The sequence below is a fragment of the Phycicoccus duodecadis genome (assembly GCF_002846495.1).
In the GTDB taxonomy this organism is placed as follows: Bacteria; Actinomycetota; Actinomycetes; order Actinomycetales; family Dermatophilaceae; genus Phycicoccus; species Phycicoccus duodecadis.
In genome coordinates this window covers 740,893-797,610 of sequence record NZ_PJNE01000001.1, presented here as the reverse complement: position 1 = coordinate 797,610, position 56,718 = coordinate 740,893, and the positions used below count along the sequence as shown (strand labels likewise).

Genomic DNA, 56,718 nt, shown 5'->3' with positions numbered 1-56,718 from the left:
CCGGCCCGGCGGAGCGGGTCGCCCGCCCACCCTCGTGGGCGGCCCGGGCCGGCGCTGGACGATGATGGGCACGCAGCAGCACGCGTCGACGCCCCGGCCCACCCGGGCCGGGGCCGGACGCCGGGAGACCGGCCCGAGCACGGTGAGAGACGATGACCGACCTGCACGTGTACGACACGACCCTGCGCGACGGGGCGCAACAGGAGGGGCTCAACCTCTCCGTGGCCGACAAGCTGGCCATCGCGTCCCACCTCGACGAGCTGGGGGTCGGGTACATCGAGGGCGGCTGGCCGGGCGCCAACCCCAAGGACACCGAGTTCTTCGCCCGCGCCGCCCGTGACCTGCGGCTGCGGCACGCCACCCTCGCGGCCTTCGGTGCGACCCGGCGGGCCGGGGGCCGCGCCGACACCGACCCGCTGGTGCGGGCACTGCTCGACAGCCAGGCGCCGGTCGTCACGCTGGTCGCGAAGTCGCACACCGGGCACGTCGAGCGGGCGCTGCGCACCACGCTCGAGGAGAACCTCGCGATGATCCGCGACACCGTCTCGTTCCTCGCGGGGGAGGGGCGGCGGGTGTTCCTCGACGCCGAGCACTTCTTCGACGGCTACCGCACCGACCGGGCCTACGCCCTGGAGGCGGTGCGGGTGGCGGTCGAGGCCGGCGCCGAGGTGGTCGCGCTCTGCGACACCAACGGCGGCCTGCTGCCGAACCAGGTCGGCGAGATCGTCGACGACGTCGTGCGCACCACCGGCGCCCGGGTCGGTATCCACTGCCACAACGACACCGGGTGCGCGGTGGCCAACTCGATGGCCGCCGTCGACGCGGGGGCCACCCACGTCCAGGGCACCATCAACGGCTACGGCGAGCGCACCGGCAACGCCGACCTGCTCACGGTCGTGGCCAACCTCCAGCTCAAGCAGGGCCGCGAGCTCCTCGAGCCGCACCGGCTCCAGGACGCCACCCGCATCGCGCACGCCATCGCCGAGGTCACCAACGTGCCCGCGTACTCGCGCCAGCCCTACGTGGGCTCCAGTGCCTTCGCCCACAAGGCCGGGCTGCACGCGAGCGCCATCAAGGTCGACCCCGACCTCTACCAGCACCTGGACCCCGCGTTCGTGGGCAACGACATGCGGATGCTGGTGTCCGACATGGCCGGTCGCGCGTCCATCGAGCTCAAGGCGCGCGAGCTGGGCTTCGACCTCGACGCCTCCGATGCCGACGACGCCGCCACGCTGCGCAGGGTGCTGGCCACCGTCAAGGAGAAGGAGCTGCGCGGCTACACCTTCGACGCGGCCGACGCGAGCTTCGAGCTGCTGCTGCGCCGCGAGGTCGACGGCGCCCTCCCGGCGTTCTTCGACGTCGAGTCGTGGCGGGTCATCACCGATGCGCGCGGCACCGAGGACGCCCTGTCGGAGGCCACCGTCAAGGTCCGCGCGGCGGGTGCGCGGGCCGTCGAGACCGGTGAGGGGAACGGCCCGGTCAACGCCCTCGACCACGCCCTGCGCGCGGCCCTGGGGTCGACCTACCCCGAGATCCGCCACCTCGAGCTCATCGACTACCGGGTGCGCATCCTCGACGCCGCCCATGGCACCGACGCCGTCACCCGGGTGTTGATCGAGACCTCCGACGGCACCACGTCATGGACCACGATCGGCGTGGCGGCCAACATCCTCGAGGCCAGCTGGGACGCCCTCGTCGAGTCGGTGACGTACGGGCTGGTCCGGGCCGGGGTCAGCCCGCGCTGAGACACCGCGTGGGAAACGCGCCCGCCTGGCGACCTCGACGTGGTCGGAGGCCGCCGGGCGGGCGTGCGTCAGGTCAGCGCACGCCGAACCGGCGCCGGGCCAGGAACACGGTCACGAACGAGATGACCGCGATGCCCACGAAGTAGACGCTGGGGGCGGTCTTGCTGCCGGTGGCCTGGATGAGGTAGGTGAAGATGGCGCCGGTGAAGCCGCCGAAGACCAGGACGCCCACGTTGTAGCCGATGGCCATGCCGGTGGTGCGCACGTTGGCCGGGAACAGCTCGGCGTAGAGCCCCGGGAGAGGCCCGAAGTACGCCGCCATGAGCGCGCCGAAGATGACCTGCACGATGGTGAGGACGGCCAGCGTCGGGACGGCCACGACCAGCTGGAACAGCGGCCATGCCAGCACCGCTGCGGCCGCGGCCGCGACGAGCATCACCCGGCCGGGCCCGACCCGGTCGGCGAGCCGGCCCACGAATGGGGTGCCGAGCAGGGTGACGGCGCCGGCGATGATGCCGCCGAGGAACCCTGCGTAGGAGGGCAGCCCGAGGCTCTTCACCGCGAAGGTCGGCATGTAGAGGATGAGGTAGACCGACAGCGACGCGAGGGCGACCGCGCCCGCGGCTGTCAGCAGGCGGGTGACGTTGCTGGTGAACGCGGTCCGCAGGGGGGAGTCGAGCTTCTCGGCGGCGGTGAACTCCTCGGTCTCGTCCATCCGGCTGCGGATGTAGTAGCCGATCGGGCCGATGAGCATCCCGAAGAAGAAGGGCACCCGCCAGCCCCACGTGTAGAGCGCGTCCTTCGAGAGGAGCGTCGTGAGCGCCAGGCCGAAGCCCGAGGCCAGCAGGAGCGCTCCGCCCTGGGTAGCCACCTGCCAGCTGCCGTAGAACGCCTTGCGGTCCGGAGCCGACTCGACCAGGAAGGTGGTCGCGGTGCCGAACTCGCCGCCGGCGGAGAAGCCCTGGATGAGCCGTGAGACCAGCAGCCACAGACCGGCGGCCACGGGGCCGATGACGGCCGCGGTGGGGGCGACGGCCATCAGGCCGGTCCCCAGCATCATCATCAGGATGGTGAACGACAGGGCCTTCTTGCGGCCGTGCCGGTCGGCCCAGTTGCCGATGACGGCGGCGCCCACCGGTCGGATGACGTAGGACACCGCGAAGGTCAGGAAGGTGAACATCAGAGCGGCGAAGCCCGACACGTCAGGGAAGAACAGCTCGCTGATCACGACCGCGAAGCTGCTGTAGACGATGATGTCGAACCACTCGAGCGCGTTGCCCACCGACGAGGCGATGACGGCCTTGCGGGCCCTGGCCACCTGGGCCGCGGTGGGCGGGTCGGCGGCCGGCCCGGAGGCGGTCGTGGTGCCGGTGCGGGTGCCGGTGCCGGGGTATGGGGTCGAGGGGTCGTTCGGGGTCATGACCTCGACCCTGGCACCGCCGGCGGTGCCACGGGGGAACTACGACACGCGGATCGGCGGCTGTCCGCCATGCGGGCGCGGACGGTCGGCGAGGGCCGCGTCGAGGACGTCGACCAGCCGGCGGCGCAGCCCGTTGGAGCGCTCGGTGAAGGCGCGCTGCCGCTCGAGGTACGCGACCTTGCCCTCGGCGCTCTCGACCGGCACCGGCTCGTAGCCGAGCTCCCGCAGGTCGTAGGGCGAGGCCTGCATGTCCAGGACGCGGATGTCGCGGGCCAGGTCGAAGGCGTCGGCGGTGAGGTCGCTCGGCACGAGCGGGGCGAGCTTGAAGCACCACTTGTAGACGTCCATCCCCGCATGCAGGCAACCGGGCTGCTCCATCGCCACCTGGGTCGCTCGGGTCGGGGTGAGGGTGTTGCGGGGGACGGCGCTGTCGGTGAAGAAGCGGGCGGCGTCGACGTGCGAGCAGCGCAGCGTGTGCCGCTCCAGCACGGCGTCGGTGCCGTCGGGCCCGAGGCGCAGCGGCCAGCCCGGGTGGCGCACGTCGTCGGCGGGGAGGCGGTGCACCATCGCCCACTCGTGCAGCCCGAAGCAGCCCAGGTGCGGGGGCCGCGACAGCGTGGCGGTCAACAGCTCGCGCACGAAGCGCACGGTGTCGCCGCGGGTCTCGAGGAACGCGCCGAGGTCGAGCTCGACGCCGTCGCCGACGACGCGGTGGTGGCGCCAGCCGGTGCGCTCGCCGGTCGCGGCGCCCTCGAGGAGCACGCCGGCACCCGGGTGCCAGCGGCGCAGCCGGGCGGGGGAGTGCTGGTAGTACCGGAAGAGGAAGTCCTCGACCGGATGTGGGCGGCCGCCGGCGCGGCGGGCGCGGTGGCCGGCGGTCGCGGAGTCCACGCGCTCGGCGTGGGCCCGCTCGAGCGCGGTCCACGTGGCATGGGGGACGACGGTCGGCACGGCGCCACGGTACCGGGGGCGTCGATGGTCCTCGGGGGTCCGGCTGCCGCGGCGCCCCCGACGGGGCACCCGGTGTCGCGACCGCGCGTTGGGCAGGGAGGATGGAACCCCCAGACCCGAAGGTGCCCCTCGTGCGACGTCCTTTCATCGTCTCCGTGCTCACCGCGGTGCTCCTCCTCGCCGGCTGCGGCGGTGGCTCCGAGCAGGCCGCCCCGTCGAGCGCGGCGCCGGCCCCGTCGTCGGCGCCCTCCTCGGTGTCGGTGCCGCCGAGCCCGTCGGCGTCGGCGTCGGCCGGCGCCGGGCCGCTGTACCTGGCGCTGGGGGACTCGCTGGCCGCCGGCTACCAGCCGCGCGGTACCGAGCTGCGCGACAGCGCCTACCCCGCACTGGCCGCGGCCCGGCTGGGGCGTGCCGGCGACGGCGTCGGCATCGAGAACATCGCGTGCAGCGGGGAGACCACCGGCAGCTTCCTCGAGGGCGGCCGGTGCGACTTCGCCGCCGGCAGCCAGATGGCGCAGGCCGAGAAGGTGCTGAAGGCCCGCGCGGGCGAGGTGGCCATGGTCTCGATCGACCTGGGCGGCAACGACCTGCTGCACTGCATCAAGGGGCGCGCGGTCGACGCGGCCTGCGTCACCACCGGTGTCGCGACGGTGCAGAAGAACCTGCCGGCCATCCTGACCCGTCTGCGCGCCGCTGCCGGGCCCGACGTCCCCGTGCTGGTCCTCGGCTACTACAACCCGTTCCTCGCGGCGTCCTACCTCGGGCAGGGCCAGGACCAGCTGGCGGCTGCGACGAAGGGTTTCACCGCCCTGGACTCCGCCATCGCGCGCGCCGCGAAGGGCAGTGGTGCGGCGTACGTGCCGCTGACGGCGGCGTTCAAGCTGGGCGACACGACGCCGACCACGTTCGGGGGGCGGCAGGTGCCGACCAACGTCGCGCAGGTGTGCACGCTGACCTTCATCTGTACGGCCTTCGACATCCATCTCACCGACGAGGGCGCCGCCGTCGTGGGGCGGGTCCTGGCCGAGGCCGCCACCGAGGCCGGAGTCTCCTGACCCGGGGCGGGCCCTAGGCTGGGCACCATGCGTATCGCGAGGTTCACCACGGGCGAGGACCCGGTGTACGGCCTGGTCGACGGGGCGGGCGAGAAGATCGCCGAGGTCACCGGCGACCCGCTCTACCAGCGGATCGAGCTGACCGGGGCGACACACCGGGTGGAGGACGTACGGCTGCTCGCGCCCGTCATCCCGCGCAGCAAGATCATCGGCATCGGCAAGAACTACGCCGACCACGCGGCCGAGATGGGCGGCGAACCGCCGGTCGAGCCGCTGATGTTCCTCGTGCCGAACACGGCCGTGGTGGGTCCGGGTGACCCCGTCGTGCTGCCGCCGCAGAGTGCGGAGGTGCACTACGAGGGCGAGCTTGCGGTCGTCATCGGCCGGCTGTGCAAGGACGTCGAGCCCGAGGACGCCCTCGGCGTGATCTTCGGCTACACCTGCGCCAACGACGTGACCGCGCGCGACCTGCAGCGGGGCGACGGCCAGTGGGCCCGCGCCAAGGGCTTCGACACCTTCAGCCCGCTGGGGCCGTGGATCGAGACCGACCTCGACATCTCGGACCTGCGCCTGGTCACCCGCCGCGACGGGGAGGTCGTCCAGGACGGCACCACCGCCGACATGGTGCACGGGGTGGCGGCCCTGGTGTCGTACGCGTCGAAGGCGTTCACGCTGCTGCCGGGCGACGTCATCCTGACCGGCACCCCCGCCGGTGTCGGGCCCATCGAGTCCGGGCAGCGGGTCGAGGTGGAGATCGAGGGGATCGGCACGCTCGCCAACCCCGTCGTCCGTCACTGACCGGCGCGCCGCCGACCCCCGCCGCTCGGACCGGCTGCGCAGCGGCGCGAGTGGCCTGGGCCGACCCTGACGAGGGTCGCTCCGGGTGCTGTGCGCGGGGGTGCCGTGGCCGGCACGTTGGTCGCTGACGAGGTCAGGCGGCGTGGTCGTGAGGTGCTGCGGGTTCGGGGTCGTACCAGGCGAGCTCGGGCCGGCCGTCGTCGGGCCAGGTGTCGTCCCACCATGGGTCGTCGTCGCTGAACCCGTCAAGGTCGTCGGGTTCCGGTGGCAGGGGGCCGATGAGGGCGTGGAGCAGCTGGGTGGCGGGGTGGGGTGGGGGTTGGGCGGCGTTGGTGAGGGTGAGGTGGTGGTCGTAGGAGCCGGGGGTGAGGTCCCAGGTGACGTGGCGGCCGTTGCGATCGGGTCGTTCGCGCACGTGGGCCCAGAGTCTCTTCTGGTGGACGTGGGTGTGGTGGCGGTCGCAGAGGAGGGCGGCGTTGGTGGTGTCGGTGGGGCCGCCGTCGGCCCAGTGGCGGATGTGGTGGGCGCGGGCCCAGTCCGGGGGTGCGGTGCAGCCGGGGTAGGTGCAGCCGCGGTCCCGTTTCCTCAGGAGGCGGCGTTGGGCGCGGGTGAAGAGGCGGGCGACCCGGCCGACGTCGAGGGTCTCGCCGTGGGTGCCGAGGACGTAGGGGACGAGGGCGGCGTCGCAGGCGAGGCGGCGCAGGGTCTCGGGTGGAAGCAGGGTGCCGTCGGCGGTCGAGCCGAGGACCTCGGCGGCGCCGGTGCGGTGCTCGAGGTCGGTGAGGTCGATGCTGACGTGCAGGACCGTGCCGTTCGTGGAGGGGTCCCCGGTCTCGTCGGCCGTACGGGCGCTGCTGGCGGCGCAGAGGGTGGTGAGGGCTTCGACGCGGCGTTGCCCGGCGGGGCGCCGGTCCTTCTCGCCGGTCTCGCCGTTCGGTTGGGGTGCGGAGAGGGGGCCGATGGCGGCTTCGAGGGTGGCGGCCTGTTCGGGGGTCATCCACAGCTGGTACTCGGTCAGGTCCCCGGACTCGATGCGCGGCGAGGACAGCCTCGCCGCCGCGGCCAGCGTGTCGTGGAGCTGGTCGAACGCGCCGTGGTGGCCGTGCTCGGCGACCAGCCTTGGCCGCAGGCGGCGCATCATCGCCGGACCCCACGCCGCGGCCAGGTCGACCAGTGCCGCTGTCACCGTGGGGGCGGCCTCGGGGCGCAGCAGGGGTTCGAGGCGGGCGGCCTCGCGCAGGACCGCGCACCCCGTGCCGGCCTCGAGGGTGCCCGCACGCACCGCGGACCAGACGATGCCGACCGGCGAGGACCCGTCGGGGTCACGGCGTTCGAGGCCGGTGTCGCGCGCGGTGACCTCCTGCGCGACCCGGGCGACCGCGGCGGCGCCGCCCTGACGCAGCGACGGCGCGTGCTCGCGCACCCACGCGTGCACTCCCGAGCCGGTGCACTCGCCCCGTCGGGTCGCCTCCACGACCACCTCGACCCGTGCGGCCGACGCGGACGCCACGACGGCGTCGAGCTCACCCATCAGGGCCGCGAGGTCCTCAGCGGACGCGGTCGCCAGCACCTCACCCAGACTGCCGATCGCGGCGCGGGCAGCGGCGATCGCGGAGCGTCGCTCCGCGATCCCGATCGTCCCCCTGGTCATGCTCCATAGTATCGAACAGACGTCCGACAGCCCACGATATCCACAGGTCGGTGCCCGGCAGTCGGGCTGGTGGAAAGCCGTTCTGCCGCCGGGTGCGGCACGCTCCACGTCGGTACCAGCTGCGACCTCGCCGCCGCACGGCGCCTTCCGTGACGCCCGCGCACCCGGTCGTCCAGGGCGGCCGGAGGCCACCGGCATCCCCGCCTCCTGCCAGGGCGGGTCGCGCGCTGCCGAACGCGTGCTCGCCCGGCCCACCTCTGTCGCACGTCGCGCCTACGGTGGAGGTTCGACGACACGCCCGGCCCCGGGCGAGAGGAGCTTCCCATGAACGAGCCCACCCGCAACGACGCCCAGGACGCCGCCACCGAGGCGGCGCAGAACGCCGTCGACGAGACCACCTCGTGGGAGTACAGCGCCGAGCGCGGCACCATCCAGGCCGACCTCGAGAAGGGGCTCGACGCCGCCGGCGTCGACGTCAGCGACACCGAGAAGCAGCGGCTCGTCGACGAGATCGACGACGTCAAGGGCGACGAGCACTCCGGCGGCCCCGAGGTCGACCCCGCCGAGGTGTCCCCGGCCGACGGCGCCTGACGCGGGCGGCTCAGCCGTCGAGAGCGGGCGTCCGGCGCAGCCACCACTCGCCGGCGAGCACGTGCATCGACAGCCCGAGCCAGAACGCGATCCCGAACGTCGCGCGCAGCGGGAAGGTCGCATCCCCCATCCCGAGCAGCCCGATCTGGACGCCGGTGAAGATCCCCACCCAGATGCGGATGGTCGCGATCCCGATGCTCACGGCGAACGCCCGCACCATCCAGCGCCGGTGGTCGGCGACCCGTCCCGTCCGGACGGCCCGGAACGCGAGCACGAGGCAGCCCACGAACCAGCTGCCGAACACCAGGGTCGCCAACGTCTCGGCCGAGCCGCCCCACGCGAACACGAAGCCCAGCACGACGGCTAGGGTCCCGCTCAGGAGGGCGCACGCCAGGAGCGCGCGACCGAGCCGCCGGTGCACCCCGTAGTGCCGTGTCCGGAACCGTTGTGAGAGCTGGAGCGGCGCGCCCAGCAGGTACACCACCCCCGGCACCATGTGCCCGTACGCCAGCCAGGGATGGGCCACGTACAGCACGGACAGGTCGTCGTCGGGCACGGTGCCGGCGAGGATGTGCGGCCCGTCGCCGACCACCCGCCGGGCGAAGAACACCAGCACCACGGCCGTCAGCAGCGCCACCACGACCCCCACCCGGCGCGCGCGCCGCGCGTCGTCGGGTGCCCGCACGTTCGGTGTCCCCATGCGCGGCAGTCTGCTCCTCGCCCGGTTGCCGGGGGAGTCCCGCGCCGCGGGAGGTCACTACGCTGGGACCCATCATGAGCGAGCACACCCCCGACGTCCCCGTGTCCGACCTGCCCGGCCCCTTGCGGCTGCGCGTCGCCCCCTCACCGACCGGCGACCCCCACGTCGGCACCGCGTACATGTCGCTGTTCAACCTGGCCTTCGTGCGCCAGCAGGGCGGCCGCTTCCTGCTGCGCATCGAGGACACCGACCGCGCCCGGTTCCGCGAGGACTCCGAGCAGCAGGTCTTCGACACCCTGCGCTGGCTGGGCCTGACCTGGGACGAGGGGCCGGACGTCGGCGGCCCGTGCGCCCCCTACCGGCAGAGCGAGCGGCTCACGAGCTACCAGCCGTACGTCGAGCGGCTCCTCGCCGCCGGGCACGCCTACCACTGCTGGTGCTCCACGGAGCGCCTCGCCGCGATGCGCGAGGAGCAGCAGCGGCTGAAGCAGCCCACCGGCTACGACCGGATGTGCCTGGGCAGGACCGAGGCCGAGCGCGCCCAGCTGCCCGGGTTCTCGCCGACCCCGGTGGTGCGGATGCTCGTGCCCGACGACGTCGAGCTGCAGTTCGACGACCTCATCCGCGGCCGCGTCTCGGCCCCGCGCCCCGACGACCAGGTCATCCTCAAGGCCGACGGCTTCCCGACCTACCACCTGGCCGTCGTCGTCGACGACCACGAGATGGGCATCACCCACGTGGTGCGCGGTGAGGAGTGGATCAGCTCCACGCCCAAGCACGTCCTGCTCTACCGCTGGCTCGGCCTCACCCCGCCGGCCTTCGCGCACATGCCGCTGCTGCGCAACACCAACAAGTCGAAGATCTCCAAGCGCAAGAACCCCGAGGCGCGGCTCACCTGGTTCGAGGAGGAGGGCTACCTGCCGGAGGCACTGGTCAACTTCCTCGGGCTGCTCGCGTACCCGCCGGCCCAGGACGCCGAGGGCAACGACGTCGAGCTCTTCACCTTCGAGGAGTTCTCGCAGCGCTTCGACTGGAGCCAGGTCAACCCGGTCGGCCCGATCTTCGACCTCAAGAAGCTCGACTGGCTCAACGGCGTGCACATCCGTGAGCTCGCCCCCGAGGACTTCGCCGCTCGCATCCTGCCGTTCCTGCAGCGGGCCGGCGTGCTGGGCGCGGACCCGACCCTCGGCGAGCTCGGCCGCCTCAAGGAGGTCGCCGCGCTCATCCAGACCCGTATCGCCCACCTCACCGAGGCCGCCGAGCTCGTGGCGCCGTTCTACGTGGCCGACGACGCCGTCGAGGTGGCCGACGACGCCCGGGCCCAGCTGGGCGAGAACGCGGCCCAGGTGCTCGACGCCGCCACGGCCGCGCTCACCGAGGTCCCCGACGAGCACGAGGGCGTCCTCGGCTCCGAGCCCACCTGGCGGGCCGAGGCCATCGAGACGGCCCTGCGCACGGCCGTGGTCGAGGGGCTCGGCATCAAGCCCAAGCTCGCCTTCGGCCCGCTGCGAACAGCGGTCTCCGGCCGCCGGGTGAGCCCGCCGCTGTTCGAGTCGATGGAGATCCTCGGCAAGGGGGCCACCCTGACCCGTCTCGCGACGCTGCGCGCCACGCTGTGACGGCGCCGGGCCGCCCCGCCGCCACGCCGCTCGGGGTCCTCCTCGACGCCGACGACACCCTCTACGACACGCGGGCGGCGATGCACGCGGCCGGGGCCCAGGTGGCCGCCGAGCTCTGGCCCGAGGCCGACCCCGCGCGCATCGCCGGGGCGGGCGTGCGTTTCCGCGACGACCCCGAGGGGCACTTCGGGGCCTACACCCGCGGCGAGGTCGAGTACGACGAGATGCGCCGGGCCCGGGTCGCCGAGCTCGCCGGCTGGCTGGGTCAGCGCCACGACGACCTCTGGTGGCACCGCTTCGACGCGCTCTACGAGCCGGCCTTCCTCGGGGCGCTGACCGCCTTCGACGACGTCCGCCCCGTGGTCGACGAGCTGCGCGCGGCCGGTCTGGCCGTGGGGGTCCTCACCAACTCCTCGGCGACCTACACCGCGGCCAAGCTACGGGCAGCGGGGCTGTCCGGCGTCTTCGATGTCGTCTGCACCCGCGACACTCTCGGCTTCGGCAAGCCCGACGCCCGCGCCTTCCACGCGGCGTGCGACCGGCTGGGTACCGCGCCCGAGGCCACGCTGTACGTCGGCGACGAGGTCGTCAACGACCCGGTGGGCGCCTCGGACGCCGGCCTGGCCGCGGTGTGGCTGGTCCGCGAGGGCGAGCCCGAGCCGCACGACGGACGCCTGCTGGCCGGGCGCGGTGTGCCCGTCATCGCCTCGCTGACGGAGGTCCCGCGGCTGCTCGCGCGGCCGGGTGCGCGATTTGGGGTGGGGGAGTCCGCCCGGTAGTATCGCGACTCGGTTCGCCGCTCGTCCGCCCCATCGTGGACAGACGGGTGGCATACCCCATGGGGTATGGTGTAATTGGCAACACTGGTGATTCTGGTTCATCCGTTCTAGGTTCGAGTCCTGGTACCCCAGCCATCGCCCCCGGTCCGCCGGGAGCGATTCGGAGATTGCCCCACCCTTCGGTAGAGTCCTCTCCCGTTGCCCGCACCGTGTCGATTCGGGGCGAGCAGCACCAAGGCCCCGTTGTGTAGTGGCCTAGCACGCCGCCCTCTCAAGGCGGTAGCGCGGGTTCGAATCCCGTCGGGGCTACATCGCTCGAAGGCCCGGTCCGTCACGGACCGGGCCTTCGTCGTGTCCGGGGCGAGCGGCCGAGGCACCGGCCACTCCGTCCCGCCGCGGTCCCAGGTGACCGGTGCGGCATTCGGTGACCGGTGCGGCACGAGATGGCCGGTGCAGGACGAGGTCGCCGGCGCGGCACGAGGTGACCGGGGCGCAGCGCCTCCGTGGGGACGCGGGGAGGCCGTGGCACTGTGGCCGCCGGGCGTGGCGTCAGGCGTTGTTCTGGACGTCCTGCTGGGCCGCGTGGCGGGTGAGGACCTCGGTGAGCTTGTTGGCCCCGGCGATCACCGTCGCGGCGTGCAGGCGCCCCGGCTGGCGCGAGAGCCGCTCGATGGGCCCCGAGATGGAGACGGCCGCGATGACCCGGCCGCTGGGGGAGCGGACCGGCGCCGACACGGAGGCGACCCCCGGCTCGCGCTCGCCGACGCTCTGGGCCCAGCCGCGGCGCCGCACGCCCGAGAGCCCCGTGGCCGTGAAGGCCGCGCCCTGCAGGCCGCGGTGCAGCCGGTCGGGCTCCTCCCACGCCAGCAGGATCTGGGCCGCCGACCCGGCGCGCATCGACAGCGTGGCACCGATCGGGATGGAGTCACGCAGGCCGACGGGGCGCTCGGCCGCCGAGACGCAGACGCGGTACTCGCCCTGGCGGCGGAAGAGCTGGGCCGACTCGTTGGTGTGGTCGCGCAGCGCGCCGAGCACCGGGCCGGCGGCCGCCAGCAGGCGGTCCTCGCCGGCGGCGGCCGCGAGCTCGCCGAGGCGCGGTCCGAGCACGAAGCGACCCTGGAGGTCACGGGTGACGAGCCGGTGGTGCTCGAGTGCGACGGCCAGGCGATGGGCCGTGGGGCGGGCGAGGCCGGTGGCGGTGACGAGCTGGGCGAGGGTCGACGGACCGGCCTCGAGCGCGGAGAGCACGACCGCCGCCTTGTCGAGCACCCCGACCCCACTGGTGTTGTCCATGTCTTGATATTGCAGTCTCATTGCCTGAGACGCAAGTCACCACGCGCCTCCGCCGTGCGAATCTCGGGACCACGGGCGAGGACGCACTGGCGTCGTGGCCCCCTGACCGTCGTCGCGGGCCCTCAGCAGCGGGCCCACCTGGAGGTGTCGAGCAATGGCCGCAACCCTGGCCGAGAAGGTGTGGGAGTCCCACGTCGTCCATCGTGGTGAGGGCGAGCCCGACCTCCTCTACATCGACCTCCACCTCCTCCACGAGGTCACCAGCCCCCAGGCGTTCGACGGGCTGCGCCAGGCCGGCCGGCCGGTGCGGCGCCCGGACCTCACCCTCGCCACCGAGGACCACAACGTCCCCACCACGCCGGGGCCGATCACCGACCCGGTCAGCCGCACCCAGGTCGAGACGCTGCGCCGCAACTGCGAGGAGTTCGGCGTCACGCTCTACCCGATGGGCGACGCCGAGCAGGGCATCGTGCACGTCGTCGGGCCGCAGCTCGGGCTGACCCAGCCGGGCATGACGATCGTCTGCGGCGACAGCCACACCTCCACCCACGGAGCCTTCGGGGCGCTGGCCTTCGGCATCGGCACCTCCGAGGTCGAGCACGTCCTCGCCACCCAGACCCTGCCGCTCAAACCGTTCAGGACCATGGCCATCACCGTCGAGGGCGAGCTCGCCCCCGGGGTCACCGCGAAGGACATCGTGCTGGCCGTCATCGCCAAGATCGGGACCGGCGGCGGCCAGGGCTACGTGCTCGAGTACCGCGGCAGCGCCATCCGCGCCCTGTCGATGGAGGCGCGGATGACCGTGTGCAACATGTCGATCGAGGCCGGCGCCCGCGCGGGGATGATCGCGCCCGACGAGACCACCTTCGCCTACGTGCAGGGCCGCGACCACGCGCCGACGGGGGCCGACTGGGATGCCGCCGTGGCCGCCTGGAGCGAGCTGCGCAGCGACGACGACGCCGAGTTCGACGCCGAGGTCGTGCTCGACGCCGCCGAGCTCACCCCGTTCGTCACCTGGGGCACCAACCCGGGCCAGGGCAGCCCGCTCGGCGAGGCCGTCCCCGACCCCGAGACGATGGGCGACGACAACGACAAGGTCGCGGCCCGACGGGCGCTGGAGTACATGGGCCTGACGGCCGGGACGCCGTTGCGCGACATCCACGTCGACACCGTCTTCGTGGGCTCGTGCACCAACGGCCGCATCGAGGACCTGCGCGCGGCCGCGGCCGTCATCCAGGGCCGCCAGGTGGCCGATGGCGTGCGGATGCTGGTCGTCCCGGGCTCGGCGCGGGTGCGCCTCCAGGCCGAGAGCGAAGGGCTGCACGAGGTCTTCATCGCGGCGGGCGCCGAGTGGCGGCTGCCCGGCTGCTCGATGTGCCTCGGGATGAACCCCGACCAGCTGGCGCCCGGCGAGCGCAGCGCGTCCACGTCGAACCGCAACTTCGAGGGCCGCCAGGGCAAGGGCGGGCGCACCCACCTGGTCAGCCCGCTCGTGGCCGCCGCCACCGCCGTGCGGGGCACCCTGTCGAGCCCGAGCGATCTCGAGCCCGCGAGCGAGGGGAGCCTCTGATGGACGCGTTCACCACCCACACCGGCATCGGGGTCCCGCTGCGGCGCAGCAACGTCGACACCGACCAGATCATCCCGGCCGTGTACCTGAAGCGGGTCACGAAATCCGGCTTCGAGGACGGGCTGTTCGCGGCCTGGCGGGGCGACGAGACCTTCGTGCTCAACGACCCGACGTTCTCGGCCGGCTCGGTGCTGGTCACGGGCCCCGACTTCGGCACCGGCTCCTCGCGCGAGCACGCCGTGTGGGCGCTGATGGACTACGGCTTCCGCGTGGTGATCTCGTCGCGCTTCGCCGACATCTTCCGCGGCAACAGCGGCAAGCAGGGGCTGCTCACGGCCCAGTGCAGCCAGGACGACGTCGAGCTGCTCTGGAAGCTGCTCGAGAACGAGCCCGGCACCTCGGTCACGGTCGACCTGGTGTCGCGCACCGTCACCGCGGGTGACCTCACGGCGACCTTCGAGGTCGACGACTACACCCGCTGGCGGCTCCTGGAGGGCCTCGACGACATCAGCCTCTCGCTGCGCCACGAGGGTGACATCACGACCTTCGAGCAGACCCGCCCGTCGTGGCGGCCGACCGTCACGGCGTGACCCGCCGGCGGTGCCGTGCACGCCTCCCGGCCCCTGGTGGGGTGCCGCGGAGCGCTCCTCGCTGAGCGGGTTGTCAACACGCCGGACACCGGGGGTGGACTCGCCTGTGCCACAGGCAATAGCGTCGGGGTCTCGGCGGGTCGGACCGGCCCGCCCACCACCTCGCCGTCGGGCCCCCCGACGCGCTCCTCTGGAGGACGCACGTGAACAAGGCAGACCTCATCAAAGAGCTCGAGAAGACCCTCGGCAGCCGCAAGGCCGCGACCGACGCCCTCGACACCGTCTTCGACACCATCGTCCGTGAGATCGTGCGCGGCGGCAAGGTCGCGATCACGGGCTTCGGCACCTTCGACCGGGTCGAGCGCGCCGCCCGCACCGGGCGCAACCCGCACACCGGCGACTCGGTGCGCATCGCCAAGGCCAAGGCGCCGCGCTTCCGCCCGGGCACCGCCTTCAAGGACTACGTGCGCAAGCCGAGCTCGCTGCCGAAGTCGGCTCCGGCCACCGGTCGTGCCCCGGCCGGGACCGCGGGCACCGCCGCCGCCGCGAAGAAGACCGCCACCAGGGCCGCCAAGGCCGCCCCCGCGAAGACCGCCAATGCCGCGAAGGCGGCTCCGGCGAAGGCGGCGAAGACCGCGACCAAGGCCCCGGCCCGGCCCGCCACCACGGCCAAGGCCACCACGAAGGCCGCGACCAAGGCGGCCACCACGGTGGCCACCAAGGCCACCCCGGTGAAGACGGCGTCCCGCAGCGCCGCCACGAAGTCCGCCGCCAAGACCGCCACGAAGGCCCCCGCCCGCACCACCGCCGCGAAGAGGACCCCCGCGGCGACGCCGGCGGCGAAGAAGAGCACCGCCAAGAGCACCGCCAAGGCCGCCGCCACCACCACCACCACCACCAAGGCCACCGCCAGGAAGTCGACGGCCAAGAAGACCTCCGGCCGCTGAGGCGCGGCGGGTCAGCGGATGGGTTCCCCGTCGCCGATGCCGACGACCCACACCCGGGTCGCCACGAGGCCGGTGGCGTCGAGCTCGATGCTGACCCGCTGCCCCACGCGCAGGTGCAGCAGCCCGCTGCTCGCCAGCGCGGCCAGGGGGACCCGTACCTCGACCCCGTCGTCGAGCAGGGCGCTGCCCGGCCCGTCGTCGGGGGAGCGGTGGATGGTGGCCTGCACGCCCGGCAGGCTAGCGCGCGCCAGCGCCGAGCGGGTCCACCGCCCGACACCCAGGCCCAGCGCGTCCGCCAGCGAGCCGGCGTCGTCGACGTCGGTGCGCAGACCCGGCGCGTCCGGCTCGAGCACCGTGTACCCCAGCGCTGCGTGGGCCGCCGCGCTGCCGGCCCCGAAGCGGGTGGCCGGAGCCTCCGGCCCGGTGGGCACCAGCAGGCAGGCCGTGCCGTGCCCGTCGGCGTCGGGCACGAAGGCCGGTGCCCGGTGCACGGACTCGCGCACCACGGCGGCGATCTCGCTGGGCCGCAACGCAGGATGGTCGCCCAGGAGGACGAGCGCGAACCGCGAACCGGCCCGCGCCGCCTGCGCGACACCGGCCGTGACCGCGGCGTCGAGTCCCGCCCCGGGGTCGTCGACGACCCCGCAGCCGGCCTCGCGGGCCCAGCCGGAGGCAACGACGTCCGAGGTGACGACCAGCACCGGGCTGTCGGGCAGCCCCGCGCGCACGGCGGCCACGGTGTCGCGCGCGAAGGCGTCGGCGAGGTCGCGGCGGGACGCGAGCTCGAGCCCCAGCCGCGTCTTGGCGAGCGGGCCGCCCTTGACGGGGACGACGACCGCGACCGGAGCATCAGCCACGTCCCCGATCCTGCCAAGCCGACGTGGCACGATCGACACCGACCCGGTCCGTGAGCACCCCGCGAGGACCCGACTGGACGGAAGGCCCGAGGTGAGCACCCGCAGCGACGACTCGCGTCCCTTCGGCTACCGGTTCGCGATCGGCCTCATCCGGCCGCTGCTGATGGCCCTGACCCGGCGCGACTGGTCGGGCGCCGAGCACCTGCCCACCGAGGGCGGCTGGGTGGTCTGCACCAACCACACCTCGCACCTGGACCCGCTGGCGTTCGCGCACTTCATGGTCGACCAGGGCCGCGCCCCCCGGTTCCTCGGCAAGAACGAGGTCTTCACCGTGCCCGTGGTCGGGGCGATCCTGCGCTCGGCCGACCAGATCCCGGTCTACCGCGAGTCCGGGCGCGCCTCCGACGCGTACCGCGCCGCCGTCGAGGCCGTGCGCGCCGGCAAGTGCGTGGCCATCTACCCCGAGGGCACGCTGACCCGCGACCCCGGCCTGTGGCCGATGCGCGGCAAGACCGGCGCTGCGCGGGTGGCCCTCGAGACCCGGTGTCCGGTCGTCCCGGTGGCCACGTGGGGCCCGCACGAGCTGCTGGCCCCCTACGGCAGGCGGCTGCGGCTCTTCCCGCGCCGCACCATGCACGTGCGCGCGGGGGCCCCGGTGCCCCTCGACGACCTCTACGGCCGCCCGGTCACCGCCGAGCTCCTGGCCGAGGCCACCGACCGCATCATCGACGCCATCACCGCCGAGCTCGAGGTCGTGCGCGGTGAGCGGGCGCCCGCGCAGCGCTTCGACCCGCGCCGCGAGGGGGTCACCCGTACCGGGAGGCCGCGCCGCCTCCGGGACGCCTCGTGAGCCGCGCCGCGGTCTACGGCACCGGCAGCTGGGGCACGGCCTTCGCGGCGGTCCTGGCGGATGCCGGCACCCCGGTGACGATGTGGGGCCGCCGCGCCGAGGTCGTGGCGCAGGTCAACGCCGGCGTCAACGAGGACTACCTGCCCGAGCTGCGGCTGCCGCCCACCGTGCGCGCCACCACCGACCCGGCCGAGGCCGCCGAGGGCGCCGACGTCGTGGTGCTGGCCGTGCCGTCGCAGACGCTGCGCGACAACCTCACCCGGTGGGGCTCGGTGCTGCCGCGCGACGCCGCGGTGGTCTCGCTCATGAAGGGCGTCGAGCTCGGCACGACCCAGCGGATGTCGGAGGTCATCGCCGAGGTCGCCGGGGTCGAGGACGAGCGCGTCGTGGTGGTGTCGGGGCCCAACCTGGCCCGTGAGATCGCCGCCAAGCAGCCCGCGGCCTCGGTGGTCGCGTCCCGCAGCGCAGCCATGGCCGAGCGGGTCGCGGCGGCGTGTGCGGCCCCCTACTTCCGGCCGTACACCGCCTCCGACGTCGTCGGCACCGAGATCGCGGGGGCGGTCAAGAACGTCATCGCGCTGGCGGTCGGGATGGCCGAGGGCCTCGGGATGGGCGACAACTCCAAGGCCTCGATCATCACCCGGGGGCTGGCCGAGACCATGCGGCTGGGCACGGCCCTCGGCGGTGAGGCCGTCACCTTCGCCGGCCTGGCCGGGGTCGGCGACCTCATCGCCACCTGCATGTCGCCGCTGTCGCGCAACCACTCCTTCGGCGTCCGCCTCGGGCAGGGGATGGCCGTCGACGAGGTCGTGGCCCTCACCCGGCAGACCGCCGAGGGCATGAAGTCGTGCACGTCCATCCTCGAGCTCGCCCGGGCCCACGGCGTCGACGTGCCGATCGTCGAGCAGGTCGACTCGATGATCCGGCACGGAGCCACCGCCCAGGAGGTCACCGCCGCGCTGCTGTCGCGCCCCCGCAAGGCCGAGACGGGCTGAGCCGGGGCCGGGCTGCCGGCGTCAGGCGTCGTCGCCCAGCCGGTCGAGGGCGGCCGAGAGGTCGCGCCACAGGTCGTCCACGTCCTCGATGCCGACCGAGAGCCGGAGCAGCTCCTCGGGCACCTTCTCGGGCTCGTTGGGCTGGCGGCGCCGACGCTCGAGCAGCGACTCCACCCCGCCCAGGCTGGTGGCGTGCACCCAGACCCGCGTGCTCGCCGCCACCCCCTCGGCCCCGGCCGCGCCGCCGGTGACCTCGATGCTGACGATGGCGCCGAACCCGGGGTAGCGCACCCGGGTGACGGCGTGGTGCCCGGCGAGGCGCCCGGCGAGGTCGGCAGCGCTGGCGCACGCGCGCTCGAGACGCAGGTGCAGCGTGCGCAGGCCGCGCAGGGCCAGCCAGGTCTCCATCGGCCCGGCGATCCCGCCGCCGAGCTGGCGGTGCCGGCGCAGCTGCTCGTGCAGGGACCGGCCGCGCTCGTCGCCGGCGGTGACCACCGCACCGAGCAGGACGTCGCTGTGGCCCGAGAGGTACTTGGTGGCCGAGTGCACCACGACGTCGACGCCGGCCTCGAGCGGCCGCTGCAGCAGCGGCGTGGCGAAGGTGTTGTCGACCACGGTGAGCACGCCGCGCTCGCGGGCCGCGGCCGCCAGCGCCGGCAGGTCGGCCACCTCGAGCAGCGGGTTGGTGGGCGACTCGAGCCACAGCAGGTCGGCTCCGGGCAGGGCCGCGACCACGGCGGCGGTGTCGGTGACGTCGACCCGGCGCACGGTGGCGGCCCCGGCGGCCTCGAGGTCGCCCACGGTGGCCATCACGCCGTTGTAGGCGGCGTCGGGGACGACGACGGTGCCGCCGTGCGGCAGCAGCGAGAGGGCAGCGGTGACCGCGGCCATCCCGGACGCCAGGACGAGGGCGTCACCGCCCTCGAGCGAGCCGAGGGCCTCCTCGAAGGCCGACCACGTGGGGTTGCCCCCGCGGGCGTAGTTGACCGGGCCGTCGGCGTGGAAGGTGGAGGTGAGGACGAGCGGGGCGCCCACCTGGGCTCCGGGAGCGGGGTTCTCACGCCCCAGCGCCACGATGCGCGTCGCGGGGGCCAGGCCGCCGACGTCGCGCGGCGTCTGTCGGTCGGTGGTCTCGGTGGTCGGCTCGTCGGTCACGAGACCCCACCCTAGGGGCGGCTAGAGTCGCGTGCGATGACCGACCGCTCCAGCTCCGACCCCATCCGGGTGGCCCTCGTCTTCGGCGGCCGATCCTCCGAGCACGCCGTGTCCTGCGCCACCGCGGCCAGCGTCCTCGAGGCCCTCGACCGCGACCGTTACGAGGTGATCCCGGTGGGGATCGCCAAGGACGGGCACTGGGTGCTCGCGCCCGACGACCCCGAGCCGCTGCGCCTGGCCCCCGGCCACGAGCCCGAGGTCGACGGCGGCTCGGCCAGCGTCATCGTGCCCACCAGCGCCGCGGACCGCACCCTCGTCGTCCACGAGCCGGGCGAGCCGCCGCGCACGCTCGGCGAGGTGGACGTCGTCTTCCCGCTGCTGCACGGCCCGTTCGGCGAGGACGGCACCATCCAGGGCCTGCTCGACCTGGCGGACGTGCGCTACGTCGGCTCCGGTGTCACCGCCTCGGCCGTGATGATGGACAAGGCGATGATGAAGGTCGTCCTGGCCGCGGCCGGGCTGCCGGTGGGGCCCTACGTCGTCATCACCGACCGCGAGTGGCGGCGCGACCCCGCGGCCGCCCTGGACGCCGTCGGCGCGCTGACCTTCCCGGTCTTCGTCAAGCCGGCGCGCGCGGGGTCGAGCATGGGCATCACCCGGGTCACGTCGATGGAGCACCTCGAGGCCGCCGTCGAGGCCGCCCGCGAGCACGACCCCAAGGTCGTCGTCGAGCAGGGCATCACCGGGCGCGAGATCGAGTGCGGCGTGCTCGAGGGCCACGGCACCGACGCCCCGCGGGCCAGCGAGCTCGGCGAGTGCGTGGTGGTCTCGGGCCACGACTTCTACGACTTCGAAGCCAAGTACCTGGCCGGCGACGACGTGCGCCTCACCGCCCCCGCCGACGTGCCGAGCGCCACCGCGGAGCGCATCCGGGCCATGGCGGTCACCGCCTTCGAGGCCGCCGGCTGCGAGGGGCTGGCGCGCGTCGACTTCTTCCTCACCGACACCGGCGAGGTGCTGGTCAACGAGGTCAACACCATGCCCGGCTTCACGCCGAGCTCGATGTTCCCCCGGATGTGGGCCGCCACCGGCCTGCCCTACCCCGAGCTCATCGACGACCTGGTGGCACTGGCGCTGGAGCGCCGCGTCGGGCTGCGCTGACGGCGCCCGGGGGCGGGACGGCCTCAGCGGCAGACGAGCCCGTTGCGCGGCAGCGAGGCCGCGACCTCGGTGAAGGCCGGCAGCAGCAGCGGCGCCGGGCCGTAGGAGCTCGGGACGAGCACCTCGACCGCCGGGTCGGTGCCGAACGAGACCAGCCGGGTGCCGTCCGAGAGCGGGGTGGGGATCCAGCCCTGGCCGTCGACGTCGACGCACTCGACGTCGGTGGGGCCGATGGCCGCGACGCCACAGCGCGCGACCAGGGCGGGGTCGCCCCAGGCGGCGACGGCCGGGCTCGCGGGGGAGGTGTCGCGGCGCTCCTGGCCCGAGACCGTCGCCGGCCACGCGGCGGCCCGGCAGGCCGGCGCGCCGGCCCCGCCCGGCACCGAGACCTCGACGGCGGAGGAGCATCCGGACAGCACGACGGCGGCAGCGCCGAGCGCTGCCGCCGTGCGGGCGGACCGGGGGGTCAGACGTGGACCACCGTGCACGTGAGGGTGCGGGTGATGCCGTCGGTGTCCTGGATCTTGGAGATGACGAGCTTGCCGAGGTCGTCGACCGACGAGGCCTCGACCCGGGCGATGACGTCGTAGGGGCCGGTGACGTCCTCGGCGAGGACGACGCCCTCGATCTGCGCGATCGTCGAAGCGACCGAGGCGGCCTTGCCGACGTCGGTCTGGACCAGGATGTAGGCCTGTACCACTGATTCCACCTTTGCCGTCGTGTCGCGGGGCCTGAGCGACCCCGACCGGACCCGCCACGAGGGACGGGGTGGCCTCAGACGCTACCGTGCCGGTGCACCCCACGTCACCGGAGGGAGGGGTCGATGACCGAGCGCCTGCGCGACCTCGACGAGTCCGCGCTGCTCGCACGGATCTTCCCCGTGTACGCCGCCACCGCCCGCGACCCGCGCGAGGTGCCGGTGGGCCCCGGCGACGACGCCGCCGTGGTGGGGGCCCCGGGGGGCACGGTGGTGGCGACGACCGACGGGATGGTGCGGGGCCGCGACTGGCGCGACGACTGGTCCAGCGGGCACGACGTCGGCGTCAAGGTCGCCGCGCAGAACGTGGCCGACGTCGCCGCCATGGGCGCCCGTCCGACCGCCCTGCTGGTCTCGCTGGTGGCCGGCCCGGCCGTCGCCGTCGAGTGGGCGGTCGACCTCGCCCGCGGCATCGCGCAGGTGGCGGGGGAGGCCGGGGCGAGCGTGGTGGGCGGCGACCTGTCGTCGGCCCCCGAGGGCGTGCTCGTCGTGACGGTGACCGCGCTCGGCGACCTCGGCGGCCGCGCCCCCGTGCTGCGCTCGGGGGCGCGCCCGGGCGACGTGGTGGCCGTCTGCGGCTCGCTGGGCCGCTCCGGCGGCGGGCTGGCGCTCTACCTGGCGGGGGAGCGGCCGGTCGACCCCGGGGCCGACGCCGCCGCCCGCACCGCGGAGGCGGCGTCGCTGATGGCCGCTCACCGGGCCCCACGACCGCCGTGGGAGGCCGGCCCCGTGGCGGCCGACGCCGGGGCCACCGCCCTGGTCGACGTCTCGGACGGGCTCGTCACGGACCTCGGCCGGGTGGCCCGGGCCAGCGGGGTCGCCATCGAGCTCGACGGCGCCGTGCTGCGGGCCCGCTACGCCGACGGCCCGCTCAGCGACTGCCTCGGCCCCGACGAGGCCCTGCGCCAGGTGCTGGCCGGCGGCGAGGAGCACTCGCTGGTGGGCTGCTTCCCGGCGGGCACCGACGTGGCGGGGATCCCGGGGGAGCCGTGGCACGCCATCGGGGTGGTCGAGCCCGTGGGTGCCGCCGGCCCGGTGGTGCGGGTCGACGGCGAGGTGCCGGACGTGCGGGGCTGGGACCACTTCGCCCCCTCCTGAGCCCGCCCTCCCAGGTCGGGCTCCCGACCCGCCCGGGGACAGCGGAACGGGCGGCCCCCCGAGGGGAGCCGCCCGTCACCGGTGCGTCAGTGGGTCAGCGCTTGACCTTGCCGGCCTTGAGGCAGGAGGTGCACACGTTGAGCCGCTTGGGGGTGACGCCGGCGTCGCCGACGAGGGCCTTGACGCGCTGGATGTTGGGGTTCCAGCGGCGCTTGGTGCGGCGGTGCGAGTGCGAGATGTTGTGCCCGAACGAGGGGCCCTTGCCGCAGACGTCGCAGTTGGCAGCCACGGGGATCTCCTGAGAAGTAACGTGATGAGTGGTCATGGGGGCGGTGCACGACGGTGCACGCGCAACCGGACAAGCGTAGCCGAGCCCCACCCGGGCGACCAAAACGGCGCCACGGTGGTGACGGCACCGACCGTTACTGTAAGCCCGTGCCCGACGTGTTCACCGCCGACGACGCCCGGCACTGGGCCCTCCTCACCCGGGCGGCCCTCGCGGCCCGCCGCGCCGAGATCGACGAGCTCAACGTCTTCCCGGTGCCCGACGGCGACACCGGCACCAACCTGTACCTGACCCTCGACGGCGCCATCGAGGACGCCACCGCCGCGCTGCGCGCCGACGGCGAGCTCGGCACCGCCGACCTGGTGCGCGAGTGCACGGCGATGCGGCGGGCGGTGCTGATGGCCGCCCGGGGCAACTCCGGCGTCATCCTGAGCCAGGTCGTCGGCGGCCTGTGCGACGTCGTCACCGAACGGCAGGCCACCGAGGTCGACGCGCGGATGCTGGCCGCGTGCCTCGAGCGCGGCGCCGCCAAGGCCCGCGCCAGCGTGGCGCACCCGCAGGAGGGCACCATCCTCACGGTCGCCGACGCGGCCGCCGGCGGCGCCCGGGCCGCTGCCGACGCCGACGGGACGCTCGCCGACGTCTCGGGCGCCGCCGTGGCCGCGGCCCAGGAGGCGCTGGCCGCCACGCCCGAGCAGCTCCCCGCCCTGGCCCGAGCGGGGGTCGTCGACGCCGGGGGAGCCGGCTGCGTGCTGCTGCTCGAGTCGCTGCACCGCGTGGTCACCGGCGCCTGGACCGCCACCGACGACGGCCTGCTCAGCGCGGCCCCGCTCCACCGGCGCGCCGAGTGGCGCGCCGACGTGGACGCGCCCCCTCCGGCGGCGGATGACGCCCGGGACCGGGGCGCCGGCCACGACGGCCCGGCGTTCGAGGTGATGTACCTGCTCACCGGCGCGACCGCCGACTCCGTCGCCACCCTCACGGCCACCCTCGACCGGCTGGGCGACTCGCTGCTGGTCGTCGGCGGCCCGGACCTCTGGAACGTGCACGTCCATGTCGACGACGCCGGCGCCGCGGTCGAGGCGGGCATCCTGGCCGGCCGCCCCGAGCGGGTGCGCATCACCCATCTGGTCTCGCAGCCGGCCGCGCGCGACCAGGTCCTGCCGCTGGGTGTCGTGGCCGGCGCCGCCGGCCCGGGCGTCGCCGCGGTGCTCGAGGCCGCCGGCGCGGTGGCGGTGCCCTTCGGCCCCGGCCGCCGCCCCTCGGCCACCCAGCTGGTCGACGCCGCCCGCCGCACCGGCGCCACGTCCGTGGTCCTGCTCCCGGCCGACGCCGACGGGCTGATGACCGCCGAGATCGCGGCCCGCGCGGCCGCCGGGGAGGGCCTGGAGCTCCACGTCGTGCCCGCCCGCACCACGGTGCAGGCGCTGGCCGCTCTCGCCGTCCTCGACCCCGACCGTTCCGTGCACGCCAACGTCGTGGCCATGACGGGGGCCGCGGTCGCCACCCGCCACGGGGCCGTCACCGTCGCCACCAAGGAGGCGCTCACCTGGGCCGGGGTGTGTCGGCCGGGCGACGTGCTCGGGATCGTCGACGGCGACGTCGCCCTCCTCGCCGACGACCTCGGGGTCGCCGCGCACGACGTCCTCGACCGGATGCTCTCAGCCGGCGGCGAGCTCGTCACCCTCGTCGTCGGCGCGGGTGCCGACACCGCGCTGGCCGACCGCGTGGCCGCGCGGCTCGGCCGGGAGCGACCCGAGGTCGAGGTCGTGGTCATCGACGGCGGCCAGCCCGTCTACCCCCTGCTGCTCGGGGTCGAGTGATGGCCACCGAGTCCAGCCCGCTGCGCCCGATCATCGCGGCCGCCGAGAAGGAGTTCGCGAAGCACCGCGACATCCACACCGTCGGCGACCTGCTGGCGTTCTGGCCGCGGCGCTACCGCACCCGCGAGAGCGACCTGGGCGCGGTGACCCCGGGGGAGTTCCTCGTCGGGGTCGCCGAGGTCAGGAGCGCCTCGACCCGCCCGATGCAGAAGCGCAAGGGCACGATGCTCAACGTCGTCATCACCGACGGCCGGCACGACATCGGCATCACCTTCTTCACGGCGTGGGGCCACGAGAAGGCGCTGGTGCCGGGCGCGCGCGGGATCTTCGCGGGCACGGTGGGCACCTACAACCAGCGCCTCCAGCTCACCCACCCCGGCTACACGATGCTCGACGACTTCGACGCGGGGGAGCGCAAGAGCCTCATCCCCATCTACCGCCGGGTCGGCAAGCTGCACACCTGGACCGTCACCGAGAGCGTGCGGCGCGTCCTCGACGTCCTCGACGACGTCCCCGACGCCCTGCCGCCGGAGGTCCGCGAGCGGCGCCGGCTGGTCTCGCGTATCGACGCCCTGCGCGGCATCCACACCCCCGACTCCCTCGACGAGGTCGAGGAGGCCCGGCGGCGGCTGCGCTACGAGGAGGCGTTCGTCCTCCAGGCCACGCTCGCCCAGCGCCGGCGCGTCTCGGCGGCCCAGGCCACCCGGGCGCGCCCCGGCCGCCCCGACGGGCTGCTGGCCGCCTTCGACCAGCGCCTGCCGTTCACCCTCACCGACGGCCAGCGCGAGATCGGCTCGACCGTGGCCGACGAGCTCGGCCGGGCGGTGCCCATGCACCGGCTGCTCCAGGGGGAGGTCGGCTCGGGCAAGACCGTGGTGGCGCTGCGGGCGATGCTCCAGGCGGTCGACAGCGGCGGCCAGGCGGCCCTGCTCGCGCCCACCGAGGTCCTCGCCGCGCAGCACCACCGCACCATGAGCGGGATGCTCGGCGACCTGGCCCTGGGCGGGATGCTGGGGGGCGCCGAGCACGGCACCCGCGTGGTGCTGCTGACCGGCTCGATGTCCACCGCCGAGCGGCGCAAGGCCCTGCTCGACGTCGTCAGCGGCGAGGCCGGCATCGTCGTCGGCACCCACGCCCTGCTCCAGGAGCACGTCGAGTTCCTCGACCTCGCGCTGGTCGTGGTCGACGAGCAGCACCGCTTCGGCGTCGAGCAGCGTGACGCCCTGCGCGGGAAGGGCGCCACCCCGCCGCACGTCCTGGTCATGACGGCCACCCCCATCCCGCGCACGGTGGCGATGACGGTCTTCGGCGACCTCGAGACCTCGACCCTGCGCGAGCTGCCGGCCGGCCGCGCCCCCATCACCACCCACGTGGTGCCCGAGGAGCGGCCCGGCTGGATGGCGCGGACCTGGGCGCGGGTCGCCGAGGAGGTCGCCGCCGGGCGGCAGGCGTACGTCGTGTGTCCCCGCATCGGCGACGACGACGCGCCCGACGAGGGCGCGGTGCTCGCCGCCCCGGACGCCGACCTCGACCCCGAGGGCGAGGAGGCGCCGGCCCCGCCGCGCCCCTTGAAGAGCGTCACCGCGGTGCACGCCGCCCTGGTCGACGAGCCGGCGCTGGCCGGGCTCACCGTCGAGGTGCTGCACGGCCGGCTGGCCCCCGACGACAAGGACGCCGTGATGGCACGCTTCCAGCGGGGCGAGACCGACGTGCTGGTGTCGACCACCGTCATCGAGGTCGGGGTCGACGTGCCCAACGCCAGCGTCATGGTCGTGATGGACGCCGACCGCTTCGGGGTCTCGCAGCTGCACCAGCTGCGCGGGCGGATCGGGCGCGGCGGCTTCCCCGGCCTCTGCCTGCTGGTCACGGGCACCGAGGCCGAGCCCGCCCGGGTGCGCCTGGCGGCCGTGGCCGCCACCACCGACGGCTTCGAGCTGGCCCGCCTCGACCTCTCGCAGCGCCGCGAGGGCGACATCCTGGGCGCCGCCCAGCACGGCCGCCGCACCCAGCTGGAGTTCCTGCACATCCTCGAGCACGAGGACGTCATCGAGGACGCCCGCGAGGACGCCTTCGCCGTCGTCGACGCCGACCCCGAGCTCGCGGGCCACCCCCTGCTCGCCGCCGCGGTGCAGGCGCGTGTCGACGCCGAGCAGGCCGCCTACCTGGAGCGCGGATGACCCGGGTCGTCGCGGGCACGCACGGCGGGCGCACCCTGCGCACCCCGCCGGGCTCGGGCACCCGCCCCACCAGCGACCGCGTCCGCGAGGCGCTGTTCTCGGCCCTCGACGCCCGCGACGCGGTGCGCGGCGCCCGGGTGCTCGACCTCTACGGGGGCTCCGGCGCCCTGGGTCTGGAGGCCCTGAGCCGCGGTGCGGCCTCGGCCCGGTGGGTCGAGTCCGACCGGCGGGCGGCCGCCACCATCACCGCCAACCTGCGCGCGCTGGGCCTCACCACCGGCCGCGTCCTGCCCGTCACCGTCTCCTCGGCCCTGGCCGCCGACCCCGGCCCGGACGACGCGGCCGACCTCGTCCTCGTCGACCCGCCCTACGACGTGGGGGAGGAGGCGCTGGCCGCCGTCCTCGACCGCCTCGCGGCCGGCTGGGCGGCCCCAGGCGCGCTCGTCGTCGTCGAGCGATCGACGCGCTCGCCCGAGCCGGCGTGGCCGCCCGGTCTCGAGCGGGTCGGCAAGCCCCGCCGCTACGGCGAGACCACGGTCTGGCTCGCCGAGCGCCCCTGACACCTCCACTCATCGTCTGCGTGCGACTTGCACACGCTTCTCGCACCCCGGGGGCTGCGAGAACCGTGTGCAACTCGCACGAGGTCGGATGGGGGGGCTGGGCGCTGTTGAGCCCGTCGCGGCGTCCGCGCAGGTCAGCGCGTCCGTCTGACAGGATGACGGCATGAGCGACTACGACATCTCCCGGCCCGTCAGCGGCGACGTCCTCGAGCTCATCCTCGACGACCACCGCCGCTTCGAGGACCTGCTGCGCGAGTGCCGCCGCACCGACACCGACCGCGCAGCGGCCCGCGCCGCCCTCTCCGAGATCCTCGTCGCGCACGCCACGGCCGAGGAGGAGACGGTCTACCCCGCGCTGCGCCGCCGGGCCGACGACATCACCGAGCACGAGGCCGAGCACGGCGAGGAGGAGCACGCCGAGATCATCGAGGCATTGCTGGCGTTCCTGCAGGCCAAGGGCACCGACACCCAGAAGTACGACGACGCCCTCGAGGACCTCGCCACGGTCGTCAACCACCACTCCAACGAGGAGGAGCAGACGATCCTCAACCCGGCTCGCGAGGAGGTCGCGCTCGAGACGCGCGAGACGCTCGGCGTCACCTGGGCGACCCGTCGCAACGAGCTGCTCGAGCAGGGCTGCGGCTCCGAGGAGCAGGTGGCCGCGCTGCTCGACGAGGCCGTCGCCGAGGGCACCCTCGCCCCGGCGGAGGCCCGCGAGGAGGCCGACGCCGTCAAGGCCGAGGCCAAGGAGAAGGCCTCCGAGATCGAGGACGCCGCCAAGCACGACGGCTGAGCCGGCCCCCGCTTGTAGGGTGACGCGCGTGAGCGAGCGCGTGCGCCGGGCCGTGTGCCCCGGCTCCTACGACCCGGTGACCCTCGGGCACGTCGACGTCGTCGTCCGGGCCGCGGCCCTCTACGACGAGGTCGTCGTCGCGGTGCTGCACAACCCGGCCAAGCAGGGGACCTTCACCGTGCCCGAGCGGGTCGGGCTCGTCGCGGACGCCGTCGCGGCGGCCGGGGTCACCTCCGGCGTCCGGGTCGAGGCGTTCGCCGACCGGCTCCTGGTCGACGTGTGCCGCGACGTCGGCGCGCAGGCCGTCGTCAAGGGCCTGCGCAGCGGCAACGACTTCGCCTACGAGCTGCCCATGGCCCTGATGAACCGCCACCTCACCGGGGTCGAGACCGTCTTCCTGCCGGGGGAGCCGTCGCTCGGGCACGTCTCGAGCTCGCTGGTCAAGGAGGTCGTGCGCTACGGCGGCGACGTCACGGGCCTGGTCCCCGAGCCCGTGCGCCGCGCCCTCGAGGAGCGGCTGCGCGGCTGAGCATCCCGCGCGGCGCGGCCCCCGGGTCGGCGCATTTGGGTGCGACCGCGCCCTCCGGTACCGTTGTCCTTCGGTCTGCGTCCGTGCGGCGTGACCCGAACCGTCCCGACCTCACCGAAAGCCATGACTCGACTCGACCCCCGGTCCCCGTTGGTGCTCGACACCAAGCTCGTGGGCCGGAGACCCGGGTCGATGCACGAGCTGGAGCGTGAGGCGGGAGCGCCGAGCGAGCTCGGCACCGACGTCATCCGCGTCGAGGAGGGGAGCCCGCTCCTGCTCACGCTGCGGATGGAGTCCGTGCTCGAGGGAGTCCTGGTCACCGGTTCGGTGCGCGGCACGGCGACCGGCGCCTGCGTGCGGTGCCTGGACCCCGTCGCCCAACCGGTCGACGGGCGCTTCCAGGAGCTGTTCGTTCACGCCGACCGTCACGACCACCACCTCGCGGTGGGGGACGAGGACGCGGACGAGGAGTACCGGATCGAGGACGGCCTGATCGACCTCGACCCGGTGGTCCGGGACACGGTGGTACCAGCACTGCCGTTCCAGCCGGTGTGCCGGCCGGACTGCCCCGGGTTGTGCTCCGTGTGCGGCCAGCCGCTCGCGGAGGACCCGGAGCACCAGCACGACGAGATCGACCCCCGATGGGCGGCTCTCTCGGCCTTGGCCGAGTCGCCCACGACGACAGAGAAGAGGACCTGACGTGGCCGTTCCGAAGCGGAAGATGTCGCGCTCCAACACCCGCTCGCGCCGCGCCAACTGGAAGGCGACGGTGGTCACCACCACGACCTGCCCGCAGTGCAAGGCGCTCATGCAGCCGCACATCGCGTGCCCGTCGTGCGGCACCTACAAGGGACGCCACTACGGCGTCGCCGAGCGCACCGAGCACCAGGGCTGACCCCGGGTCTCGGGCGATGGGGAAGGGCTCGGCGAGCGCCGACGACCTGGTTCCTCTGCGCCCCGTCTCCGAGCTGGCCGACCACCTGGCAGGGGTCACCGGCGTCGTGGTCGACGAGGCGCTGCTCCGTCGCGCCCTGACGCACCGGTCGTACGCCTACGAGATGGGCGGCCTGCCGCACAACGAGCGGCTCGAGTTCCTCGGTGACTCCGTGCTCGGTCTCGTCGTCACGACCACCCTCTACGAGGCGAACCCCGACGACAGTGAGGGCCAGCTCGCGAAGCTGCGCGCCGCGGTCGTCAACATGCGCGCCCTGGCCGACGTCGGTCGCACCCTCGGCCTCGGCGACCACGTGTTCCTGGGCCGGGGCGAGGAGAGCACCGGAGGCCGCGACAAGGACTCGATCCTGGCCGACACCGTCGAGGCCGTCATCGGCGCCGTCTACTCCAGCGCCGGCATCGAGGCCTCGGGCCTGCTCGTGCACCACCTCATCGACCCCCTCCTGGCCCGCTCGGCCACGCTCGGAGCGGGGCTCGACTGGAAGACCAGCCTCCAGGAGATCTGCTCCAAGCACGGCCTGGGCTCGCCCGAGTACCTCGTCAGCGAGGACGGCCCCGAGCACGCCAAGTTCTTCGAGGCCGAGGTCGTCATCGGGGGCAGGGCCCTCGGGCGCGGCTCCGGGCGCACCAAGAAGAACGCCGAGCAGGAGGCCGCCGCGCACGCGTGGGGGGCCATCCGTGAGAGCCACGAGGCCACCCTCCCCACCGCCGACCACCCCGTCAGCCCCGCGTGAGCCGGGGTGCCTGAGCTCCCCGAGGTCGAGGTCGTCCGGCGCGGGCTCGCCGAGCACGTGGAGGGGCGCGTCCTCACCGGCGTCGAGCTGCGCGGCCACCGCGTCGCCCGCCGCCACGTGGCCGGACCCGAGGACCTCGCGGCGCGGCTGGCCGGGCGCCGGGTCGCCGCCGTGCGTCGCCGCGGCAAGTACCTGTGGTGGGACCTCGAGGACGACCTCGGTCTGCTGCTGCACCTGGGGATGAGCGGACAGCTGCTCGTCGCGGGCCCGGACGCCCCCGACGAGAAGCACCTGCACGCGCGCTTCCGTTTCGGCGACGGCGGCCCCGAGCTGCGCTTCGTCGACCAGCGCACCTTCGGCGGCCTGGTCCTCAGCGACCTCGACCCGGCCGGGGTGCCGCGCACCATCGCCCACATCGCTCCCGACCCGCTCGAGGACGCCTACGACCAGCAGGCCGTCGTGCGCCGGGCCAAGGCCAAGGACAGCGCCGTCAAGCGGGTCCTGCTCGACCAGACCGTGGTCTCGGGCATCGGCAACATCTACGCCGACGAGGCGCTGTGGCGGGCCCGGGTCCACGGCGAGCGCCCCGCCTCGTCGCTGAGCAGGCCGGTGCTGGCCTCGGTGCTCGACCATGCGGCCGAGGTGATGCGGGCCGCCCTCGACCAGGGCGGGACCAGCTTCGACGCGCTCTACGTCAACGTCAACGGCGCGTCGGGCTACTTCGACCGCTCGCTCGCCGCCTACGGGCAGGTGGGCCGGCCCTGCCCCCGGTGCGGCACCCCCATCCGCCGCGAGCAGTTCATGAACCGCAGCTCGTTCTCGTGCCCGCGCTGCCAGCCGCGCCCGCGCCGGCTCAGGGGATCCGCACGGCCGGGAGCGTGACCTTCCGGCCGGTGTGGCGCTCCGAGAGCGTGGCGAAGGCCTGGCGCACGGTGCTGCTGTAGAGGTGGGCACCCCGGATGCTGGGGTGGATGTCGTCGGACTGCAGCATCCCCCGCGTGCCCGCGAGGGCGGCGTCCCAGTCGGCGACCTGGACGTTGTCGCGCCGGGCGACGGCCGAACGCAGCCGGCGGTTGTCGGACTCGGCCCGCGCGTAGCGCCCGTGCACCGTGACGATGACGACCATCCGGTCGGGCCCGATGGCGTCGAGGGTGGCGGCGATGGCCTTCTCGTCGGTGCCGAAGTTGGTGCCGAAGGCGAGCACGACGGCCCGGCGCAGCCCCGGACCACGGTTCTCGACGAGCGAGGGGGCCTGGCTCCAGCGGCGGTTGGAGCGGGCGTCGAGGCGGATGCCGTCGAACCAGTACTCCATCGCGTCGCTGGCGCCCACCAGCATCGAGTCGCCGAAGCCGTCGATCTCCGCGCCGCTGGGCATCGCCCAGGCGGCGGTGTCGGCGGCGGGGGTGCTGGTGCGGGCGGACGGGGCGGCGCTGGGCCGGGTGCCGCCCGGCGTCGGCCCGGCGCTCGCGGTCTGCCGGCTGAGGGCGGCCTCACGCACGACGAGCGACTCCTCGACCGAGCTGCGTTCGGGGGCGGTGAGCAGGACCACCGGCACCGCGACGGCCACCGTCGCGACCACGGCCCAGGCCACCCGCGCCCGGCGGGTGCCCACGGCGCGCAGCCGGCGGGTCAGCCCGGCGAAGGCGCCCCGGACGCCCCGGCGGCGGACGGGGGTCTCGACGAACCGGTACGAGAGGTCGGCGGCGGCGAGGGTGACCAGCACGGCCCAGAGCCGGGTGAGCACGTACTCGGTGCCGCCCGGTGCCACCGGCAGGTCACGCCCGACGACCAGGACCACCGGCCAGTGCCACAGGTAGATGCCGTAGCTGCGGGACCCCACCCAGCGGGCGGCCGGCACCTCGAGCAGGGCCCGCAGCCGCCCGGGCCGCTCGACGACCACGAGGACCAGGGCCGCGGTGGCGAGGGAGACCAGGAGGATGCCGCCGCGGAAGGTCAGGGCCGAGCGCTCGTCGGCCACGACGAACGACCCCAGCAGGACCACCAGCGCGACGGCCCCCACGAGGCGGCGGTGGCGCGCCCACCCGGCGCTGCGGGTACCGGCCCGGGCGGGGGAGGCCAGTGCCAGCGCGAGCGCGGCCCCCACCATCAGGCCCATGGCGTGGGTGTCGGTGCCGTAGTAGACGCGGGTCGGATGCTCGGGGTCGAGGCGCCAGGCCATCGCGAGGGCGCTGGCCGCAGCGAGGGCGCCGACCACGGCCACCCGAGGGGACGGGCGGGCGACCAGCAGCAGGAGGAGCAGGAGGGCGGGCGGCCACAGCAGGTAGAACTGCTCCTCGACGGCCAGGGACCAGAGGTTGGCCAGCAGCACCGGGGAGGTCGACGCGAAGTAGTCGCTGCCCGCGCCGATCTCGAGCCAGTTCGACGTGAAGGTCAGCGCGCCCAGGACCTGGCGGCCGACGCCGACGAGCAGGTCGCCCTCGGCCAGGCGCGCCAGCAGCACCGCCGACGGGACGACCAGGAGCAGCGCGGGGAGCAGCCGCCGCGCGCGCCGGGCCCAGAAGGCGCGCAGGTCGACGCGGCCGGTCTCGCGATGCTCACGCACCAGCAGGGTGGTGATGAGGAAGCCGGACACGACGAAGAAGACGTCGACCCCGAGGAAGCCGCCGGGCAGCCACGTGGGGTCGAGGTGGAAGACGACGACGGCGACGACCGCCAGCGCGCGCAGGCCGTCGAGCCCGGCGAGGCGGCGGGGGCCGTCGCCCGGGGTGAGGTCGCCGGCGGCCGCGGGCTCGCCGCCGGGGCGCCGCACGGTGGCGACGCCGCCCCGCTCGCCTCCGCCGTGCGGCTCCATGCGAACACCGTAGTGACGGGTGGTGACAGTGGGACGGAGGCGCGCGGTGGCCTCCTACAGTGGCCGGGTGAGCACCGAGGGGCCCGTCCGCAGCACCGTCTTCGTCCGCGGGCGGGTGCAGGGGGTGGGCTTCCGCTGGTGGACGCGGGCCCGGGCGCTGGAGCTGGGCCTGGCCGGCTGGGCGCGCAACACCGCCGACGGCCGGGTCGAGGTCGTGGCCGAGGGGGAGCGGGGCGACGTCGAGCGCCTGCTGGCCCTGCTCGGACCGGATGCCGTGGGCCGCCCCGGTGAGGCCGCCGCGAGCGTCGCCGGCCGGCCGGGCGCGGTCGCCGCCACGTCGGTGCCGCTGTGGGCGGCCCCGCGGGGCGAGCGCGGGTTCCGCGAGCGCTGAGCCGGCCCCGGGCGGCTCCCGCGGGCTGGACAGGACTGCCGGGGCGGCCCCCGTTTCCTACGATGGCCGGGTGAGCACCGTCCCCCCGGACCTCGCGCGGCTGCGGTCGAGCATCGACAACATCGACGCCGCGCTCGTCCACCTGCTCGCCGAGCGGTTCAAGTGCACCCAGGCCGTCGGTGAGCTCAAGGCCGCCGCCGGTCTGCCGGCGGCCGACCCCGGGCGCGAGGAGGCCCAGGTGGCGCGGCTGAAGGCGCTGGCCGACGAGTCCGGGCTGGACCCGCGCTTTGCCGAGGCCTTCCTCAACTTCATCATCGCCGAGGTCATCCACCACCACGAGCACATCGCGGGCCGCGCCGGCTCGGAGTGAGCGCGCCCCACGCGCCACATGCACCCCACTGGTCACGGAGGCCACAGACGTCACCGTGGGGGAGCGCAGGTCCCGCCGGTCCCGCGCGGCCCCGGTAACATCGCCCGCGACCCGGACCCGCCCGAGCCCGACCCCGCGAGAGACCACGACAGGCGCGCATGTACCTCAAGACGCTGACCCTCAAGGGGTTCAAGTCGTTCGCCTCGGCGACGACGATGCGCCTCGAGCCCGGCATCACCTGCGTCGTCGGCCCCAACGGCTCCGGCAAGTCCAACGTCGTCGACGCCCTCGCCTGGGTCATGGGCGAGCAGGGAGCCAAGAGCCTGCGCGGCGGCAAGATGGAGGACGTCATCTTCGCCGGGACCTCCGGCCGGCCTCCGCTGGGCCGGGCCGAGGTCAGCCTGACCATCGACAACACCGACGGCGCCCTGCCGATCGAGTACACCGAGGTCACGATCACCCGCACGATGTTCCGCGGCGGCGGCTCCGAGTACGCCATCAACGGCACCTCCTGCCGGCTGCTCGACGTCCAGGAGCTGCTCAGCGACTCCGGGCTCGGGCGCGAGATGCACGTCATCGTCGGGCAGGGCCAGCTCGACACCGTCCTGCGGGCCACCCCCGAGGAGCGTCGCGGCTTCATCGAGGAGGCGGCCGGGGTGCTCAAGCACCGCCGCCGCAAGGAGCGCACGCTGCGCAAGCTGGAGCAGATGGAGGGCAACCTCACCCGCGTCCAGGACCTCACCGGCGAGATCCGGCGCCAGCTCGGGCCGCTGGGGCGCCAGGCCGAGGCTGCGCGCCGCGCCGCCGTCGTGCAGGCCGAGGCGCGCGACGCCCGCCTGCGCCTGCTGGCCGACGACCTCGTGCAGCTCACCGCCGTGGTCGAGAAGGAGGAGGCCGACGAGACCGCCCTCCTCGAGCGTCGCCGCGCCGTCGAGGAGGCGCTCGCCTCGGTACGGGCGAGGGTCGCCGAGGTCGAGGCCCGCGCCGCCGAGGCCGCCCCCGAGCTCGGCCGCGCCCAGGACCGGGTCGTGCGGCTGCAGAGCCTGCGCGACCGCCTCGAGTCCACGGCGTCGGTCGCCGCCGAGCGGGTGCGCCTGCTGTCGCAGGACGAGGAGCACGAGGCCACCTCCGGGCGCGACCCCGACGAGCTGCGTGCCCAGGCTGCCCGCGCCCGCGAGGCCGAGGAGCTCCTGCTGGCCGAGGTGGCCGAGACCACCGAGGCCCTCCAGGACGCCGTGGCCGAGCGCGAAGCCGCCGAGGCCGCCTTCACCGCCGAGCAGCAGCGCCTCGCGCGACGGGCCCGGGCCGCCGCCGACCGCCGTGAGGGCCTGGCGAAGCTCGCCGGCCAGGTGGGCGCCCGCCGCAGCCGCATCGAGGCGGGGGAGGCCGAGATCGGCCGCCTGCGCGCACTGGCCGCCGAGGCCCGCCAGCGCGCCACCGAGGCCGAGCGCGAGTTCGCCCACCTCGAGGGCGGCATCGCCCACGAGGAGGAGGGCGAGGAGGGGCTCGACACCCGCTACGAGACGGCGGCCGCGGCCCTCGCCGCGGCTGAGGCCGAGATCGTCGCGCTCCAGACCGCCGAACGCGAGGCCGAGCGCGACCGGTCGTCGGCCCAGGCTCGCCTCGAGGCGCTCGAGATGAGCCTGCGCCGCAAGGACGGCGCCGCCACCCTGCTCGAGGCCGCCGACGACGAGCACGGGATCATCGGCACCGTCGCCGCACTCCTGCACGTGCGCGGGGGCCACGAGGCCGCCGTCGCCGCCGCGCTGGGCTGGGCCTCCGAGGCCCTCGCGGTCTCCTCGGCCGACGCCGCCGCGGCCGCCTTCTCCACGTTGCGCGAGCAGGACGCCGGCCGCGCCTCCCTGCTGGTGGGCGCCACCGCGGTCCCGGCCGACCCCGGCTCGTGGCCCGACCTCGGCGGCGACGCCGTGTGGGCGCGCGACGTCGTGGAGGCCCCCGACACCGTGCGTCCCGCCGTCGAGCAGCTGCTCGAGCGGGTGGCGCTGGTGCCCACCGCCGCCCACGCGCTCGCCCTCGTCGACCGCCACCCCGGGATCACCGCCGTCACCGCCGACGGCGACGTCCACGGCCCTGGCTGGGCCCGCGGCGGCAGCAGCGCCGGGGCGAGCCTCCTCGAGGTGCAGGCCGCCGTCGAGGAGACCCGCACCACCCTCGACGAGGCCGGCGCCCGCGTCGAGCGCAGCCGTTTCGCCCTGGCCGCCGCCCGCGAGCGCGAGCGGGCCGCGGCCGACGACGTCGACGCGGCGCTCGAGGCCCTGCACGAGTCCGACGCCCGGATGGCCGCCGTCGCCGAGCGTCTCGGGGCCCTCGGCGCCTCGGTGCGCACCTCGTCGGCCGAGGCCGAGCGGGCGGAGCGGGCGATCGCCGCGGCCCGCGAGAACCTCGAGAGCGACCGGGTCGAGCTCGAGGCCCTCTCGACGCGCCTCGCCGAGGCCGAGGAGCAGCCGGCCGACGACGACACCGACCCCAGCACCGACGAGCGCGACCGCCTCGAGCTCGAGGCCAGCCGCGCGCGCACCGCCGAGACCGAGGTCCGCCTCGCCCTGCGCACCACCGAGGAGCGGGCCCGGGCCCTGAAGGGCCGCGCCGACTCGCTCGAGGGAGCCGCCCGCAACGAGATCGCGGCCCGCGAGCGGCTGCGTGAGCGCCGCGAGCGGCGCCGCCGCGAGGCCGAGGTCGCCGCGGCCGTGCACGAGGCCGCCGGCTGGGCCGGCCACCGGGTGAGCACCGCCCTCGCGCGGGCCGCCCTCCTGCGCGACGCCGCCGAGACCCAGCGGGCCGAGCGCGACCGGGTCGCGGCCACGCTGCGCACCGAGCTCACGGGCGTCCAGGACGAGCTGCGCGACCTCACCGATGCCGCCCACCGCGACGAGATGGCCCGCGCCCGCCAGCTGGCGCGCATCGAGCAGCTCCAGGCCCGTGCCATCGAGGAGCTCGGCATCGACCCGGACGTCCTCACCGCCGAGTACGGGCCCGACCGGCCCGTGCCGCACGTCGCGGGCCCCGACGACGACCCGGCCGCCGTGCCCGAGCCGGTGCCCTACGTCCGCGAGGACCAGGAGAAGCGACTGCGCCGCGCCGAGCGCGCCCTCGGCCAGCTCGGCCGGGTCAACCCGCTCGCGCTCGAGGAGTACGCCGCCCTCGAGGAGCGCCACACCTTCCTGACGACCCAGCTCGAGGACCTCAAGCGCTCCAAGCGCGACCTGCTCGACATCGTCAAGGAGGTCGACGAGCGGGTCGAGCAGGTGTTCACCGAGGCCTACCGCGACACCGAGCGGCAGTTCGAGCGCGTCTTCGAACGCCTCTTCCCCGGCGGCGAGGGCCGGCTGGTGCTCACCGACCCCGACCACATGCTGACCACCGGCATCGAGGTCGAGGCGCGGCCGCCGGGCAAGAAGGTCAAGCGGCTCTCGCTGCTCTCGGGAGGCGAGCGCTCGCTGGTGGCCGTGGCCCTGCTGGTGGCCATCTTCAAGGCACGGCCGAGCCCGTTCTACATCATGGACGAGGTCGAGGCCGCGCTCGACGACACCAACCTCGGCCGCCTCATCACCCTCTTCGAGGAGCTGCGCGACTCCAGCCAGCTCATCGTCATCACCCACCAGAAGCGGACCATGGAGGTCGCCGACGCGCTCTACGGCGTCTCGATGCGCGGCGACGGCGTCACCACGGTGGTCAGCCAGCGTATCCGCGACGTCGCCGCCACCGCGTAGCGCGGCCCGTCCTCGGCCGGCACGGCGAAGGGACCGGACACCCGTGGCGGCCGGCCCCTTCGTCGGGTCAGGGGTGTCCCCCCAGGTGAGCTACTTCGACGCGGTGCAGCAGGCGTAGCACGGGCCGCACTTGATGACGAAAGCGTTGGCGGGAACCGTGGTCGCGACCACGGTCCCCACCCCCAGGATGGTGATGGCGGCGATCCGAGCGACCTTCTTCATGGGGTTTCCTTTCGTTGGAAGTGCCCGGGACGCTACTCCCGGCTCGGGCGATCCGCCTGTCGAAGGGACCGGCGGCTGACGGCGCCCCGACCCCCGACCGGCTCGGCGGTCGGGGCGGCTGGGGTCAGCGCGGGATCGCGCCGACGTCGCCGGGCGGCCAGAACCGCAGCACGACCGGCCCGACGACCCGGTCGAACGGGACGAAACGGGCGCACTCCTGCCCGTCGGTGGCACCCCGGCAGCCGATGACCGAGTCGGCCGACTGGGAGCGGTGGTCGCCGAGGACCAGCAGGTTCTCGCGCGGCACGGTGATCTCGGGGAAGCAGCGCGTGGAGCGCGGCGACGACGAGCAGTCGAGGGTGCCCGGGACGAACGGCAGGTCCTCGAAGACGTAGGGCTCGACCAGCGGGCGGTCGTCGACGGTGACCGCGCCCCGGTCGGTGCAGCACGCGACGTGCTCACCGGGCAGGCCGATGACCCGCTTGACCGTGTACGAGGTGTTGCTCGGCCCGATGCCGACCACGTCGCCCACCGCCCGCAGCGCGCGCTCCAGCGGGTTGGCGGCCGTGGGGAGGTGGCGGTCCTGCCACTGCGCCCCGTGCCCGAACACCACGACGTCACCGCGGTCGAGCGTGTGGTCGAGCCGGTTGACGAGGATGCGGTCACCGATGTGGAGGCTGTTCTCCATCGACTGCGACGGCACCCCGAAGGGCTTGACGAGGAAGGCCTGGACCAAGGCCACCCCGAGGACGGCGACGACCACCTCGGTGAACCACGGGAGTCGACGCCGACGCTGGGGGGGCTGGCGCCTGCTGGCGCCGGCATCGGTCACGGCGTCACCCTAACCGTCGGGGCCGACGGGGCGCGCGTCCGCCCGCGGCGCCTGCGACATACCGAACCTGTTGGAATCCTGAGAAGTCGCTGTCAGAGCGCCGGCAACGACCCCTTCGGATCCGTGCGGGAGACACGTACGGTGCCAACCGGATGCCGACCGGCACCCGTCGTCTGCTGCGCAGGGCGCAGCGTCTGCCGTGAGGACCCTCATGCGAGACAACACATCCCATCGCCGCCGGCGCATCATCGCCGGCGTCGTCGGCACGGGGCTCGTCGCCTCGGCCGGCCTGGCCTTCGCGGGCCGTGGCGAGCTGAACGAGCAGTGGCTGAAGTTCCAGTGGCGCGACCGCCACTACAACGCGGCCGTCATGGAGAAGGCGCTGATGATCGCCGGGGGGAATCCCGCCGAGGTGCAGAACGAGTCGCGCGAGGCGGTCACCATCGCCGAGCAGTTCGCCCAGGCGCGCACCGCGCCCTCGGGCATCGTCGACTCCTCGGCCTACAGCAACGCCTACAGCCAGATCAGCGGCCTCCCGAGCGTCGGCGGCACCTGGAACGAGGTCACCAAGACCCCGTACAACGCCGACGACCCGCGCTACCGCGACTGGTACTCCAACTCCAGCGGGGGCGCCGGTCTGGTCACCGGCCGGATCACCGGCCTGGCGGCCGACCCGGCGGGCAAGTACGTGTACGCCGCGGGCGCCGACGGTGGCGTCTTCCGCAGCACCAACGCCGACGTCGCGGCCAAGGGCGCCGGCAGCACCGCCCTCAAGCAGTCGGCCGACCCGGGGTGGGTCCCCATCGCCGACCAGCTGCCCTCGCTCTCCGGCGGCGACCTCGAGCTCGCCAAGGACGGCTCGCTGTGGTTCTCCACCGGCGAGGCCAACACCGGCGGTACCTCCTACGTCGGAGCCGGGGTCTACCGCCTCGCCTCCCCGCGTACCCGCGCGTTCGCTACCACCGACAAGGTCGGCGGCAACGAGCTGAACTCGACCACCATCGGCCGTATCCGCCCCGGCGGTGACGGCAAGGTCTGGGCCGCCACCAACCGCGGCATCTGGTACCACTCGGGCTCGACGACCTCCGGCGCGTGGACCTTCGCGTTCGCGCCCAACATGGACTGGATGCCCGCCATCCCGGAGGCTGGTATCTCCGCGGGAGCCAACTGCAAGAAGAACATCGACTGCGGCCCGACCAACGCGGCGTACAAGAACATTGTCAACGACATCGCCGTCGACCCCCGCAACCCCAAGCACGTGGTGGCCGCGATCGGCTGGCGCTCGGGTGACACCTACAACGGGTTCTACGAGACCGACGACTACACCACCGGCCCCAGCGGCTGGCACAAGGTGACCCCGGTCAAGGGCCAGATCCCGAACAACAACGACATCGGCTACACGACGTTCGCGTTCAGCAAGAAGGGCGACCGCCTCTACGCGATCGTCCAGCAGCCGAGCAAGATCGCCGGCTCGAGCAGCCTGATGGGCATCTTCGTCTCCAAGCAGGGCAAGCCCCAGGGGCCGTGGCAGAAGATCGCCGACGCCGCCGAGCTGCGGAACAGCGGTTCGGCCCTCTCCGGCGGCTACGACGTCGGTGTCCAGGCCTGGTACAACCAGTTCCTCACCGTCGACCCGAACAACGCCGACCACGTCTGGGCCGGTCTCGAGGAGGTCTTCGAGACCAAGAACGGTGGGGCCAGCTGGAACACCCCGTCGCCGTACTGGAACTTCTACTTCCCGTGCTGGGACATCTCGGACGCGAGCAACTCCTGCCCGCTCGCCGGGCACCCCGACCAGCACTCGGTCGCGGTCGGCGGCAAGAACGTGTTCTTCGGCAACGACGGCGGAGTCTACCGACGCCCCGTCAACGGCAGCGACGACGCCAACAAGAACGCCACCGACCTGGTGTCGCTCAACGACGGCACCAACGACTCCCTGCAGTACTACTCGGTCTCGGTCGGCAAGGACCTCACCACCGGTGGTGGCGTCGTGGTCTCCGGTGGCCTGCAGGACAACGGCGTCTCGAACCTGTTCCACGTCAACCAGGACGGCTCGAACGACGACCCGGCCGGGATGATGGGCAGCAACTTCGGGGGTGACGGGGCCGACGGCTTCGCCGACCCGCGCAACGGCTGCAACCAGGTACAGGGCTACGTCTACCTGTCGATGAAGGTCACGAACAACTGTGCCGCCAACAAGGGCGCGCTGTCCGAGGCCGAGGCGTCGTCGCGGCTGCTCGACCCGAACGACCCGAACCCCCGGTTCATCGCTCCGGTCGACCGCGACCAGGTGAAGCCCGACAACGCGATCTTCGGTGGCCAGTACGTTTACACCGTCGACAACGTGTGGCAGGCCCAGGACGCCAGCGCCGTCAAGAAGGTCTTCGACAACGGCGCCGGGCACTCCTCGACCGCCGTGGCGATGGCCGACGGGGCCGGGTACGCCGCGTGGTGCGGGCCGTGCAACAACGCCGACTTCACCCGCGGCATCTCGACCAACGTCCAGACCGACGGCACCATCGGTGCCTGGCGCCAGCTCGACGTCTCGAAGCTGCCTAACCGGTACATCGCCGGGATGTGGGTCGACCCGACGTCGGGCAGCCACGCGCTGGCCGCCATCAACGGGTTCTCCCGCCGGTTCACCGAGGGCCCCGGCGTCGGGCTCGGACACCTCTACGAGACGAAGAACGCCGGTGAGACCTGGACCGACGTGTCCGGCAACCTGCCCGACGTCCCGGCCAACTCGGTGAAGGTCCTGTCCGACGGGGCCACCGTGGTGGGCAGCGACCTGGGCGCGTTCTACCGTCCCTCCGGTTCCAAGGACTGGAGCCGTCTCGGCACCGGCCTGCCTCTCACGGTCGTCATGGACCTCGAGGCCGGCCCGGACGGCAACCTCTACGCCGCCACCCACGGGCGCGGCATCTGGAGCATCGCGGTCCCGGCCACGAGCTGAGCTCCGCATCGCACCGACGGCGCGGTCCGCATCCTGCGGGCCGCGCCGTCGGCGTGCTGTGGTCGAATGAAGGTCACCCCGACAACGAAGGAGCCGCCCCGATGAAGTCCGGCATCGACACCGCCGCCATCGACGCCAGCGTGCGCCCCCAGGACGACCTGTTCGCCCACGCCAACGGCACCTGGCTCGCGACCACCGAGATCCCCGACGACCGCGGGCGCTACGGCACCTTCGACGTCCTGCGCGAGGCCGCCGAGGAGCACGTGCGGGCGATCATCGACGAGGTGGCCGCCGGCTCGCCGGCCCCGGGCACCGTGGCGGCCAAGGTCGGTGACCTGTACTCCAGCTTCATGGACCACGAGCGCGTCGAGCGCCTCGGCGCCGAGCCGCTGGCGGCCGACATCGAGCGGGTCACGCAGGTGCGCGACGCCTCCGGCGTGCTGGCCCTGCTGGGCTCGTTCGCTCGCGACGGCGTCGAGGGGCTGGTCCAGCCCTACGTCAACACCGACGACCGCGACCCCGACCGTTACGTCGTCTACCTCGAGCAGGCCGGGATCGGGCTGCCCGACGAGTCGTACTACCGCGAGGAGCAGTACGCAGACCTGCGGGCGGCCTACACCGCCCACGTCGGCCGGATGCTGTCGCTGGTCGCCTGGCCGGGGGCCGAGGCCGCGGCCGAGCGGGTGATGGCCCTCGAGACCCGCATCGCGGCCGGCCACTGGGACAAGGTGAGCAACCGCGACCCGGTGAAGACCTACACCCTCCTCGACGGCGACGGCCTGCGCCGGCTCTGCCACATCGACTGGCCGGCCTACCTCGAGGGGATGGGCGCCCCCGAGGGGGCGTTCGCCGCGGTCGTCGTCCGCCAGCCCGACCACCTCCGCTCGGTCGAGGCCGCGCTGGCCGAGGTCCCGGTCGAGACCTGGCGCGACTGGCTCGTGTGGCAGCTGGTGCACGCGCACGCTCCCTACCTGTCGTCGGTCTTCGTCGACGAGAACTTCGACTTCTACGGCCGCACCCTCTCGGGGGTGCCGACGCTGCGCGAGCGCTGGAAGCGTGGCGTCGCGCTGGTCGAGGGCGCCCTCGGCGAGGCCGTGGGCCGCCTCTACGTCGAGCGCCACTTCCCTCCGCACGCCAAGGAGCGGATGGTCGAGCTGGTCGCCAACCTGGTCGAGGCGTTCCGGCAGAGCCTGTCGTCGGTGCCGTGGATGGGGCCGGCCACCCGGGCCGAGGCCCTGGCCAAGCTCGACCGGTTCACCCCCAAGATCGGCTACCCCGACGTCTGGCGTGACTACAGCGCGCTCGAGGTCGAGCCCGGCGACCTGCTGGGTAACGTCAAGCGCGCCACCGCCTTCGAGGTCGACCGCAACTTCGGCAAGCTCGGCGCCCCCGTCGACCGGCACGAGTGGTTCATGACGCCGCAGACCGTCAACGCGTACTACAACCCCGGGATGAACGAGATCGTCTTCCCGGCGGCCATCCTCCAGCCGCCGTTCTTCGACGTCGAGGCCGACGACGCCGTCAACTACGGCGGCATCGGCGCCGTCATCGGCCACGAGATCGGCCACGGCTTCGACGACCAGGGCTCGCAGTTCGACGGCCGCGGCGAGCTGCGCGACTGGTGGACCGAGGAGGACCGCACCGCCTTCCAGGCGCGGGCCGACGCGCTCATCGCGCAGTTCGGCGCGCTCGAGACGCGCGACGCCCCCGGCCGGCCCGTCAACGGCGCCCTCACAGTCGGCGAGAACATCGGCGACCTCGGCGGCCTCACCATCGGGTACTCCGCCTACCGCATCGCCCTCGGCGGCGAGCCCGCTCCCGAGCTCGACGGCCTCACCGGCGCCCAGCGCTTCTTCCTGGGCTGGGCCCGGGTGTGGGGCGGCAAGGCCCGCACCGCCGAGGCCGAGCGCCTGCTGGCCATCGACCCGCACAGCCCGATGGACCTGCGGGCCAACGCCGTGCGCAACCTCGACGAGTTCCACGACGCCTTCGGCGTGCTCCAGGGCGACGGTCTCTACCTGGCTCCCGACGAGCGGGTGCGCATCTTCTGAGCGAGACCGGGGCGCCGGAGTTGGGTGCGGCGCCCCGGCCTTGACAGGATGACGGGGTGACCGAGTCGCTCATGACCTACGTCGGCATCGCCGTCGCCATCCTCGTGGTCGTCGGGGGGGTGATCCTGGGGCTGCTGCGCGGGCGTGGCCGCTCCTCCGTCGAGGACGAGCGTGAGGCGCCGCCGCTGCCGGGCTCCCCGGGCCCCAGTGACGCCGACCTCGCGCCCGACGGCGCGATCGGCACCATCGAGCACCCCGGCGAGGTCGTCGAGGAGGAGCCCGAGGTCGTCGCGGCCCCCGCTCCGGCCCCGGCGCCGACCGTCGAGACCCCCGAGGCGCCGGCCGGCCGCCTGCGCCGGCTGCGGGCCCGGCTGGCCCGCTCGAACTCCGCCCTGGGCAAGGGGCTGCTCGCGCTGCTCGCCGGCGGCTCGCTCGACGACGCGGCCTGGGAGGAGGTCGAGGACACCCTCCTGGCCGCCGACCTCGGCGTCGCCGCGACCACTGAGCTCGTCGCCGCCCTGCGCACCCGGGTCGCCGTCGAGGGCGCCACCGACGAGGCGGGCGTGCGCCGGATGTTGCGCGAGGAGCTGCTGCGGCTGGTCGACCCCGCGATGGACCGGTCGCTGGCCGACGAGCGCGTCGACGGCCGGCCGGCCTGCATCCTGGTCGTCGGTGTCAACGGCACCGGCAAGACCACCACCGTGGGCAAGCTGGCCCGCGTGCTGGTGGCCCAGGACAAGGACGTCGTGCTGGGGGCGGCCGACACCTTCCGCGCCGCCGCCGCCGACCAGCTCGAGACCTGGGGCGGCCGGGTGGGGGTGCCGACGATCCGCTCCGAGCGCGACGGTGCCGACCCGGCCGCCGTCGCGTTCGACGCGGTGAAGGCCGCGGCTGAGCTCGAGGCCGACGTCGTCATCATCGACACCGCGGGGCGCCTGCAGAACAAGGTCGGCCTGATGGACGAGCTCGGCAAGGTCAAGCGCGTCATCGAGAAGCAGAGCCCCGTCGACGAGGTGCTGCTGGTCCTCGACGCGACCACCGGCCAGAACGGGATGCGGCAGGCCGAGGTGTTCGGCGAGGTCGTCGGCATCACCGGCATCGTGCTCACGAAGCTCGACGGCACCGCCAAGGGCGGCATCGTCGTGGCCGTGCAGCGCGGGCTCGGCGTGCCGGTCAAGCTTGTCGGCCTGGGGGAGGGGCCGGACGACCTCGCGCCCTTCGACCCCGAGGCGTTCGTCGACGCCATCCTGGACTGAGCGTCACCCCCCGGGGTTCGGGGTCAGAGCGAGCAGGCGGGCGTCCCCCCGGGCAGCCGGCTGCGGTGCGCGGCCACCCAGCGGTAGGCCACCCCGGCCAGGGCGTTGACGCCCGGCGCCAGCAGCACGGTGCCGGCCGGCCGCACCCACCCCCGGCACGAGCGCAGGCATCGGGCCACGGCGTCCTGGGCCGAGGACACCTGCCCGTCGGCGCCGACCCACTGGAGGGCCTCCGCGCACCGCTCCGGCGTCAGGCCGTACGCGGGCAGGTCGGCCCGCTGCCACGGCAGCACGGCGAAGTCACCGGGGGAGCGGCGCAGCCGCTCGACCACGCCGACCGCGCTCGTGCAGAAGGCGCAGTCGCCGTCGAAGAGCAGGACGGGGCGCGGTGCGGTCATGTCCACAGGGTCGCACGCTCGCCGGGTCTCACCATGCGGGACCATCCCGGCCGCGAAACGCGATGCTTACCCGGGGAGCGGTCTCGAAACATCGGCGTAACCCGACGCGGCGAGGGGCGAAACCGGGCCGCAGGACAGTACTGGCCATGAGCACGACACTCTTCCCCATGGCAGAGGCGGCGGAGACCCTCGACTACGCGTCGACCGGCTTCGTCATCATCTGCGCGTCCCTCGTCCTTCTCATGACCACCCCCGGTCTCGCCCTCTTCTACGGTGGTCTGACCCGGGCCAAGTCGGTCCTGAACATGATGATGATGTCCTTCGGCGCCATGGGCGTCGTGGGGGTCGTCTACATCCTGTGGGGCTACTCGATGTCCTTCGGCACCGAGAACCTCGGCGTCATCGCCAACCCCTTCCAGAAGTTCGGCCTCGCTCACATGGAGCCGATCTACAACAGCTTCGGCTACGAGGGCTACGGGAACATCCCCGAGCTCGCGTTCGTCGCCTTCCAGCTGACCTTCGCCGTCATCACCGTGGCGCTGATCAGCGGCGCCGTCGCCGACCGCGTCAAGTTCTCGACCTGGCTGGTCTTCGCCCCGATCTGGGTGACGTTCGCGTACTTCCCGATCGCCCACATGGTGTGGGGCGGCGGCATCCTCGGCGCGGCCGGGAACAGCATCTCCGGAGTGCTGTTCGGCGCCACCGACGGGGCGGCCGACGTCGCGCCCATCGACTTCGCGGGCGGCACCGTCGTCCACATCAACGCCGGTATGGCGGGCCTGGTGCTCGCGCTCGTCGTCGGCACCCGCGTCGGCTTCGGGAAGATCCCGATGCGCCCCCACAACGTGCCGCTCGTCATGATCGGCGCCGGCCTGCTGTGGTTCGGCTGGTTCGGGTTCAACGCCGGCTCCGAGCTCGCCCCCGACGGCACCGCCGCCCTGGTCTGGGTCAACACCACCGCCGCCACCTGTGCGGCCATGATCGGGTGGCTCCTCGTCGAGAAGCTCCGCGACGGCCACGCCACCTCCGTCGGCGCCGCATCCGGCGTGGTCGCCGGCCTGGTCGCCATCACGCCCGCCTGCGGCGCCCTCTCGCCCGTCGGCTCGATCATCCTCGGCGTCGTCGCCGGTGGCCTCTCCGCCCTCGCGGTCGGCCTGAAGTACCGCTTCGGCTTCGACGACAGCCTCGACGTCGTCGGCGTGCACCTCGTCGCCGGCCTCTGGGGCACCATCGGCGCCGGCCTGCTCGCCACCTCCACCGGCCTGTTCTACGGTGGCGGCATCCGGCAGACCATCGTCCAGGTCATCGTCGCCCTGGCGACCGTCGTCATCTCGGGGGTCGTCACCCTCGTCATCGCCCTGGCCCTCAAGGCGACGATGGGCTGGCGCGTCTCGGAGGACGTCGAGGTCTCCGGCATCGACCAGGACGAGCACGCCGAGTCCGCCTACGAGCTCGCGACGCGCGGCGGCCGGATCGGCGGGGCGTCGGTGCCCGCACCGGCCCGCACCAACGTCAGCGACCAGAGCCACGACCTCGAAGGAGCCAAGTGATGAAGCTCGTCACCGCCATCATCAAGCCGCACCAGCTCGACGAGGTGAAGGAGGCCCTCGAGGCCTTCGGCATCCAGGGCATGACCGTCAGCGAGGCCCAGGGCTACGGCCGCCAGCGTGGGCACAGCGAGGTCTACCGCGGCGCGGAGTACACGGTGGACTTCGTCCCCAAGACCCGCCTCGAGGTGCTCGTCGACGACATGGACGCGAGCTCCGTGGTCGACGTCGTCCTCAAGGCGGCGCAGACCGGCCGCATCGGTGACGGGAAGGTCTGGGTGACGGCCGTCGAGGACGTCGCCCGGGTCCGCACCGGAGAGCGCGGGGTCGAGGCGATCTGAGGATGGCGACCTCCTCGAGCGACATCGGCTCCCGGAGGCTCGACCTGGCCGGCACCCGCGACTTCGCCGTCGCGGGGGCCGGCCGGTCGCGCCGGGCGGCCCTGTCGGCCTTCAACCGCGAGTGGCTGGCCGAGGTGTGGGCGGCCGCGACCGGTGGGGCGCGCCTCGAGGGGGTCGCCCTCGCCGCCGTCGGCAGCCTGGGCCGCGCCGACGCCGGGCCGCTGTCCGACTACGACCTGGTGCTGCTGCACTCCGAGCGGTCGATGCCGGCCAAGGACCTCACCGCGCTGGCCGACCGCGTCTGGTACCCGATCTGGGACGCCGGGGTGCGCCTCGACCACAGCGTCCGCACCGTCACCCAGTGCCGGCAGGTCGCGGCCTCCGACCTCACGGCCGCCGTGGGCCTGCTCGACCTGGCCCATCTGGCCGGTGACGAGGACCTCGTGGCCGCGGCCCGCTCCACGGTGGCCCACGACTGGCGCGGCAACGCCCGCAAGCGGCTGCCGCAGCTGGTCGAGGCGCTGGCCGCGCGGCACGCCCGCCAGGGCGACCTCGCGCAGTCGATCGAGCCCGAGCTGAAGGAGTCGCACGGCGGTCTGCGCGACATGACGGTCCTCACCGCCCTCGCGGAGGCCTGGCTCGCCGACCGGCCGCACGGCGGGGTGGATGCCGCCCACGCGCTCCTGCTCGACGTGCGCGACGCCGTGCACGTGGTGACCGGTCGGGGCCGCGACCGGCTCGGCCGCGAGGACCACGACGCGGTCGCCGCGCTGCTCGGCCACACCGACGCCGACGACCTGCTGACCGCCGTCTCGGACGCGGGCCGGACCGTCGCCTACGCCCTCGACGGCACCGTGCGCCGCGCCGGGCAGTCGCAGCGCGCTCGCACCCTGCGGGTCGGCCCCCGTCGCCCGCAGATGACTCCGCTCGGCCACGGCCTGTTCGCCAGCGACGGCGAGGTCGTGCTGGGCTCGTCGCGCCTGGCCGAGACCGACGCCACCATGCCGCTGCGGGCCGCCGTGGTGGCCGCCCGCGCCGGCCTGCCCATCGCGCCCGCGACGCTCGACAACCTCGCGGCCGGCGCGCCCGACCTCCCCACCCCGTGGCAGGCGCCCGCCCGCGACCTGCTCGGCGACCTGCTGGCCTCGGGTGGCGGGCTCGTCACGGTGTGGGAGGGGCTCGACCAGGTGGGCATCGTGGAGCGGTGGCTGCCCGAGTGGGCCGCCGTCCGCTCGCGCCCCCAGCGCAACGCCGTGCACCGCCACACCGTCGACCGGCACCTGGTCGAGACCGTGGTGCGGGCCGCCGGCCTGGTGCGCCGCACCTCACGCCCCGACCTGCTGCTGGCCGCGGCCCTGCTGCACGACATCGGCAAGGTCCGCGGCGCCCACGACCACTCCGTCACCGGCGCCGAGACCACCCGCGTGGTGGCGACCCGCTGGGGCTTCGCGCCGCACGACGTCGAGGTCCTGGTCACCCTGGTCCGCGAGCACCTGACGGTCATCGAGCTCGCCACCCGCCGTGACCACCAGGACCCCGCCACCGTCGACGCCGTCGTCGCCGCGGTCGACGGCGACCGCGAGGTCCTCGAGCTGCTGCTGGCCCTGACCGAGGCCGACGCCTCCGCGGCCGGCCCGTTGGCCTGGACCGACTGGCGCGCCACCCTGCTCGACCAGCTGGCCGTCGCCGCCCGCGCCCGGCTCGACGCCCCGCGCCCCGTCACCGACCCGGTAGCCCCGGTCGAGGACCCGACGGGCGGCGGCCACCTCGACCAGGGCCTGGCGGCCTCCGTGCGGGCCGGGGAGCCCGACGTGCGCGTCGTCTCCGGCGGCGGGTCGCACCGCCTCGACATCCTCGACCTCGACCGGGTGGGGCTCTTCGCCGACACCGCGGGCCTGCTGGCGGCCGAGGGGCACACCGTGCGCACGGCCATCCTGCGCACCGTCGACGGCGTGGCCGCGAACGAGTGGCACGTCGAGTCCCCGAGCGGCGCCGTGCCCGACCCCGAGCGGATCGTGCGCGGGCTCTCCCGGCTGGCCCGCGGTGACCGCACGCCGCTGCAGACCCTCGACCGGCGGCGCGCCCACCTGGCCCGGCCGTCGGGGGAGTCGGGTCTCGGCTCACCCGGGCAGGCGCGGGCCCTCGTGGTCCCCGGTGCCAGCTCGGAGGCCACCGTGCTCGAGGTGCGGGCCCAGGACCGGCCCGGGCTGCTGCACGAGCTCGGTGTCGCCCTGGCACGGGCCGGCATCTCGGTGCGCTCGGCCCACATCGCCACCTACGCCGGGCAGACCCTCGACACCTTCTACCTCACCGGTGCCGACGGGCGGCCGCTGCCCCCGGCCCGGGTGGGGCAGGCCGTCAGCCTCGTCATCGACACCTGCGACGGCGTCACCCCGGGCTGACCCCCCCTGACCCACCCCGAACGTGTGTGAAGAGCGTCGGCATCCCGACGTTCTTCACACACGTTCGAGGTGGGGACGCGGCGTCGTTAGGCTGTCCCGGTGTTCACCAGCCTGTCCGACCGCCTGACCGAGACCTTCCGCAACCTGCGGACCAAGGGACGGCTCAGCGAGTCCGACGTCAACCGGACCGTCCGCGACATCCGGCTCGCCCTGCTCGACGCCGACGTCGCCCTGCCCGTGGTCAAGGCCTTCACGACCAGCGTGCGCGACCGCGCGCTCGGCTCCGAGGTCAGCGAGGCGCTCAACCCGGCGCAGCAGGTCGTCAAGATCGTCAACGAGGAGCTCGTCGGCATCCTCGGCGGCGAGACCCGCGGGATCCGGTTCGCGAAGCAGCCCCCGACCGTCATCATGCTCGCCGGCCTCCAGGGCTCGGGCAAGACCACCCTGGCGGGCAAGCTCGGCCACTGGCTCAAGGAGCAGGGCCACACCCCGCTCCTGGTCGCCGCCGACCTGCAGCGCCCCAACGCCGTCACCCAGCTCGAGGTCGTCGGCCAGCGCGCCGGTGTGCCGGTCTTCGCGCCCGAGCGCGGCAACACCGCCGGCCACGACGTCGTCGGGGGCGCGGTCGAGGGCACCCGCTCGCACGGTGACCCGGTGGCCGTCTCGCGGGCCGGCATCGAGCAGGCGCGGGCCCGCCAGCACGACGTCGTCATCGTCGACACCGCCGGCCGCCTCGCCGTCGACGCCGACCTGATGCAGCAGGCCGCCGACATCCGCGCGGCGATCCAGCCCGACGAGGTCCTGTTCGTCATCGACGCGATGATCGGCCAGGCGGCCGTCGAGACCGCCGAGGCCTTCCTCGAGGGCGTCGACCTCACCGGCGTCGTCCTCTCCAAGCTCGACGGCGACGCCCGCGGTGGTGCGGCGCTGTCGGTCGCGTCGGTCACCGGCCGCCCGATCATGTTCGCCTCCACCGGCGAAGGCGTGAAGGACTTCGAGGTCTTCCACCCCGACCGGATGGCCTCGCGCATCCTCGACATGGGCGACGTGCTCACCCTCATCGAGCAGGCCGAGCGGGCCTTCGACCGCACCCAGGCCGCCGAGATGGAGCGCAAGTTCCTCGCGGCCGAGGACTTCACCTTCGACGACTTCCTCCAGCAGATGGCGGCCATCAAGAAGATGGGCTCGCTGAAGTCGATCCTCGGGATGATGCCGGGCATGGGCCAGATGAAGGCCCAGCTCGACAGCTTCGACGAGCGCGAGTTCGACCGGGTCGAGGCCATGGTCCGTTCGATGACCCCGTTCGAGCGCAACCACCCCAAGCAGATCAACGGCTCGCGTCGGGCCCGCATCGCCAAGGGCTCGGGCGTCTCCACCTCCGAGGTCAACGGGCTGCTCGAGCGCTTCGGCGAGGCGCAGAAGATGATGAAGCAGCTCGCCAAGGGCGGTGGCATCCCGGGGATGCCGGGCATGCCCGGGATGGGCTCGGGGCCGGGCAAGCGCGGCAAGCAGCAGCCCCAGCGCAAGAAGTCCAAGTCGGGCAACCCCGCCAAGCGGGCGGCCGAGGAGCGCGCGGCGGCCCAGCGGCCGGCGGCCTCCCCGGCGGGCTCGAGCTTCGGCGGCCCCGCCGGTGGCGTCGACCCCGCCGCGCTCGACCCGGCCCAGCTGCCGAAGGGCTTCGAGAAGTTCCTGGGGAAGTGAGCGCCGCGCCCGCCGCGCTGCACACCCTGGCGGTCGGCACCGACGGCCCGCGGATCGCGTTCCTGCACGGGCTGTTCGGTCAGGGCCGCAACTGGACCCAGGTCGCCAAGGCGCTCGCGGGGCCCGACGGCACCGGGGCGCGGGCGCTGCTCGTCGACCTGCCCGACCACGGCCGCTCGCCCTGGTCGGCGGAGTTCTCGTACGAGGCGTACGCCGACGCCGTGGCGGCCACCCTCGAGGCGGCGGCACCGGGCGAGCAGTGGGTCGTGGTGGGGCACAGCCTCGGCGGCAAGGTCTCGATGGTGCTCGCGCTCACGCACCCCGAGCTCGTCGCCAGCCTGGTCGTCGTCGACATCGCCCCCAAGGGGTACGGCAGCCTCGACCGGTTCACCGGCTACATCGGCGAGATGCGGGCCCTGCCGCTGGCCGAGCTGACCAGCCGTGCCGACGCCGAGGCCCGCTTCGCGGAGCCCGACCGCGCGGTCAAGGCCTTCCTCCTGCAGAACCTGCGGCGCTCGGGCACCGACTGGTCCTGGCAGGCCAACCTCGACCTGGTGCACGGCGACGCCGAGCGCGGGCCGGCCTCGCTCATCGCGGGCTTCCCCGACCTCGGTGAGGTCTCGTGGGACGGCCCCGTGGTGTGGCTGGCGGGCGCCGAGTCCGAGTACGTCCGCGACGACGACGTGCCCGCGATGCGCGCGCTGTTCCCCCGGACCCGGCTGGTGCGGGTGCGCGGGGCCGCGCACTGGGTGCACACCGACGCCCCCGAGGTGGTCGTCGAGACCCTGCGCCGGGTGCTGCGGGCGGCCGACCCGGGCCCCGCGGCCTGAGCGCCCGACCCCTGGGCAACGCGCGGCCCGAGGGCCATACTCGGGCCCATGAGCACGGCGGGGCAGGACCCGGTCGCCCGGGTGCGGGCGACGTTCGACGCGGTCGCCGACGACTATGACCAGAGCGGGGTGGCGTTCTTCGGCCCGGCGGCCCTGGGCCTGCTGGAGGCCCTCGCCCCGCAGCCGGGTGAGCGGGCGCTCGACCTCGGGTGCGGCCGGGGCGCGGTGACCACCGGGCTGGCCCGTGCGGTCCTGCCGAGCGGAACGGTCGAGGCGGTCGACCTCAGCCCGGCCATGGTCGCGCACACCAGCGCCCTCCTCGCCCGCGAGGGTCTCGACGCCCGGGTGCGGGTGATGGACGCCGCCGACCCCGACCTCCCCGCCGGGTCCTTCGACCTCGTCGCGTCGGCGCTGGTCCTGTTCTTCCTCCCGGACCCCGCCGCGGCGCTCGCCCGGTGGGTCCGGCTGCTGGCCCCGGGCGGCCGCATCGGCCTCACGACGTTCGGGGCCGAGCATCCCGCGGCCGCCGAGGTCAACGCGCTGTTCCGTCCCTGGCTGCCGCCGGCGATGCTCGACCCGAAGGCGATGGGGCCGGACGACCCCTTCGCGAGCGACGCCGGCATGGAGGCCCTGCTGGCCGGCGCCGGGGCCACCGACGTCCGCACGGTGACCCGCCGGGTCCCGGTGGTCTACGGCGACGTCGAGGGCTGGAAGGCGTTCTCGATGAGCACGGGCCAGCGGATGATGTGGGCCCTCGTGCCGGAGGCGGAGCGCGACGGGCTGCTGGCCCGCGCCGCGGACATCCTCGACGGCGCCCGGGACGGGACCGGGCGGGTCGTGAGCTGGCAGGACATGCGCTACACCCTGGGGCGGGCCCCGGCGGCGGGCTAGTGCCACGCGCCGTGTGACGGTCCCGCCGTGGCTCCGTCGCTAGGGTCGCCCCATGGCATCGGTGCTGCATCTCACGGGTCCCGTCCTGCTCGGCCGTGACGAGGAGGCGCCCGAGGCCTGGGTGCTCGGCGGCCGCGTCACCGTCGAGCGGCCCGTCGGCGACCACGACGTGACCACGGTCGACGGCTGGGTGCTGCCGGGCCTGGTCGATGCCCACTGCCACATCGGGCTCGACGCGCACGGGGCGGTCGACCGGCCCGCCACCGAGGCCCAGGCCGTGCGCGACCGCGACGCCGGGGCCCTCCTCATCCGCGACGCCGGGTCGGCCGCCGACACCCGGTGGGTCGACGACCGGCCCGACCTGCCCCGCATCATCCGGGCCGGCCGCCACATCGCCCGCACCCGGCGCTACATCCGCGACTTCGCCTGGGAGGTCGAGCCCGACGGCCTCGTCGAGCGCGTCCGGCTCGAGGCCCGCTCCGGCGACGGATGGGTCAAGCTCGTCGGCGACTGGATCGACCGCGACGCCGGCGACCTCACCCCGTGCTGGCCCGCCGACGTGCTGGCGGAGGCCGTGGCCGCCGCGCACGAGGAGGGCGCGCGCGTCACGGCCCACTGCTTCGGCGAGCAGAGCCTGCACGACCTCGCCGCCGCCGGCACCGACTGCGTCGAGCACGCCACCGGTCTGGTCCCCGACAGCATCGAGGCGTTCGCCCGGCAGGGCATCGCCGTCGTGCCGACCCTGGTCAACATCGACACCTTCCCGCGCATCGCCGAGCCGGCCCGCGAGAAGTTCCCGGCCTACCACCGGCACATGCTCGACCTGCACGCGCGCCGGTACGAGACGGTGGCGGCCGCCCGCGAGGCCGGCGTCGCGGTCTACGTCGGCACCGACGCCGGGGGCTCGCTGCCGCACGGGCTGGTCGGGCAGGAGGTCGAGCGGCTCACCCGCTGCGGGTTCTCGACGCTGGACGCCCTCGACGCCGCCACCTGGGGCGCTCGCGCGTGGCTGGGACGCCCGGGCCTGGGGGAGGGGGAGGAGGCCGACCTCGTCGTGTACCCCGCCGACCCGCGCGAGGACGTCGGCGTGCTGGCCCACCCCACCCTGGTCGTGCTGCGGGGGCGGCCCGTCGGCTGACCGCTCAGCCGCGCGACGCGCCCGCGTCCTGGGCGTCCTCGAGCGCGGCCAGCTCGCGGTCGAGCCCGGCGACCTCGGCCCGGTGCGCCCGCACCGACCAGGCGACGGCGCCCGCCCAGGCGAGGTACAGCCCGGCGTAGACGAGCCAGCGCGTGCCCTCCGAGGCGCCGACCCAGTCGCTCTTGAGGAGGGTGCGGCTGTTGGTCAGCACGATGACGCCGCCCACGGCCGAGCCGAGGACGCGCGGCGGCACCTTGCGCACGAGCCAGGCCGCGACGGGCGCGGCGACGAGACCGCCGGCGAGCAGCGCCAGGACCCAGGTGACGTCGATGCCCTTCGAGCCCAGGGCGAGGAGGAAGCCGACGCTCGCGGCGACCGACACGAGGAACTCGCTGGTGTCGATCGAGCCGACGACCGTGCGCGGTTCCAGGCGGCCGCTCGCGAGGAGCGCCGGCGTGCCGACCGGCCCCCAGCCGCCCCCGCCGGTGGAGTCGACGAAGCCGGCGACGAGGCCGAGGGGGGCGAGGAAGCGGCTCCGGAGCGGGGCGCCCAGACGGTCCCGCCGCAGGCCCCGGACGGTGAAGCGGACCAGCACGTACGTGCCGAGGGCGAGCAGGAGCAGCGACATCACCGGGGCCGCGACCGAGGTGTCGAGGCTCGACAGGAAGGTCGCGCCGGCGAACGCGCCGACCGCACCCGGGATGCCGATGCGGACGACGACGCCCCAGTCGACGTTGCCGAACCTCCAGTGGGAGGCGCCCGAGGCCAGGGTGGTGCCGATCTCGGCGAGATGGACGGTGGCGGAGGCGGCGGCCGGGTTGGTGCCGATGGCCAGCAGCAGGGTGGCGGAGGTGACCCCGTAGGCCATCCCGAGGGAGCCGTCGACGAGCTGGGCGCCGAGCCCGACCAGTGCCAGCAGGACCAGCTTGCGCATCGTTGATATCCGATCTGTTCAGTAGGAATTAAATCCGACTGTATCGGTAGGACTTCCTGGTCCGCAAGACCCGGCCGGCCGTGGTCGACGCCCGCGGACCGGGCCGGGTGCTGTGCCACGATGCGGTCGTGGACATCTCCGCCCGCACCGACTACGCCGTCCGGGCGATGCTCACCCTGGCCGCGGCCCATCGCGACGACGCGGGCCCGGTGAGCGTCGAGGCACTGGCGCGCCGCCAGGACCTGCCGCGCAAGTTCCTCGAGGCGGTGGTCGCCGACCTGCGGGGGGCCGGGCTGGTGCTGAGCCGCCGCGGGGCGCACGGCGGCTACGTGCTGGCCCTGCCGGCCACCGAGGTGACCCTGGGCGACGTGTTCCGGGCGGTCGACGGGCCGCTGGCCGAGGTGCGCGGGCTGCGCCCGCAGGACACCGCCTACGAGGGCGTCGCCCAGCACCTGCCGTCGCTGTGGGTGGCCGTCCGCTCGAGCCTGCGGGACGTCCTCGACCGCACCACCCTGGCCGACGTCCTCGACGGCGACCTGCCGCGGCACGTGCGGGCCCTGGTCGAGGAGCCGGACGCCTGGCGCAACCGCTGAGGCCGGCGGCGAGGACGGCCCGGCGCCACGGCATCCCGCCCGATTCGGCCCCGCGGGCGGGCTCTGGCAGAATGGCGGGCTGTACCCGTCCGGCCGAGCGCCTCAGCTCAGCACGGACCGGACGCCTACACCGAGCATCCGGCCCCCCGCACGATCCGTGCGGTCTCGCCGCGCTCACAACGCACCAGGAGACCACACCGTGGCCGTCAAGATCCGCCTCAAGCGCATGGGCAAGATCCGCGCTCCGTTCTACCGCGTCGTCGTCATGGACTCCCGCACCAAGCGGGACGGCCGGGCGATCGAGGAGATCGGCAAGTACCACCCCACCGAGGAGCCCTCGGTCATCCAGATCGACAGCGAGCGGGCCCAGTACTGGCTCGGCAACGGCGCCCAGCCCACCGAGGCCGTCGCCGCCCTGCTGAAGATCACGGGTGACTGGCAGAAGTACAAGGGCGAGCCCGGCACCGAGGGCACCCTGCGCGTCGCCGCGCCGAAGACCTCCAAGAAGGAGCTCTACGAGGCCGCGCTCGCCGCCGCCGGCAAGACCTCCGACGACGGCTCCGGGGCCACCACCCCGAAGAAGCGCCCGGCCAAGGCCGCCGCCGAGGAGCCGAAGGCCGAGGAGGCCAAGACCGAGGACGCCAAGGTCGAGGAGCCGAAGGCCGACGAGGCGCCCGCCGCTGCCGACACCGACTCCGGCGCCGCCGCCACCGACAGCACCGACGCCGACGCGGACGTCGCGGGCGAGAAGGCCTGACCGTGCTCGAGGAGGCTCTCGAGCACCTCGTCACGGGCATCGTCGACCACAAGGACGAGGTCCAGGTCCGTCGGCGTGACCGCGGTCGCGGCGAGCTGCTCGAGGTGCGCGTGCACCCCGAGGACCTCGG

At 74.3% G+C, this 56,718-nt stretch carries 53 protein-coding genes and 2 tRNA genes (1 of these 55 only partly in view); 40 read left to right on the top strand and 15 right to left on the bottom strand.

The window, feature by feature from the left end:
* Positions 1-152 precede the first annotated feature (152 nt).
* Positions 153-1,745 (top strand): citramalate synthase, encoded by a 1,593-nt coding sequence (gene cimA, locus ATL31_RS03625; RefSeq protein WP_101394572.1) that lies wholly within the window; start codon positions 153-155, stop codon positions 1,743-1,745.
* A 73-nt stretch (positions 1,746-1,818) separates the two neighbouring features.
* On the opposite strand, the gene ATL31_RS03620 is transcribed toward cimA, so the two are convergent.
* Together ATL31_RS03620 and ATL31_RS03615 are read right to left on the bottom strand one after the other, a co-directional pair.
* On the bottom strand, positions 1,819-3,165 hold the full coding sequence (locus ATL31_RS03620; RefSeq protein ID WP_101394571.1) for an MFS transporter: 1,347 nt from the start codon (positions 3,163-3,165) through the stop codon (positions 1,819-1,821).
* A gap of 39 nt (positions 3,166-3,204) precedes the next feature.
* A complete protein-coding gene (locus tag ATL31_RS03615; protein ID WP_101394570.1) occupies positions 3,205-4,116 on the bottom strand; it encodes a 3-methyladenine DNA glycosylase in 912 nt (303 codons plus the stop codon).
* 131 nt (positions 4,117-4,247) lie between these two features.
* On the opposite strand from ATL31_RS03615, the gene ATL31_RS03610 reads away from it, so the two are divergent.
* A complete protein-coding gene (locus ATL31_RS03610) occupies positions 4,248-5,171 on the top strand; it encodes an SGNH/GDSL hydrolase family protein (protein WP_158239776.1) in 924 nt (307 codons plus the stop codon).
* 27 nt (positions 5,172-5,198) lie between these two features.
* Positions 5,199-5,969, top strand: coding sequence for a fumarylacetoacetate hydrolase family protein (locus ATL31_RS03605; protein ID WP_101394568.1), 771 nt, complete (start codon positions 5,199-5,201; stop codon positions 5,967-5,969).
* Positions 5,970-6,102: 133 nt separating this feature from the next.
* On the opposite strand, the gene ATL31_RS03600 is transcribed toward ATL31_RS03605, so the two are convergent.
* Complete coding sequence (locus tag ATL31_RS03600) at positions 6,103-7,620, bottom strand: HNH endonuclease signature motif containing protein (RefSeq protein ID WP_158239775.1); 1,518 nt, start codon at positions 7,618-7,620, stop codon at positions 6,103-6,105.
* Positions 7,621-7,944: 324 nt separating this feature from the next.
* Between ATL31_RS03600 and ATL31_RS03595 the strand changes: the two genes are divergently transcribed.
* Positions 7,945-8,211: a hypothetical protein gene (locus ATL31_RS03595; RefSeq protein WP_101394566.1), complete on the top strand. Its 267-nt coding sequence runs from the start codon at positions 7,945-7,947 to the stop codon at positions 8,209-8,211.
* Between the two features lie 10 nt (positions 8,212-8,221).
* On the opposite strand, the gene ATL31_RS03590 is transcribed toward ATL31_RS03595, so the two are convergent.
* Positions 8,222-8,911, bottom strand: coding sequence for a DUF2306 domain-containing protein (locus ATL31_RS03590; protein ID WP_101394565.1), 690 nt, complete (start codon positions 8,909-8,911; stop codon positions 8,222-8,224).
* 74 nt (positions 8,912-8,985) lie between these two features.
* On the opposite strand from ATL31_RS03590, the gene gltX reads away from it, so the two are divergent.
* The 4 genes from gltX to ATL31_RS03570 all read left to right on the top strand — a co-directional run bounded on the left by gltX (position 8,986) and on the right by ATL31_RS03570 (position 11,618).
* Positions 8,986-10,530 (top strand): glutamate--tRNA ligase, encoded by a 1,545-nt coding sequence (gene gltX, locus ATL31_RS03585; protein ID WP_101394564.1) that lies wholly within the window; start codon positions 8,986-8,988, stop codon positions 10,528-10,530.
* A complete protein-coding gene (locus ATL31_RS03580; RefSeq protein ID WP_101394563.1) occupies positions 10,527-11,309 on the top strand; it encodes an HAD family hydrolase in 783 nt (260 codons plus the stop codon). The genes gltX and ATL31_RS03580 overlap by 4 nt, the downstream gene beginning before the upstream one ends.
* 60 nt (positions 11,310-11,369) lie before the next feature.
* A tRNA-Gln gene (locus ATL31_RS03575) sits at positions 11,370-11,444 on the top strand.
* A gap of 101 nt (positions 11,445-11,545) precedes the next feature.
* Positions 11,546-11,618: transfer RNA gene (locus tag ATL31_RS03570), tRNA-Glu, on the top strand.
* A 240-nt stretch (positions 11,619-11,858) separates the two neighbouring features.
* On the opposite strand, the gene ATL31_RS03565 is transcribed toward ATL31_RS03570, so the two are convergent.
* Complete coding sequence (locus ATL31_RS03565; RefSeq protein WP_101394562.1) at positions 11,859-12,602, bottom strand: IclR family transcriptional regulator; 744 nt, start codon at positions 12,600-12,602, stop codon at positions 11,859-11,861.
* A 154-nt stretch (positions 12,603-12,756) separates the two neighbouring features.
* On the opposite strand from ATL31_RS03565, the gene leuC reads away from it, so the two are divergent.
* From leuC to ATL31_RS03550, 3 genes are all read left to right on the top strand, one after another.
* The gene (leuC, locus tag ATL31_RS03560) at positions 12,757-14,172 is read left to right on the top strand and encodes a 3-isopropylmalate dehydratase large subunit (RefSeq protein ID WP_101394561.1); all 1,416 of its coding nucleotides are present in this window, start codon (positions 12,757-12,759) and stop codon (positions 14,170-14,172) included.
* Positions 14,172-14,762, top strand: coding sequence for a 3-isopropylmalate dehydratase small subunit (gene leuD, locus ATL31_RS03555; protein WP_101394560.1), 591 nt, complete (start codon positions 14,172-14,174; stop codon positions 14,760-14,762). The genes leuC and leuD overlap by 1 nt, the downstream gene beginning before the upstream one ends.
* A gap of 203 nt (positions 14,763-14,965) precedes the next feature.
* Positions 14,966-15,709 carry an HU family DNA-binding protein gene (locus ATL31_RS03550; protein ID WP_101394559.1) on the top strand — a complete coding sequence of 248 codons (744 nt, stop codon included), beginning with the start codon at positions 14,966-14,968 and terminating at the stop codon, positions 15,707-15,709.
* An 11-nt stretch (positions 15,710-15,720) separates the two neighbouring features.
* On the opposite strand, the gene cofC is transcribed toward ATL31_RS03550, so the two are convergent.
* Complete coding sequence (gene cofC / locus ATL31_RS03545) at positions 15,721-16,566, bottom strand: 2-phospho-L-lactate guanylyltransferase (RefSeq protein WP_101394558.1); 846 nt, start codon at positions 16,564-16,566, stop codon at positions 15,721-15,723.
* Positions 16,567-16,657: 91 nt separating this feature from the next.
* Between cofC and ATL31_RS03540 the strand changes: the two genes are divergently transcribed.
* Together ATL31_RS03540 and ATL31_RS03535 are read left to right on the top strand one after the other, a co-directional pair.
* Positions 16,658-17,416 carry a lysophospholipid acyltransferase family protein gene (locus ATL31_RS03540; protein ID WP_342749459.1) on the top strand — a complete coding sequence of 253 codons (759 nt, stop codon included), beginning with the start codon at positions 16,658-16,660 and terminating at the stop codon, positions 17,414-17,416.
* Entirely contained in the window at positions 17,413-18,411 is a 999-nt protein-coding gene (locus ATL31_RS03535; RefSeq protein WP_101394557.1) for an NAD(P)H-dependent glycerol-3-phosphate dehydrogenase, read from the top strand. Before ATL31_RS03540 ends, ATL31_RS03535 begins: the two co-directional genes overlap by 4 nt.
* A 21-nt stretch (positions 18,412-18,432) precedes the next feature.
* Here ATL31_RS03535 and ATL31_RS03530 read toward each other — a convergent pair whose 3' ends face one another.
* Complete coding sequence (locus ATL31_RS03530) at positions 18,433-19,566, bottom strand: trans-sulfuration enzyme family protein (protein WP_245861866.1); 1,134 nt, start codon at positions 19,564-19,566, stop codon at positions 18,433-18,435.
* A 36-nt stretch (positions 19,567-19,602) separates the two neighbouring features.
* Here ATL31_RS03530 and ATL31_RS03525 point away from each other — a divergent pair, with 36 nt between their 5' ends.
* Positions 19,603-20,727, top strand: coding sequence for a D-alanine--D-alanine ligase family protein (locus ATL31_RS03525; protein ID WP_101394556.1), 1,125 nt, complete (start codon positions 19,603-19,605; stop codon positions 20,725-20,727).
* 23 nt (positions 20,728-20,750) lie between these two features.
* Here the strand turns inward: ATL31_RS03525 and ATL31_RS03520 are convergent, their stop codons facing one another.
* Positions 20,751-21,215: a DUF3515 family protein gene (locus ATL31_RS03520; RefSeq protein WP_245861865.1), complete on the bottom strand. Its 465-nt coding sequence runs from the start codon at positions 21,213-21,215 to the stop codon at positions 20,751-20,753.
* Positions 21,194-21,427 (bottom strand): Lrp/AsnC family transcriptional regulator, encoded by a 234-nt coding sequence (locus ATL31_RS03515; RefSeq protein ID WP_101394554.1) that lies wholly within the window; start codon positions 21,425-21,427, stop codon positions 21,194-21,196. The genes ATL31_RS03520 and ATL31_RS03515 overlap by 22 nt, the downstream gene beginning before the upstream one ends.
* 123 nt (positions 21,428-21,550) lie before the next feature.
* On the opposite strand from ATL31_RS03515, the gene thiL reads away from it, so the two are divergent.
* Positions 21,551-22,582, top strand: a complete 1,032-nt coding sequence (gene thiL / locus ATL31_RS03510; RefSeq protein WP_101394553.1) for a thiamine-phosphate kinase — start codon at positions 21,551-21,553, stop codon at positions 22,580-22,582.
* Positions 22,583-22,676: 94 nt separating this feature from the next.
* On the opposite strand, the gene rpmB is transcribed toward thiL, so the two are convergent.
* Positions 22,677-22,871, bottom strand: coding sequence for a 50S ribosomal protein L28 (rpmB, locus tag ATL31_RS03505; protein ID WP_055814433.1), 195 nt, complete (start codon positions 22,869-22,871; stop codon positions 22,677-22,679).
* Positions 22,872-23,017: 146 nt separating this feature from the next.
* Between rpmB and ATL31_RS03500 the strand changes: the two genes are divergently transcribed.
* From ATL31_RS03500 to mutM, 9 genes are all read left to right on the top strand, one after another.
* Positions 23,018-24,691, top strand: coding sequence for a DAK2 domain-containing protein (locus ATL31_RS03500; RefSeq protein WP_101394552.1), 1,674 nt, complete (start codon positions 23,018-23,020; stop codon positions 24,689-24,691).
* Complete coding sequence (locus ATL31_RS03495; protein ID WP_101394551.1) at positions 24,691-26,868, top strand: ATP-dependent DNA helicase RecG; 2,178 nt, start codon at positions 24,691-24,693, stop codon at positions 26,866-26,868. Before ATL31_RS03500 ends, ATL31_RS03495 begins: the two co-directional genes overlap by 1 nt.
* Positions 26,865-27,428: a 16S rRNA (guanine(966)-N(2))-methyltransferase RsmD gene (gene rsmD / locus ATL31_RS03490; protein ID WP_101394550.1), complete on the top strand. Its 564-nt coding sequence runs from the start codon at positions 26,865-26,867 to the stop codon at positions 27,426-27,428. Before ATL31_RS03495 ends, rsmD begins: the two co-directional genes overlap by 4 nt.
* Before the next feature lie 163 nt (positions 27,429-27,591).
* On the top strand, positions 27,592-28,221 hold the full coding sequence (locus ATL31_RS03485; RefSeq protein WP_101394549.1) for a hemerythrin domain-containing protein: 630 nt from the start codon (positions 27,592-27,594) through the stop codon (positions 28,219-28,221).
* 28 nt (positions 28,222-28,249) lie between these two features.
* A complete protein-coding gene (gene coaD, locus ATL31_RS03480) occupies positions 28,250-28,750 on the top strand; it encodes a pantetheine-phosphate adenylyltransferase (RefSeq protein WP_101394548.1) in 501 nt (166 codons plus the stop codon).
* 123 nt (positions 28,751-28,873) lie between these two features.
* A complete protein-coding gene (locus ATL31_RS03475) occupies positions 28,874-29,449 on the top strand; it encodes a YceD family protein (protein WP_101394547.1) in 576 nt (191 codons plus the stop codon).
* Position 29,450: 1 nt separating this feature from the next.
* Entirely contained in the window at positions 29,451-29,645 is a 195-nt protein-coding gene (gene rpmF, locus ATL31_RS03470) for a 50S ribosomal protein L32 (RefSeq protein WP_101394546.1), read from the top strand.
* A gap of 16 nt (positions 29,646-29,661) precedes the next feature.
* Entirely contained in the window at positions 29,662-30,438 is a 777-nt protein-coding gene (gene rnc / locus ATL31_RS03465) for a ribonuclease III (protein WP_101394545.1), read from the top strand.
* A gap of 6 nt (positions 30,439-30,444) precedes the next feature.
* On the top strand, positions 30,445-31,320 hold the full coding sequence (mutM, locus tag ATL31_RS03460) for a bifunctional DNA-formamidopyrimidine glycosylase/DNA-(apurinic or apyrimidinic site) lyase (RefSeq protein WP_101394544.1): 876 nt from the start codon (positions 30,445-30,447) through the stop codon (positions 31,318-31,320).
* Here the strand turns inward: mutM and ATL31_RS03455 are convergent.
* Complete coding sequence (locus ATL31_RS03455) at positions 31,292-33,250, bottom strand: acyltransferase family protein (RefSeq protein ID WP_101394543.1); 1,959 nt, start codon at positions 33,248-33,250, stop codon at positions 31,292-31,294. The two genes, mutM and ATL31_RS03455, sit on opposite strands and share 29 nt — an antisense overlap.
* 67 nt (positions 33,251-33,317) lie before the next feature.
* Between ATL31_RS03455 and ATL31_RS03450 the strand changes: the two genes are divergently transcribed.
* The 3 genes from ATL31_RS03450 (at position 33,318) to smc (ending at position 37,742) form a co-directional block, all read left to right on the top strand.
* Positions 33,318-33,641: an acylphosphatase gene (locus ATL31_RS03450; protein WP_101394542.1), complete on the top strand. Its 324-nt coding sequence runs from the start codon at positions 33,318-33,320 to the stop codon at positions 33,639-33,641.
* 70 nt (positions 33,642-33,711) lie between these two features.
* Positions 33,712-34,011, top strand: coding sequence for a chorismate mutase (locus ATL31_RS03445; RefSeq protein ID WP_101394541.1), 300 nt, complete (start codon positions 33,712-33,714; stop codon positions 34,009-34,011).
* A 158-nt stretch (positions 34,012-34,169) separates the two neighbouring features.
* A complete protein-coding gene (gene smc, locus ATL31_RS03440; RefSeq protein ID WP_101394540.1) occupies positions 34,170-37,742 on the top strand; it encodes a chromosome segregation protein SMC in 3,573 nt (1,190 codons plus the stop codon).
* A 90-nt stretch (positions 37,743-37,832) separates the two neighbouring features.
* Here the strand turns inward: smc and ATL31_RS17040 are convergent, their stop codons facing one another.
* Positions 37,833-37,964: a hypothetical protein gene (locus tag ATL31_RS17040; RefSeq protein ID WP_281256250.1), complete on the bottom strand. Its 132-nt coding sequence runs from the start codon at positions 37,962-37,964 to the stop codon at positions 37,833-37,835.
* A 124-nt stretch (positions 37,965-38,088) separates the two neighbouring features.
* Positions 38,089-38,796, bottom strand: a complete 708-nt coding sequence (gene lepB, locus ATL31_RS03435; protein WP_101394539.1) for a signal peptidase I — start codon at positions 38,794-38,796, stop codon at positions 38,089-38,091.
* A gap of 211 nt (positions 38,797-39,007) precedes the next feature.
* Here lepB and ATL31_RS03430 point away from each other — a divergent pair, with 211 nt between their 5' ends.
* The 3 genes from ATL31_RS03430 (at position 39,008) to ftsY (ending at position 45,056) form a co-directional block, all read left to right on the top strand.
* Positions 39,008-41,749 (top strand): WD40/YVTN/BNR-like repeat-containing protein, encoded by a 2,742-nt coding sequence (locus tag ATL31_RS03430; protein ID WP_101394538.1) that lies wholly within the window; start codon positions 39,008-39,010, stop codon positions 41,747-41,749.
* 101 nt (positions 41,750-41,850) lie between these two features.
* Positions 41,851-43,800: a M13 family metallopeptidase gene (locus ATL31_RS03425; RefSeq protein WP_101394537.1), complete on the top strand. Its 1,950-nt coding sequence runs from the start codon at positions 41,851-41,853 to the stop codon at positions 43,798-43,800.
* Between the two features lie 56 nt (positions 43,801-43,856).
* A complete protein-coding gene (gene ftsY, locus ATL31_RS03420; RefSeq protein ID WP_425440320.1) occupies positions 43,857-45,056 on the top strand; it encodes a signal recognition particle-docking protein FtsY in 1,200 nt (399 codons plus the stop codon).
* A 23-nt stretch (positions 45,057-45,079) separates the two neighbouring features.
* Here the strand turns inward: ftsY and ATL31_RS03415 are convergent, their stop codons facing one another.
* Positions 45,080-45,454, bottom strand: coding sequence for a thiol-disulfide oxidoreductase DCC family protein (locus ATL31_RS03415; RefSeq protein WP_101394536.1), 375 nt, complete (start codon positions 45,452-45,454; stop codon positions 45,080-45,082).
* Between the two features lie 167 nt (positions 45,455-45,621).
* Here ATL31_RS03415 and ATL31_RS03410 point away from each other — a divergent pair, with 167 nt between their 5' ends.
* From ATL31_RS03410 to ATL31_RS03380, 7 genes are all read left to right on the top strand, one after another.
* On the top strand, positions 45,622-47,004 hold the full coding sequence (locus ATL31_RS03410) for an ammonium transporter (protein ID WP_245861864.1): 1,383 nt from the start codon (positions 45,622-45,624) through the stop codon (positions 47,002-47,004).
* Positions 47,004-47,342 (top strand): P-II family nitrogen regulator, encoded by a 339-nt coding sequence (locus ATL31_RS03405; RefSeq protein ID WP_101394534.1) that lies wholly within the window; start codon positions 47,004-47,006, stop codon positions 47,340-47,342. The genes ATL31_RS03410 and ATL31_RS03405 overlap by 1 nt, the downstream gene beginning before the upstream one ends.
* Positions 47,343-47,344: 2 nt before the next feature.
* Positions 47,345-49,744 carry a [protein-PII] uridylyltransferase gene (locus ATL31_RS03400; protein WP_101394533.1) on the top strand — a complete coding sequence of 800 codons (2,400 nt, stop codon included), beginning with the start codon at positions 47,345-47,347 and terminating at the stop codon, positions 49,742-49,744.
* Positions 49,745-49,843: 99 nt separating this feature from the next.
* Entirely contained in the window at positions 49,844-51,445 is a 1,602-nt protein-coding gene (ffh, locus tag ATL31_RS03395) for a signal recognition particle protein (RefSeq protein WP_101394532.1), read from the top strand.
* Complete coding sequence (locus tag ATL31_RS03390; RefSeq protein ID WP_101394531.1) at positions 51,442-52,275, top strand: alpha/beta fold hydrolase; 834 nt, start codon at positions 51,442-51,444, stop codon at positions 52,273-52,275. The genes ffh and ATL31_RS03390 overlap by 4 nt, the downstream gene beginning before the upstream one ends.
* A 48-nt stretch (positions 52,276-52,323) precedes the next feature.
* Positions 52,324-53,166: a class I SAM-dependent methyltransferase gene (locus tag ATL31_RS03385; protein WP_101394530.1), complete on the top strand. Its 843-nt coding sequence runs from the start codon at positions 52,324-52,326 to the stop codon at positions 53,164-53,166.
* A 52-nt stretch (positions 53,167-53,218) separates the two neighbouring features.
* Positions 53,219-54,304 (top strand): amidohydrolase family protein, encoded by a 1,086-nt coding sequence (locus tag ATL31_RS03380; RefSeq protein WP_101394529.1) that lies wholly within the window; start codon positions 53,219-53,221, stop codon positions 54,302-54,304.
* 4 nt (positions 54,305-54,308) lie between these two features.
* Here the strand turns inward: ATL31_RS03380 and ATL31_RS03375 are convergent, their stop codons facing one another.
* Positions 54,309-55,238: a sulfite exporter TauE/SafE family protein gene (locus ATL31_RS03375; RefSeq protein ID WP_101394528.1), complete on the bottom strand. Its 930-nt coding sequence runs from the start codon at positions 55,236-55,238 to the stop codon at positions 54,309-54,311.
* 128 nt (positions 55,239-55,366) lie between these two features.
* On the opposite strand from ATL31_RS03375, the gene ATL31_RS03370 reads away from it, so the two are divergent.
* From ATL31_RS03370 to ATL31_RS03360, 3 genes are all read left to right on the top strand, one after another.
* Entirely contained in the window at positions 55,367-55,831 is a 465-nt protein-coding gene (locus ATL31_RS03370) for an RrF2 family transcriptional regulator (RefSeq protein ID WP_101397202.1), read from the top strand.
* Positions 55,832-56,030: 199 nt separating this feature from the next.
* Positions 56,031-56,588 (top strand): 30S ribosomal protein S16, encoded by a 558-nt coding sequence (gene rpsP, locus ATL31_RS03365; RefSeq protein ID WP_101394527.1) that lies wholly within the window; start codon positions 56,031-56,033, stop codon positions 56,586-56,588.
* 2 nt (positions 56,589-56,590) lie between these two features.
* Positions 56,591-56,718, top strand: the 5' portion of a protein-coding gene (locus tag ATL31_RS03360) for an RNA-binding protein (protein ID WP_101394526.1). The gene runs 115 nt beyond the window's last position; the window shows 128 of its 243 coding nt (coding positions 1-128); its start codon is at positions 56,591-56,593; its stop codon lies off the right edge, out of view.

Bases quoted from the DNA above. Each gene is read 5' to 3' on its own strand.
- cimA (WP_101394572.1), top strand. From the start codon at position 153: ATGACCGACCTGCACGTGTACGACACGACCCTGCGCGACGGGGCGCAA.
- ATL31_RS03620 (WP_101394571.1), bottom strand. From the start codon at position 3,165: ATGACCCCGAACGACCCCTCGACCCCATACCCCGGCACCGGCACCCGC.
- ATL31_RS03605 (WP_101394568.1), top strand. From the start codon at position 5,199: ATGCGTATCGCGAGGTTCACCACGGGCGAGGACCCGGTGTACGGCCTG.
- ATL31_RS03600 (WP_158239775.1), bottom strand. From the start codon at position 7,620: ATGACCAGGGGGACGATCGGGATCGCGGAGCGACGCTCCGCGATCGCC.
- ATL31_RS03595 (WP_101394566.1), top strand. From the start codon at position 7,945: ATGAACGAGCCCACCCGCAACGACGCCCAGGACGCCGCCACCGAGGCG.
- ATL31_RS03590 (WP_101394565.1), bottom strand. From the start codon at position 8,911: ATGGGGACACCGAACGTGCGGGCACCCGACGACGCGCGGCGCGCGCGC.
- gltX (WP_101394564.1), top strand. From the start codon at position 8,986: ATGAGCGAGCACACCCCCGACGTCCCCGTGTCCGACCTGCCCGGCCCC.
- ATL31_RS03565 (WP_101394562.1), bottom strand. From the start codon at position 12,602: ATGGACAACACCAGTGGGGTCGGGGTGCTCGACAAGGCGGCGGTCGTG.
- leuC (WP_101394561.1), top strand. From the start codon at position 12,757: ATGGCCGCAACCCTGGCCGAGAAGGTGTGGGAGTCCCACGTCGTCCAT.
- leuD (WP_101394560.1), top strand. From the start codon at position 14,172: ATGGACGCGTTCACCACCCACACCGGCATCGGGGTCCCGCTGCGGCGC.
- ATL31_RS03525 (WP_101394556.1), top strand. From the start codon at position 19,603: ATGACCGACCGCTCCAGCTCCGACCCCATCCGGGTGGCCCTCGTCTTC.
- thiL (WP_101394553.1), top strand. From the start codon at position 21,551: ATGACCGAGCGCCTGCGCGACCTCGACGAGTCCGCGCTGCTCGCACGG.
- ATL31_RS03495 (WP_101394551.1), top strand. From the start codon at position 24,691: ATGGCCACCGAGTCCAGCCCGCTGCGCCCGATCATCGCGGCCGCCGAG.
- rsmD (WP_101394550.1), top strand. From the start codon at position 26,865: ATGACCCGGGTCGTCGCGGGCACGCACGGCGGGCGCACCCTGCGCACC.
- ATL31_RS03485 (WP_101394549.1), top strand. From the start codon at position 27,592: ATGAGCGACTACGACATCTCCCGGCCCGTCAGCGGCGACGTCCTCGAG.
- ATL31_RS03475 (WP_101394547.1), top strand. From the start codon at position 28,874: ATGACTCGACTCGACCCCCGGTCCCCGTTGGTGCTCGACACCAAGCTC.
- rnc (WP_101394545.1), top strand. From the start codon at position 29,662: ATGGGGAAGGGCTCGGCGAGCGCCGACGACCTGGTTCCTCTGCGCCCC.
- ATL31_RS03455 (WP_101394543.1), bottom strand. From the start codon at position 33,250: ATGGAGCCGCACGGCGGAGGCGAGCGGGGCGGCGTCGCCACCGTGCGG.
- smc (WP_101394540.1), top strand. From the start codon at position 34,170: ATGTACCTCAAGACGCTGACCCTCAAGGGGTTCAAGTCGTTCGCCTCG.
- ATL31_RS17040 (WP_281256250.1), bottom strand. From the start codon at position 37,964: ATGAAGAAGGTCGCTCGGATCGCCGCCATCACCATCCTGGGGGTGGGG.
- ATL31_RS03430 (WP_101394538.1), top strand. From the start codon at position 39,008: ATGCGAGACAACACATCCCATCGCCGCCGGCGCATCATCGCCGGCGTC.
- ATL31_RS03425 (WP_101394537.1), top strand. From the start codon at position 41,851: ATGAAGTCCGGCATCGACACCGCCGCCATCGACGCCAGCGTGCGCCCC.
- ATL31_RS03415 (WP_101394536.1), bottom strand. From the start codon at position 45,454: ATGACCGCACCGCGCCCCGTCCTGCTCTTCGACGGCGACTGCGCCTTC.
- ATL31_RS03410 (WP_245861864.1), top strand. From the start codon at position 45,622: ATGGCAGAGGCGGCGGAGACCCTCGACTACGCGTCGACCGGCTTCGTC.
- ATL31_RS03405 (WP_101394534.1), top strand. From the start codon at position 47,004: ATGAAGCTCGTCACCGCCATCATCAAGCCGCACCAGCTCGACGAGGTG.
- ATL31_RS03400 (WP_101394533.1), top strand. From the start codon at position 47,345: ATGGCGACCTCCTCGAGCGACATCGGCTCCCGGAGGCTCGACCTGGCC.
- ATL31_RS03385 (WP_101394530.1), top strand. From the start codon at position 52,324: ATGAGCACGGCGGGGCAGGACCCGGTCGCCCGGGTGCGGGCGACGTTC.
- ATL31_RS03380 (WP_101394529.1), top strand. From the start codon at position 53,219: ATGGCATCGGTGCTGCATCTCACGGGTCCCGTCCTGCTCGGCCGTGAC.
- ATL31_RS03375 (WP_101394528.1), bottom strand. From the start codon at position 55,238: ATGCGCAAGCTGGTCCTGCTGGCACTGGTCGGGCTCGGCGCCCAGCTC.